This window comes from Pseudofrankia coriaricola, from assembly GCF_001854805.1.
In the GTDB taxonomy this organism is placed as follows: domain Bacteria; phylum Actinomycetota; class Actinomycetes; order Frankiales; family Frankiaceae; genus Pseudofrankia.
This window is the reverse complement of the sequence record NZ_MBLO01000008.1, coordinates 1-45,993: the sequence shown is the minus strand read 5'-3', so window position 1 is coordinate 45,993 and position 45,993 is coordinate 1. Positions and strand designations below refer to the sequence as shown.

Genomic DNA, 45,993 nt, shown 5'->3' with positions numbered 1-45,993 from the left:
CCTCTCCTGGAGTCAACTGCTGCGACGGTATTTCCACGAAAAATGGACAGTCGCAGCGGACGGGGTCACGATGTTCGACTGCGCCACGACACCGATCACGCGGTATCGCTACCGTGGCGCGCGTATCCCGACACCCTGGTCATCTGTCGTTGCTTGACCCGACGGCATGAGCCTGTGGAGAGCCGGATGTCGCGAGAGTGACAAGTCCGGTTCGGAGAGGCGGGCCGGGGAAACGGGCTGGCCGCAAGGCCAGCACCGCGCCCCGGTCCGACCTCTGCTCGCTACGGTCCGGGGAAGCTGACCTTTCCCCGGTAAGCCGACCGCAAGGGGGGCCGAATCCCGTGGCGGGACAGGATGGCTCGAGAAGCGAACGGCGGCACGCCGAAAGGCGACAGGAAAGCGGGCACGCATGGCTGGACCTCCACCCGGCCGTGTCCGTATAACTGGCCGCATACCAGGCCTGGTGCCTGGGTCCGAAAGGAAGCTGACGCGAGCCGGGTAGCCCTTTGAACGAGTCGATGCCCACGAACCGCCCCAATCCGAGGAGCATGTTAGGCGCCATGGAACAGGACATGACCACCACCGCCGTCGACATGGCGGCGGCCGGCGTGTCCCACGCCCTGGTGAACGGATCCGAGGAGCCACTCGACTGGGACGCCATTGACTGGCGGGCCGAGGAGAGCAAGGTACGGCGGCTACGGCAGAGGATCTTCAAGGCGACGCAGGCAGGCGACTGGAAACAGGCTCGCAACCTGCAGAAGCTCACTGCGCCACGAGGCGCTTGGTCGTATGCCCGGCTCAGCCGGGAGGAACTCGAAGGGAGGTTCCTGGGTCCGATGGCTAACCTCGGCCTGAAAGGAGCTGGGGGACAACAGCATGCCAGAAAACCGACGGCCGTGTCCAGGCGTAAGGAGCGGCGCGTCGGGGGACCCGCGCGATATGGCCAAAGCTGGATTGCCTGTACCACAATCTCCAGAAGGTGCAACTGCACGCCCGCCGGAAAGACGCCTGAAACCGGCGCCGGCCCTGCACCGGCATCATTAGCTGGTCGGTGCAACCTTCGGGGCGCGGAGCGATGCCCAGTGAGGGTATTCAAGGAGATGAGTGTGGGGCCTAAGTCGCGCTATCACGTACGACCAGGACGAACGTGGGATCACCTAAGGGGCGCGAGCCCTACGGTGACACAGGCCTCATAGTAGTCGCAGGAGTAACGACCTGCCAAGGAGGACGGGAAGGCCGTCCGCAGGGCCAAGGAGGCCAGGTGACCGGACACTTGACGGCCGGGAGGTATGCGTAATGCAGAGCGCCGAAACGGTACTGGGTGTCCTCCGTGAACGCGGTAGGCGTGGCCTGCCGTGCAATGAGCTATACCGGCAGCTGTTCAACCCGCAGATGTACGAACGGGCCTACGGCCGCATCTACTCCAACAAGGGGGCGATGACGGCAGGGGCCGATGGGGAAACCGCGGACGGCATGTCGCTGGTGAAGATTGGTCGCATCATCGATGCGGTGCGCCACGAGCGCTACCGGTTCAAACCAGCACGGCGGGTCTACATCCCGAAGAAGAACACCGGGGAGAAAAGGCCTCTGGGCCTGCCCTGTCATCGCCGACCGTGCCCAGCAGCAGCGGGTGCGTAACGCGTTGGAACCCGAGTGGGAGGCTCGGCTGGACGCCCGACAGTACGGCTTCCGACCGGGCCGCGGCTGCCACGACGCGATCGAAATGATCTGGAACGTTGCACGCGGGAGAAACACCCGCACCTGGATCCTGGACGCGGACCTGGAAGCCGCATTCGACCGACTCGACCACAACCACCTACTCGAAAGGCTCGCAGGTTTCCCCGCGAGGGAACAGATCCGAGCCTGGTTGAAGGCCGGTGTGGTCGACAAGGGCCGGTACACCCCGACCAGGCAAGGCTCTCCACAAGGCGGGGTCATTTCACCGTTGCTCTTGAACATAGCGCTCCAGGGCATCGAGGAAGCCGCCGGAACCAGGTATAAAAGAAACGGAGTAACGCAACGGGGAACCCCTGCCGTGATCGTCTACGCGGACGATCTGGTGGCCCTGTGCCACAGCCGCGAGCAGGCCGACCTGGTCCGGGCACGACTCACAGCATGGCTGGCGCCGAAAGGTCTCCGCTTCAACCCGGCGAAGACCCGCATCGTCACCATTGAAGACGGGTTCGACTTCCTGTCCTTCAACGTCCGGCGATACCACACCGCCGACGGCCCGAAACTGCTGATCAAACCCAGCAAGGAGTCGCTGGTCACCATCCGGCGGCGGCTGAAGGCAGAGATCCGCGCTCTGCGCGGCCATTCGGCAGCGGACGTGGTCCACCGCCTCAACCCGATCATCCGGGGACAAGCGGCCTACTACCGCAGCGGAGTGTCGAAGGTGGCGTTCGCCGCCCTCGACCACTGGCTCTGGAACCGGCTCCACAGCTGGGCCCGCCGCCAGCACCAGCGGAAAAACCGCAGGTGGGTCGCGCGACGCTACTTCGGCCGCCACCACCCGTCCAGGAACGACAAGTGGATCTTCGGCGACCCGAAAACCGGCGCCTACCTCCACCGATACTCCTGGACCCCGATCGTCCGGCACGTCCCCGTCGCGGGCCGGTCGTCTCCTGATGACCCCGCCCTGACCCGGTACTGGGCCAACCGGCACAGCCGGCACAACCGCCGGCACCCGCCACTGGCCCCGACCACCGGGCGCGCCCTGCGCGCCCAAACAGGGCGATGCGCCCGCTGCGGGGACCATCTGCTCCACCCCGGGGACCCGCCCGACTCCCTCCACCAGTGGGAGACGTGGTTCCGCGCTGCCCGCACCGCGATCACCCAAACGGCGATCCCGGCGCCCGGCGCCCCCGACCAGGCCGGCGATCGACACCGCCTCGTACACGCCAGCTGCCACCGCCGACATCCAGCCGGCCAGACAGCCGACACGGACAGCAATCTGTAGGGCCTGCCCGCCCACGCGGGCCGCCTGAGCCCGGTGCCGCGACGAGTGGCACGCCGGGTTCTGAGGGGGGCCAGGCGCAGCAATGCGCCTGGCCTACCCGACGAGACGGTGGCTTCATACTGCCCGGACGGTAGGGACGTGGAGACCGTGTTCCCGACCGTGGAGGCTAATCTTCCCGTCCCGTACGGGAATGTCGGGGTCGACACGGGGCAAATGAGCGTGTCCGGGTCTAGCCTGTTCGTTGCCGGTCTGTAGCGGGAGGGCGGTCCACGGATGGGGCGCAACATCGTGGTCTGCGCGGACGGGACCGGCAACACGTTCGACAGTCGACCGACGAACGTGACGGCCCTGATCGGGTGCATCGTCCTCGATGTCAGCCGTCAGTTGGTCGTCTATGACCAGGGGATCGGGACGACCACCCGGACGAGCCAGGTCGATCTGCTCAGGCAGTCCACGGCGGAGCGCAAGGCATTCCAGGTGTTGCCTGCTCCAGACGGCGCGGGAGCCTTGGGGTGGGCGAGGAAGGGACGCGGGCTGGTCACCGGGTACGGTTTGAAGGAGAACGTGGGGCAGATGTATCTCGCCCTGGCGGAGTGTTACCAGCCTGGGGATCGTGTCTTCCTTTTCGGTTTCAGCCGTGGCGCTTTCACCGTGCGCGCTCTCGCTGGCCTGCTCTACCGGTGCCACCTGCCACGGTCGAACTCCGGGGATCTCGCTGCTAGCTTCGACCGGGCGTGGAAGGCGTTCCTGCCGGTCGAGGACAAGGACATTCCCGTGGCCGAGGTCCAGGCTCTGCGCCGGGAACACCGCCCGTGTCCGGTGCACTTCCTTGGTCTGTGGGACACGGTCAAGTCTTATGGCGGTCTCAATCCCGTCATCCTTCCGCACCTTCGACACAACCCGATCGTTGCCCACGTGCGGCACGCCCTGGCCCTGGACGAGCGACGTGCCTGGTTCAAACCAACCACCTGGGGACGGCTGGACAGTGACCTCGACGCAGCTATGTCTCGTCTCAAACCCGAGGACGCCGAAGCGATCCGTCAGCAGGATGTCTGCGAGATCTGGTTCACCGGGTGCCACAGCGACGTCGGCGGAGGCGGCCCGAGGGCCGCCCGGACGGCTCGCATCGCGCTGCGCTGGATGCTAGGTGAAGCCGCGAACGTCAATGAGGGCCTGATCCTCAACAAGGCCGGGGTAGCACTCTTGCACGAAGCGGACCCGCCTGGGCCACCGGTGGTGCACAAGTCATGGACCCGGACCTGGCGGGCCGTCGAGCGAATCCCTCGTGGAGAGATCGACAACAGCGGACTATGGCCCGTCAAGGTGCCCCACCGAGGCAGCGACGGAGCACGCGACCCCCACCGTTCCAGGCGCAGTGGTGTCGTGCTCGTCCACACCACCGTCGGCGCCCGGCACTCCATCCCCGGCTCGGTCGAAACCCGCGCGACCCAGGGGCCGCCATGAGACCAATGCCGGCCAGCGACAAGGTGGCGTTGGTGGGTCGACCGCGACCCGGCTGGCCGGAGATCGCGAGCCCTGGAGCCGATGATTCCGAACCGTCTGCGTGGAGGCCCCTCCGGTGACGGCGGGCGCTGAGCAGGCGTCGTCCCCTTCTGCGGTGCGCGATGGGGACGCGGGCAGGGCGGGCTTCGGGGCGCCGGGCATCTCGCTGCCGAAGGGTGGCGGGGCGATCCGCGGGATCGGCGAGAAGTTCGGCGCTAATCCCGCCGCCGGCACAGGGTCGATGACGGTGCCGGTCAGCCCGGGCCGCTCTGGCTTCGGTCCGCAGCTCGCGCTGTCGTATGACTCCGGCGCGGGCCAGGGGCGTGTTGAGGGTGCTCCGGGTACCGGTATCCCACAGCTGGGCCGTGTTGTCGTCGCTGGCGGTGGCCAGCAGCTTCCCGTCAGGACTGAATGCCACGGCGTTGACCTGGTCTGTGTGGCCAGAGAGGGTGGCCAGAGGGGGTGACGGCGACCGACTGATGGATGGTGCCTTCGACGCCTGTGGGTGTCAGAACTCGGCCACCGGCGTTGACCTGTTAGTTCCCGGGCCCAGCCGTGTGGATTCCCTCTGGCGCATTGTCGGCGAAGATGCCGTAGGGCGCGCCGCCGGCGGTGTAGCCGGCGACGAAGTACGGGTGGCCGTCGAGTGTTATCCATGAGTCGTCGTGGGGCCATTCGTCGTCGCGGCGTTCGGCTCGGCGGCGTGGGGTGGCTGCTGGGCGCTGTGCCCATCGGCGGGCGGTGTCCGGGAGTTCGACGCCGAGCGAGGTCAGGTCGTCGTAGGCGGTGTACCGGTCGACCCCGTACCGCCTGGCGTAGCCGCCGCACTCGCTGGCGTGCCGGGCCCGGCCGTGCACAAGGCACTGCGGGCCCTACGTCAGGAGAAGATCATCAAGACAGGCTACCGGCAGGTCACGGTCCTCGACCTGCCCGCGCTAAGGAAGGCAGCAGGCCTCTCCTAGCCAATCAACACCGCCACTTCCCACACATCAACACGGCGCCCGCTGCGTACGAGGCGCTGCTCGCTGATCGGCTGCGGGTGCTCCCTGACCACCCCGAACAACCTGGCCTCCTGGCAGGCGAGAAACTGAGGTGTCCGGTAACGAACGTTCACGAGACGCATAGATCCACAACACGTTTGCGCAGGTCGCCGGTGTAACGCATGCCGTATACGCGCCTATGTCACGTGCACTCCCATTCGCGTTACGCTCCGATCATGCGCGTCAGCTGCGGACCGGTCTCCACCGCGACCAGCACCCCGTCTCCGTCGTACCGCGAGGAGATCTGAATGGGGGCAGGCGACACCGCCCCAACGCTCGCAGACCTGATGACCGCTCGCGCTGGGTCGATCGCGTGACTGAGCAGCCGCTTGGGGCAGCCTTTGCACAGCTGGTCGCGTTCCTACGCGGCGGCCGGCTGACCGGGGTCGTTGCCGAACTGGAGCACGCTCTGGTGGGCACCGACACGGATGCCGCTGCGGCCGCAGCGGCGCACGCAGGACTGCAGCCGGAGCTGCTGGAGGCCGCGCTGCTTGTCCGGCACGGCCTCGGCCGGCTAAACGACCTCATCCATGCCACCGCGATCAGCCTCGCGCTGCCGAAGATCCTTGATCCGGGCGAACAGCTCACGAACAGGCCGTCGCTGCGTGTGGGGTGCAAGTCGACGGTCATGGGCCCTGAGCTGGGCGGACAGCCATCGGAGATCATGGTGAGTCATGGTGTCGACGGTGGTATTCCTGCTGATGCGCAGACTGCTCAGCGCGGCCGGCTTCGGTGGTCGGCCCGAAGAGAAGGACGTCGAGATCGCCGTCCTGCGCCATCAGTTGGCGGTGCTACGCCGTCAGGTCGCCCGGCCGCGATACACCCCAGCCGATCGGATGTTGCTGGCCACCCTTGCCCAGCTTCTCCCCCGGTCGCGCTGGTCGGCGTTCCTCGTCACCCCCGCCACCCTCCTGCGCTGGCACCGAGACCTGGTCCGCCGCCACTGGACCTACCCGCAGCAGCATCGTGGTCGCCGACTTGAGGACACGACCGTACAACTGGTGCTCCGCCTGGCCCGGGAGAATCCCCGCTGGGGCTACCTGCGGATCGTCGGGGAATGCCGCAAGCTGCAGATCCAGATATCGGCCACCTCGGTCCGCAACATCCTGCGCCGCCACGGCCTCGGTCCGGCGCCTCGCCGCGGCGCCGGTCCCAGCTGGTCGCAGTTCCTGCGCAGCCAGGCCCGAGGCGCGTTGGCCTGCGATTTCCTCACCATCGGACACCGTCACGATGGCCAGGCTGTACGTGCTCTTCTTCATCGGACTCGACCGCCGCCACGTCTGGCTCGCCGGCGTCACCGCCCCATCACCAGCATCACCCACCCCAACACCCCCACCCCACCGACCCCCACCCCCAGCAGCCCAGCACCACCCACATCCACCAGCCCAAGCCCGCAGACCGCGGCCTCGACACCAGCAGCATGATCACCACCGCGGTGCGCACAGGACGAACAGGACACCAGGCTCGGACCCTCGGCGAGGAAGACCAGCCAGGACCGGATCAAGGACCGAAGCTCGGAAGGCATGCCTCGGCCCTGCGCCTGGCCGGTGCGGGCGGGGTTGATCGTCGTAGACTGAGGCTCGTCGGTCGACGAAGGGAGGGCGGCACGATGACCCTGGACGAGATCCAGGCCTTCCGTCCGCGGCTTGCCGTCCTGTGTCGCAGATACGGGATCGCCGAGTTGGCGGTCTTCGGATCCGTAGCGCGTGGTTCCGCCGGTCCAACCAGCGACGTCGACATTCTCTACGTCCGAGCTCCGGGCAACGACCTCGGTATGTCCTATTTCGACCTGCAGGACGACCTGGAGAGGCTTTTCGGCAGACCTGTCGACCTGGTCGCGAAGGACGGGCTGCACCGGGTGATCCGGGACGAGGTACTGCACGACGCCCAGGTCCTGTATGCGGCGTGACGAGCTCTACCTCGCCGATCTCGTAGACAACGTGCGCGCTGTCCAGGACTACCTCGTAGACGTGACCCGGGAGCGCTGGGACACCGACCGCGTCCTGCGTGACGCTGTGCTGTATCGGATGCTGCTCCTCGGCGAGATCGCCAGCTCGCTACCGGATGACCTGCGCGACCGGTATCCCGACGTGGCCTGGCGGCAGATCCGTGCGTTCAGGAACCTCGCGATCCATCGATACTTCGGCGTCGACTGGGCCGTGGTCTGGAAAATCGCTCACGAAGAGCCGCCCATCCTTGAAGCGCAGATACTGACGATTATCCGCAACGAGTATCCCGGTCTCGCACAGACTCTCTCGCTGGTCGCGCCCCCGAACGCCGAGCCCGGTCAGGCGCCCGAGCCGCCACCACAGCCGACAGACTGACCCGCGGCCTCCAGCCAGCAGTTCATCGACACGAGAAACGGCCCTTCCACGGCGGCGGCTCGGCGAGACGCGCTCCGTAGAGCCACCCCGCAACGAGCGGGCGACTGCGCCGAGGACCACATCCACCGGAGCTGACCACCGTCAATCCACCGCCCTCACCTAACTTTGCTTTTTCATCTTCACCGAGAACCAATCTTCTCCCGCCTACTCGACGGACATTTTCCGCGATGCTGCCAGTCAGCAACCCAACCCGTGGCAGACGGTGACCTTCGACGATGTAAGCGCGGCAGTCGACCGATGCCAAACCGGTGACGAACCGCGCCCCAGCCAACGGCACGAGCCGTCACCGACCGGCACGAACAACAACGACGCAAGCCGGGCCTCGCTCCCGATTACCAACCACCGCAGCACAAAACGACTGCGAACGGCAGCCGACGGCAGCCGACGGCAGCCGACGAAAATAGCCCAGCCGGCCAGAGAGGAAGACTCATAATCTTCGCCTCGCACTGAGTCAACCCCGGCGTCCCAGGTCGGGCTGCCTACACTCCGCCTCCTGCGGCGGTCCCCGCCAGCACCAACGCGGACGGTCCAGGCTCACCGCCAAGATCGGCCGTCTCTCGCACGACGGCGGCCCACCCGAGCTGCGCCGGACCGAGCCCGCCACCGTGGCCGGCCCCGCTACTCGGACATCACGCCGGCCGTCACGCATGACACCCGGCATGACATCGCGGCCTCTCCCCAGGAATACGCCGCCACGCGGCGGCCACCGCGCGCATCGAGTGCGCGACGCCTACCCGCACGAGGGCTGCGGCGATGTCAAGGAAGATGACCGGCGTACGCAGGTTCCAGCCATGGCATACACCGGTTCGCCGTTCATTATTCGGCCGGGGCTGCATACCGCGGTATGCCGGCCCGACGGCGTACTCGGCGCCTTGTGGCGGGACTCGCCATGAACATGGGGCGCCAACCAGCGGGCGATGCCAGCGAGCCCGACCACCCGGATGACCGCCAACCGAACCCACCACGGCAGACAGGTACCGCGGGCCCGGCGACCCACCGGCACAAGCGACGCACATCGATACTGGTGCACCCGAAAAGCAGCTGGTAGCAGGAGATCCCGCAGCCCACGACGCCGACCAGCCCGCGCCCCGGATCGTCCCTGCCGACGCACGCAGAGGCGACGACCGAGAAGCACCCGCGGCGCCACGGGTCATCGTGCCGCCCGACCCGCCCGCGCTGACGTCCGAGGCGGCGCGTGCGCTGCTACGTCCTCCTTGGCCGATAAGCGCCGGTCGAGGGGCCGCCATGTGGAAGGTCGCGGACAGCAAATCTGTGATCTCATGCCAAGCACTGGCGTGATCGTGCGTCTGTCCGCGCTCGACCCGTACGCGCCGCTCTCCCTCGAGGTGATCAACCGGTTGCGCGCGCCGCCGGCCCTGGATAGCCCGGACCACAGAGCTCCCCGGCCAATGACCCGAAGAACCCGCCCGGACGTGGACCGGGCGCCCACCCGCGCGACGGCGAGGCCGCCGGCCGCGACCCCGAGCAGCCATGCCTCTCGTATCTCAACACGAGCAAGGCTGGGAGGACAGCCCTCGATCACCCACACCACCGGCGCGAAAGATCGAAGTTAGGTCGCGGGCATGACGCGTACCGCGTTGGGAGGAAGCGACCGGGCGCGATGGTCCAGAAAGAACGCGTTCGACATCTGGTCTAGGCCGGGAATCTCGCCGATCCAGGAACACGGAGGGTCGCAGACAACCTGCTGGGTGTACTGCTTCCATTCCTCTTTGGTTGGCTCCGCCCGCGTGTGGTGCTTTCGCTTCCACCAGATCCTTGAGGAGCCGAACTTGCTGGCGTTCCCAATCCCCGGGTTCCCCGCGTAGCCCTTCAGGGCGCGCTCGGCGAGTGCCCGCGAAGCGGCGGGGATCTCGGCCCAAGGGATCTTCTGGAAGTCGCGATGACGCTTCAGCTGGCCCCGTGGGATGGTGGTTCCCTGGTACGTTCCAGCGCCCTCCACCGGCTCGTACTGCGAGCCCGGGTTCCCGTAGTGTGCCTTCGCGGCCGCGACGTTGACCAGAACGGGTTGCAACGTCGTCGAATACGCACGGATGAATTCTGTGAACGTCGAGAATTTCCTGATCTTGTGTGCGAAGAGTGCGTAGTTGTTAACCATCGCCCAGACCACGGCCAGCCGGTTCTGCGGGTCGCTGGTCTCGAGCTCGACCAACTTGGCAGTCCACACGACGTCCTCAGCGGTGAAGCGGTAGGTGAACTCTCGTCCGGGGACGTCGACGACGATGGTTCCGAACGGGCCCGTCGGCAGACCTAGGGCCGGCGGCGGCTCAGCGCCCGCGGATGGGCCGGTCTGCGCCAGGCGGGTGGCGAGCCGCAGCGTTGGGCGGACGATCGCGTCCCGAATCTGGCGCCATTCCTCCGTGAGACCGGGTTCGTCGTTGCCGATTGCCCTTCCGCCGCGCTCCGGATGCCGGAAGGAAAAAACCATGTCCGTGAGCCGGTTCTCGTCCCGGTTGCCACTCTGGGCGGCGAGAGTCACAGCCAACGACCAAAGCCTGCCGTTCAGCGCGTCCACAATGCCGCCCGGCGGGGCGTTGCTGGGCGCGGACTCGGCTTCCTCCAACCTTGGCTGGATGACGGGGCCGTACGACGCGAAGGTCTCATGAGGCTCAGTCACATGCTCGGTGGCAACGTCGAGGTCTTCGTCTATGCCTTCGCGGTAGTCCTCGGCGGCAGCGAAGTCGTAGTCACCGGCCCTTTGGCTCACGAGTTCCCGAGCGATGCCGTCCCATTCCTCGGAGGTCGCATCGGAGCCCAGCCAGTCCGGCGCCAGCAGGGCCGCGCTCGCCTCCTGCCCGCCACTTTCCGGGGTACCCGTCCGGAATCGCCACACCCCGGTCCACCTTTCGGGGTTGTACTCGGCGCTGCGGACCACGGTGCCCGCGTACGAGGCGTCTATGACGCGGCTCGAACCGACGTAGATGCCGATGTGATGCGAGCCGATAACGAGAATATCACCGGCGAGCAGGGACGCGTTTGCTGGGATACCCACGTATTCGAGCTCCCCGCCTTCGATGATCTGTTTAACTCCATTTCCCTTTCCACCCAGCCTCAGTCGCCGCCCGAGGACATCGCGGTAGACGTGGTAAACCAGGCCCGAGCAGTCGAGCGTGCCGCTGCCCTGGCGAAGGAGCTCAGTGCAGTCCAAGGTGCGCTCGTTCTTTCCTCGGAACATCGACGGTGTGTAGGAACACGGCGTCTTGTAGCGTACGCCCAGGTAGCAGTGGGCGCGCGCGGTGACCCGGGCGGCGATGCCGTCGCCCTGGGACTCGACGGGACGCGGTGTGATCTTCGGCAGGACAAACCGCACCACCCGGGAAACGACATCATCGAGGGCGCGGAGTTCCTGCGCATCCGTATCACTGACAGCGTTCCGAGCCTCCTCGCCCCGCCAGAACGGAAGGCTCCTGTCGGGGTGCCGGTACATGAAGACCATCAGTGACAACGGCAGCCCGGCAGTCGGCGTCACCGGCGGCCTGAAGTTCGTCATGACTTTCTTCGGAGTGTGGCGCAGGTAGATCTCGAAAGGGCCGTGCTGAAAGCTATTGAACATGGCGCCGAGTAGAAGAAGCATCTCGCCCTCGTTAGTGGGAAAGATAGCCGCGAGGTCATCCCGATGCTGGGCAAGGAACTGGTCCGGGCTGCCCGCAGAGACCGGAGCGTCCACGCGGACGGCGGGCGGCGGACCTGAGACCACGTCCCGGCCGCTTCGCAATGACGCGAGCAAAGGCCGGACGATGGTGTCCCGCAGCCGTAGCCATTCGGCGGCCAGCCCCTGCTCGTCTTTTCTGATCGAGCGACCACCCAACTCCGGGTGACGGGAGTGGAGTACCAGGTCGGTCAGCTTGTTCTCGTCGTCGACGCCTGCCCTGAGCAGAAGTTTCGCATAGGTCACGGCCTGCGTGACCATGCCCCCGGGGTCCGGTATCCAGCCTTCGCTCAGACCAGCCAGTCCCGTCGAACCGGCCGGAGCCGGTGGCGCGGCGGAGGGATCGGAGATCCGCGCCCCGCCGTCGTACGGCGAGGCGAGGTCTTCTCCGATCCGCGCCCCGCCGTCGAACTCGAGTCCGTTGTCCTCCCCGGCCGAGAGCTGCGCCACCCACTCGGTCGCGTCCCATTCATCCTCGGCGTAGAAACTGCCCTCGCCCGCATCCGTGAATCCAGACGGCCCAGGCGTTCTCGACGGCGCAAGCCGTGGCGTCGGTACAGGTGACAGATTTCCCGACTCGTTGTGGAACGGCCTGTCCTCGGGTGGGGGCGGCGTCGCGTGTCGGTCCAGTTCTCCGACGGCAGCCTCGACTCCCGCCGGCGGCGAGGCGAACGGGGATTCGAGCTGTTCGTCGAGCTGCGCGCGGTAGGGGGAGATCGTCATCGCCATTCGGAGCTTCCGGACAGGTGGCCGTTGCTGGCCGCGGGTCCGGCGGACACTGCTGGCAGTGCCCTGGCCGGGCCCGGTGTGGGTATCCGCACGGGCTGTGCGGCAGGACCCGGCAGGACGTTCGTGGACGGGCGGTCCTTCACTCGCTCGCCCGTCGCGGACTGCCAGAGGTCGATGATCAGATTCATGTCCCGTCGCAGAGGTGTGTCGCCATCGAAGAGAGTTCGCGCTCGCCCAGCGGTGTCGAACAGCCCGAGTTCGATGCCTCGCAGCAGCGTCGACATGGGTTCGGCGAGCTCGAACAGCTCACGGGAGGTAGGTGCGGCGGACATGCCGACCCGTGCGGCGAGCTTCTCCAGCCGGTCCGCCGGGCTGGTCGCGTCGCACTTCAGCTCCATGACGATCTCAGAATTGCCCCGGACGGTGAGATGGAACCAGCTCATCGCGGTGACATAGACGAACTCGTCCCGCGCCAGCAACCCACGACGCCGACGCCCGTTCAACATGTCCTTGATCGCCCGGCAGAGCAGAGCGATGTATTCGGCGTCCGTGGCGTTGCTGCCGATCAGGTTCCGGCTGTTCTCGATCCCGAGCCAGACCTGGCGAAGCAGCTCGGACCACTTCTCCCTGAATCCGGTGTTGACGCTACCGGTGTCCAGCTTCCACGGTTGGCCGCCCGCGCCGGTCGCTGGCGACGGGCGCGCTGGCACGGGGTGGGGGAGATCGAGGTTGAACATTCGCCAGTAGGCATTGCGACGGTTCACCCGCGACGAAGGGCGCAGCTCGCTCACCACTCCGGTGATGGCGTACAGCGGCGGGTCCCGGAAAAACAGCTCCTCAGTGGTGCGAGCCCATTCGGCTGCGGGCAGGCTGACCGACTCCAGCGTCTCGCCGACAACAAGCCGGCGCAGCACCTCGCCGCACACCTCGAGGATTCCGGTCGCCTCGATGAGATATGCGTAGATCAGATGGTGCCAGAGAAGGCCGACGTGGGTTCCTTTGTGAATGCTGCCCGGTCCGATGTCGTCGGTGTAGGTCTCGGTGTCGTCGATGTCTATTCCGGACGGCGCGATCGGGAGGCTGGCGGGCGGCATGGGCATGCCGAGCCGGTCGACGATCCCGTCGTCGCCGAGGAAGGTCGAGCGGTCGCCGGGCGACGAGACCAGCGCCGCGATCGGTGCCTGCCGGGCGCCTTGCCACGCCTCCTCCAGCCAGCGGCTGAGCTGGAGTGGATGGACTTCGAAGACCTTGTCGTCGGATCCGAAGAGATGCGCGAGCGATAGAAACATTGTTATTCCACCTTCACCGTGACGGTGGTCACCGGAAGCTCCTGTCGCGGTCCGGCTCCTGACGTGCCTCCGTCGGTTTTCAAAACTTCGGGCCCAGCTTGATCAGATGATCCTGTGAGTCATAGATCTCTACCGTTTCGAGTGACTTCCGCACGAGGTGGGGAGGCACGCGCACCGTCTTTCCGTCGGATTCGAGATCGGCCCTCACCGGCCGGGATTTTGGATTCTCCTGAAGCTTGACGTAGTCACCCTGGCCGAGTTCCTCGGAGAAGTCGATCGTCTCGACGCCGCCGCGATGGAGCCTCCTGTCCGCGGGAGCGAAAGGCAGTGCGAAGCGTTCACGGCCGAGCAGACTAGCGATGACCTCGTAACGCAGCCGGGTCAGCTCCTGCTGGCGGAACGCCTCAGGGTCGACCACCGGGAACGGAAAGGTCGGCGACCTGGGGGCGTTCCTGGCTCCGGGCTCGGCGCCGCTTCGCGTTCCTGCCCCGACTCCGGAGCCTGTCGGCAACTCCGTATCCATCCTCTGGCGCAGGTCCGCGAGGTCCTGCGCCAGAGATTTGATTCTATCTTCGGCCGATTCGGCTCCGGTGGCCGCCGCCGGGGATAGCGGGGGAGAATCGCCGGGGGATGGCGAGGAGGCGGCGCCGGCCGGCGGTTGTGGGTGTACCACAGTGCGATCTCCTGATCTCCTTGGTCGGGGTGGGCCGGGTTGGTCGTGAACCGCGCGCGTCGTGCTGGCGGTTCTGTCGGTCTTGGGCGTTCGGCGGTTCTAACCAGCCCCGGCGAGGCCCGATCCGTCGGCGCCGAGATCGGAAAGCCAGCGGGTCAGGCGTGCGCTATGAGCCCCGGGTGCCTCGTCGCGGGCGTCGTCGACGCCCGCGCGACCAGTGCCTGACGCGCCACCGCCCCCCAGGCTGGTCGGCCCGACGCTGAACGGCGGGGAGCAGGCGGACGCGGTGCTGGCAGTCAGCCACGCAAGGATGCGCAGCGAGGCGATCCGGCGCAGGTATGTCGAGGTGAGCAGCGACGGTCCGGCCTGCCGCGCGAACACTGCCAGAGCCGCGGGCGACACAATCCGAGGGTCGGCCACGGCCGCCAGTGGCCGGCCACCGAATGCCGCCATCGGCTGGCGGGTACAGACGTCCACGATCAGGCCGAGCGCGTCGATACTGGCCCGGGCCAGCCGGGCAGCCTCGGGTGGCGCGCGATGCGGGGGGTGGCGACTCCACCAGATGCGGGCCAGGCCGTCCCACGGTCCGGCGCCGAACCAGCTCCGGCACAGCGCGGCGTTGAACATCACCCGAATCCACGCGAACGGGTGTGGGTCACCTGGCAGAAGCCGGTACACCGCGGCGGAGGTCCCGTCCACCACGTTTGCCAGCGCCGGCAGGGGTGCCCAGCCGGCCTGAGCGAAGGCGTGCACATCGGCGGCGACCTCGCTGGCCCAGCCCTGCCACGTCGCGGCGAGCTCACGCGAGACGCCGACGAGGGCCGTTCCCAGCGCGTCCGCAAGCTCCCCGGTCCAGCCGGTCAGGTGTGCGACCTGGTGACCGGTCTCGTGTAACAGTGCGGTCGGGTGGACGAGGTTGTGTCGAGTGATCTTGATCGCCGCTGCCGGGGACGGATGGGCCTGGTCCCAGAGCCGAACGCCGGCGCGCAGAATCGAGGCGCCGAGCCCCTTGTCCACGTACACCAGCACCGGTGGAGGCTCGATGCCGAGCGGACGCAGGATCACGGCGAGACTGTCGCCCGCGATCGTGTCCAGGCCGCGCAGGACGGCGGCCGTGCGCGGATTCGCCCTCGTGCTCACGGCGTCCCCGTAGAAGTCAAGCACCGTCTCGGCCTGCAGGTAACGACGGCGCAGGCGCAGCACCTGTGGACGCAGGGCCGCCGGGTCGCCGCCCGCGTCGATCTGGCGCCGCAGTTGGGTCGCCTCCAGACCGATCGCCGCCGCTACCGCCCCGAGCTGGTCACGGACCTTCGCGCGCAGGTAGCGCTCTAGGCCCGCCCATGCCTCGGGAGCGGCTACGGAGTCGAGGTCGGCGAGCGTGTGGGCCGCCTGCTGCCAGTGCGCCACCTCGGCCGCCAGCTGCCGGCGGGCCGCCAGGTCTGCCGGGTCGGTGACCGATGGGGCGCCGACGGGCGGGTCGGTGGCGAACGCGGCAGTGGCGAACGCGGTGGTGCCGGCCGGAGCGGGCCCCGCGCTGGTGACCATCGTCGGAGTCAGCCGGACACGGGTGATCGCGTCAGTCACGGTAGCGCCCCGGCCGGATCGTGAGGGCCGGGGCACCGGGGGTGCCGTTCGCCAGCGCACCCGCGTCGGCGAACGGGAACGCGAAGGTCAGTGTCACCCCGCGAGCCGGGTCTCGTGTGGCCTGAGCGAGCTGGGCCGCGGCGGCCGGCAGCTGACCGGCAACCCCGGTGACGACAGCCTCCGCGAGATGGGTGGCCAGGGCGTGGGCGCGCTGCGCCGGCAGCGGCAGCCCAGCGGGTCGACGGCTGCCCGGTCGACCCAGCCAGGCCGCAACGTAGGATCGCGCCGGCGGGCCGAGCAGCTCCCGGAACAGGGATACGACCCGCACATGCGACTTCTGGGCCAGCATTCCGGCGACCGCTCCCGACTCCCGCTCGCTGAGCCGGACGTGGACGCGCAGGACTCGGTTCCCATCGAGGCGCAGCGCGATGCGCTTGCGCCGGCGCCGCTGCCTCGCCAGCCGCTGCCCACCTGGGCTGGTGATCCGGTAGTAACGGCGCCCTGGATAGGCCGCGGCGGGGCCGGCATGCTCGGACGACGGGCGGCCGAGGCCAGGCTCGGCGGTGAGCAGCGCGGCCACCGCGGGGGTGAGTTCCTCGAACTCCTCGGCAAGCTCGGCGGCCGCGGCCGGAATGTCGCCACCGAGCGCCTCAAAGGCCGCGAGATGGCCGAGCCTCGTGCCCGGCAGCGCCTCGTAGAGGTGCGCCTCCGCCGCGACCGGCCACTGCCGAACGCCGCAGTCGAGCAGTTGGCGCTCCAGCGTCGCGCCGTCCGCGAGCAGGATCGCACGGGCCAGCGGTCGAGTGATCAGGACCGGGTAGACCCGGCTGTACTTCTTGTAGCGGAACACGGGGCGGCTCGCGCGCGGCATCACGATCCACACTCCGCCCTCACCGGCGGTCTCGAACCCCTCCAGGTCGTTGCGCAGCGCCTGGCGCGGCAGGTGGCGGGCGACTGACTCGCCGAAAACCCGCTGGACCTCCGCGTCGAGGCGCAGCTGGTTCGCCAGCGACGCCGGCGGCAGCGCCGCGACCTCGCGGATGGTGTCCTCGAGGGCAGCGACCAGTGCCTCCATGCCTGTCGCCGGGTCTGCCGCCAGGCCGACGCCTCCCGGAGTGAACGCTCCGAACTGGCCGGACTCGGCTTCCAGGCCCAACATCCCGAGCCCGGCACTGGCGATGTGTCGCGCCAGGCTCCGCGCCGCGTCGACACCGACGTGGTTCTGGATCAGAGTTCCCAGTCGCGCGGCGAGGAAGTTCACCACCCTGTCCCTGCCCGCCAGCCGCAGACCGATCCGCAGCACCGGCAGGGCCGCGGGGATGAACTGCTGCAGCTGCGTGAAGGGTGCCTCGCCCGGAGCGACTTCGGTGAGCTCGCGGGTCAGCCGGGCGCGGGCCGCGTCCAGCGCCGCGATTGTCCCGCTCTCCGACCCCGCCCCCACCCATGCCCGGGCCGCGTCGGCCCGGGCGTCCGCGTCCTCGGCCTCTCCGAGCAGGCGATCGACCGCGGCCTCGCCTGGCGCCAGCACCGCCTCGGCGAGGAGCAGATCAAACTGTTCGCTCAACACCTCCGTCTCGGAGGCACCGGTGGCCGCCGCCGTTCCCGCGGCGCTCGCAGGTGCCGCCCCGGCCCTTGCCAAGACGGCCGGGTCGCCCTCGGCGGTGTTGGCCGCGGCGCGACCTGTGAAGGCGGCGTCCGAGGCCGCCGCCCCGCTGCCCATGTCACCGGCGGCGCTGGCGGCTCCGCTCCCAGCGCCCGCGCCGGTGAGTCGAGCGGCCAGCCGCTGGGCGATGGGGCGCACCGATGGCGGCAGCTTGCCGATAGCCGACTTCAATACCCGGCTGAGCAGCGGACGCACGAGCCGACGCAGCATGCGGAACAGCGCCGCGACCGGATGGAGTGTGCCGACGACCTTCGCGGCGGAACTCACCAGCCTGCCGGCCTTTCTGACCAGCTTTCCCAGGAACTCCTCGGTCGCGTCGGCCAGAGTGTCCTCGTCCTCGTCACCGTGTTCGCCGGCGGCGGGGACGGTCCGGCCAGCGGCGATCTCGATCTCGCCTTCGGCGATCGAACCGGGCGTCCGGTCGCCGAAATGCTCCTCGAGGTGCGCCAGCATCTGGTCCGCCTTGGCCGCGACCGCAGACATCCACGCCTCGACCTCGATCTCCGCGAGCGACGGAGCCTCGGACTGCCCGGTCCAGCTCGCCGCCCCACCGACGTGGCGGGCCGCGGCCTCCTCGGCGAGGGCCTCCAGCGCGCTGTCGAACTCCTCGTCCGCCAGCTCGGCTACCAGCCCTCGGAATGCCTCGACCGCCAGCTCGGCCTCGTCGTAGGTCGCCAGCCCGGCGTCGAACGGGCTCGCCAGCCACAACTGGTTATCGGTGGTGGCGGTGTGTCCGAGGGACTCCTGCCCAGCCTCGGTGACTCCGCCGAAGGGGGCGGCAGCGACACGGGCGGCGGCGAACGGGGACGACAGCAAGGCCTGCGCACCCTGATCGTCGTGCCCGCCAGACCGCCAGGTCTCGCCTGGCGCCACCACCGGCTGGTACGGGGTCACTGCGGCCTCCCGGATGCATCGTCATCGGTCCACGTCGAGTTCCGGTCGGCCCGCGATGGCCCGCCCGGTGGGATTGCCGAGCCCTCGGTCCGGCCTTGTCCCTGGGCTTGGTCCTGTCGCTGGCTCTCCGCCAGCGCACCCGCCATCTCGAGGACACGCAGGAGACTGAGCCAGCTGTAGAAAGCGAGTGGCTCTCCGCATCCCTCGTAGGTGACGGTTCCCTCGACGTCGCTGCCGGTCTGGTGCAGCTCGACCGTGAATCGCATGTCGCCCCCGCCCAGGCAGAGGGTGTTGGAGGACGACGCTAGGCCGCGCCCGCCCAGGTTCGCCCCAGGGCGGGCACTGGGGCCTGCCCTGGTTTTCGCGCCACCCGCCAGAGTCCTGGCACCCTAGGGCCGCTCGCCGAGCCTCTCCCGTAGCTGCATCCGGCTGGTCACGCCGAGCTTCATGTAGATGTTGCGGAGGTGAAACTCGACGGTCTTGACGCTGATGAACAGCTCCCTGGCGACTTCACGGTTGGTCAGGTCGACGGCCCGCCGGGCGACCGTCGACTCCTGCGGGGTGAGGATCGAAGTGTCGTGGTCGCGGCGATCGCGAGGGGTCAGCCCGCAGGCCCTCAGCTCGCGCTGGCATTGCTCCAGGTAGGGACGTGCGCCGAGGCCGGCCAGGACGTCGTGGGCCGCGTCGAGCTGTTTCGAGGCCGCTCGCCGCTGTCCGCCGCGGCGTAGGAACGCGCCGTAGCTGAGGTGGAGCAGCGCCCGGTCGAACGGAAGGGCAAGGTTGGCGACATAGCCGAGCCCGGCCTGGTAGCTCGTGTCTGCCGCGGCGGTGTTCCCGCGAGAGGCTTCCAGGGCGGCGCGGGCGCGGGCGGCTCCCGCCATCGCGGAACGCCGGGCGCGACCGCGCGCGAGCTCCTCGAAAGGGCGAAGGATCGCATCCGCTTGGGCGTAGTCGCCGAGCGCCGGCAGCACGTCAAGGACCTGGTAGACCCAGAACAGGACGGCGGGTTCGCCGACGCTGGGCGGATCCGGCTGGATCAGGGGTACGAGCGCATCGACGACTGCCGCGGTGTCCCCACGGGCGTGGGCAAGGCAGGCTCGCCCCAGCGAGACGGCCAGATCCGGGCCAGCGTACCCGCTCTCGGTCAACATCCGGGTGTGCTCCTCGGCGGTGGCCCAGTCGCCACGGGCAGCTGGCACCAAGGCGGCTATCGCCTGGCAGTAGAGCGCCAGATGGTGTTCGGTGTCGATGGCGAGAGACAACGCGAGGGCGCCGTGCGCCGCCCCGTCGTCCCAGTGGCCGGATCTGTACTCGCTGAGAGCCAGTGTTCCCGTCGCGAAGATCTGGAACGCCGCCGACCGTTCGTGACCGGCGGCGACGACGCCGGCCAGGTCTCGGCAGGCTCCGAGCGGGTCGTCGGTGTACAGGCGCAGCTCGGCCCGGCCAAGCAGCCTGTCGAGGTCCGCGACGGATGCCAGCGCGGGGCTCGGTAAGTCGGCGACGGACGCGATGGCCTCCTCCCCGAGGCCGCTGCGACAGCGGCTGGAGAGCGGACGGCAGTGGATCATGTCGGTCGTGGTCTGTTCCGGCGCCAGCCGCAGGGCCTCCATCGCCCAGGCATACTCCTTGTCCAGTCTCAGTAACCCGCTGTGGATCAAGGCCAGCTGGCCAGCGATGCGGGCGCCCAGTGCCGGGTCGGCATCGACGTCGCATCGCGCCCAAGCGTCGGTGAGCCATTCCTCGGCGTCCCGCAGTCGGCCCGCGGACATGGACAGCCGAGCCAGCAGGTAACTACGCCATCCACTTTCGCGGAAGCTCCGCACGCGGGCCGTCTCCCGGTCCAGATCGACGACCTCACCGGCGAGGCTTAGACACTCGATGGCCTCGAGGCTCAGCTGCTCGTGGTCGGCACGGCTGGAGACGAGACCCGCGGCGGCCACGAGATGGTTGGCGGCCGCGGCCCAGGCTCCGGCGTGGACCTTCTGGCGGCCCAGCGATGCCAGCTCGGCGGCGAGCTGCGCGTCCGGCCCACTCGCCGCCGCGGCACGATGACGCAGGCGGGTCGCCTGGTCGTCGGTCAGGCTGGCGGCCCGGGCGTGCAGCTCGGCCCGTCGGACCGGCCCGAGCTGCTGGTAGACAGCGGCATGGGTGAGCGGGTGCGGGAATCCGACTGTCCTGTCGCCAGCGTGCTCGACCAGCAGCCCGGCCTGAACCGCACCCTCCAACGACGGCAGCGGGTCGCTGAGCCCGGCGACCGCCCCCGCCAACTGGAGTGGACCGCGAACACCCAGCACCGCGGCGGCACCGACGAGTGCCTCGGTGTCGGGATCGCACGAAGCCATCCGGGCCACCGTCAGCATCGTGTAGGAACGCGGCGCGGGCAACGGGGTGTCGACGTCCGCGATCGCGTCGGCAGGCACCTGGTCGAGCAGCGCCCGGACGTACAGCGGATTGCCCTCGGTGTGCGCACGCAGGCGCTCGGCCGCTCGCCGGGACATCGGGCGGCAGCCGAGCCGTGCGCCAAGCACGCGCAGTTCGCCGGTGTCCAGACCGGCGAGGCGCACTCTCACCGCGTCGTCCCCGGTCAGCAGACGCCGCACCCCGTCGGGAAGCTGAGGGGCTGTCACGTCGCGGACGGTCACCAGGGTCAGGACCCGGTCGAACCGGAGCCGCCGCAGGGTAAATGCGAGCGCGTGTAGCGAGAGCCGGTCAGCCCAGTGCGCGTCCTCGACGACAAGAACCATGGGACCCGCGCTTTGCGCCTCGCCCAGCAGCTCGACCAGGTCGGCGCCGGCCACCAGCGGGTCGACCTCAGGCCCGCCGGCACGCGAAGGACTGCCGGCGATCGACGCCGCCGCCGCCCAGATCTGGTCGAGAACGCCGAACGGCAGACCCATCTCGGCTTCTTCGCCGCTGGCTCGCAGCACACACCGGGCATCCGTCCTGGCCAGGAACCTAGCAACCAGCGCGGTCTTGCCAATGCCTGCCGGACCCTCGACCAGCGCCATCGCCGGCGAACCCGCGCGGACCCGAGCGAAGGCACAGCCCAGCCGGTCGAACGACGTCTGGCGCCCTACGAACGGGCCTTCAGTTCCATCGACGATGGCCGGTGGGAGGCCAGCATCGTCCACAGGCATGGCAGCTCCCCGAGACGCCAGTGACGGGCGACTGTCAAAACATCGCGGTCGAGCGACAGCTTCGACACATTGCAGAAGTGGTGGCGGCGAACAAGCTGCTACGAACATTCCCAACGAAAAAAGCAACTATCGGCGGCCGGATGAACTCGGACGGAGACGGTGTTGATCGCTGTACGGGAATATATGATTGGCCGCCGCCCCCGGGGAGGAATCGGGGAACACCCTCGATACGTCGGCCTGTCACGCGTGGACCGTCACTTTCGCCCGCCCGGTGGACCGTCTGAGGACTGCGTCCGCGCGCCGCGGCGGCCCGGAATCGGCAGTCGGGTCCCGGCGGCGCCGGCCCGGGACCGAGCGGGACGCGGCCGCGCCGGCCGGCGGAAGAACGAACCGCGATACAGGGGCCCAGCCGGCCCGCGGCGCGAGATACTTGGCGGGGGTGGCGGGGTGGACGTCAAGCAAACGGACCTCGTCGGGCGCTTGGACGAGGTCGAGCGGCTGCGGTCGGTGTTGGGAGAAACCGACGGCGCGGCGTCGGTGCTGGTTTCCGGCCCGCCGGGTATCGGCAAGTCCGCGCTGCTCTCGCGGGCCCGCGAGCTTGCGGCGGCGGCGGGCCGGCGGCTGCTGTACGCGTCGCCGGCGGCCGCCGAGCAGGCGCTTCCGTTCGCCGCGCTACACGACCTCCTGCGGCCTGTGCTGGCCGAGATCCGGCCCCTGCTGCCGGCGCCGCGGGCGCGGGCGCTTGACGTGGCTCTGCTGCGCGACGACCCGCCCGAGGACGGCCAGGAGCAGCTCGGGGTCTATCTGGCCGCGCTGACCGCGCTGGAGCTGCTGGCGGCCGACGGCCCGTTGGCGCTCGTCGTGGACGACGCGCAGTGGCTGGACGCGCCGACCGCGCAGGCGCTGGTGTTCGCGCTGCGCCGGTTCGAGGCCGGGCTGCCGCTGGTCACCCTGCTCGGTGTCCGCGCGACGCCGCCCGGCTCTCCTGTCTCGGTGGACGGGCTGATCCCGGTTGACCGGCGTCTGCCAATCGGGGGCGCGCGTCCCGCCACGCTCCCGCCGGTCGTCGGGCCGCCCGCCTCGAGCGCCGCCAGTCTCCTCGCCGACGACGCCCTCACCGACGCCACCATGGCCGATGACCCGTGGTCGCTGAGCGCGGGCCGCTTCATGGCGCCCGCCACCCAACCGTCCCTGGCCGCGGACCTCGTTCGAGCGCTGCCCGGGTCGGTGACCGAGATCGTGGTCGGCCCGCTCGACCGGCTCGCGCTGGCGGACCTGGTCAGGGCCCGGCTCGGGGTGGCCACGCCCGCTCACGTGATCACGCTGGTCCACGAGGCGTCGGGCGGCAACCCGATGTTCGCGCTGGAGTTCCTGCGGGCGATGGCGGGCTCGGGCGCGGCGGCCACCACCGGTCTGGCGCTGCCCGTGCCGGAGTCCCTGCGGGCGCTCGTCGGGCAGCGGCTGGCGGGGCTGCCCCCTGGCGTGCGCGACGTGCTGCTGTACGCCGCCGCCGGCGGCCGGCTGACGACCGCGACGCTCGCCCAGCTCACGGCCGTCGAGGGCATCGGAGCCGCCGTCGCCACGGCCCGCGACCACGAGATCGTCGAGGTCGGCGACGACGGGTCGCTGACGTTTCGCCATCCGCTGTACGCGACGGTGCTCTACGGCTCGGCCACCGGCGGCGAGCGCCGCCGCGTCCACGGCCGGCTGGCATCCCTGGGCACCCAGGGCGACGACTACCGCGCCCGCCACCTCGCGCTCGCCGCCGACGAGCCGGATGACCTGCTGGCCGCCGAGCTTGAGGCGGCGGCAGCCGGGGCGGCCGCCCGCGGCGCGACCTGGACGGCGGGCGAACTCGCCCAGCTCGCGCTCGGCCTCACTCCCGAACCCGACCCGGCGGCCAGCCGGCGCCGGGCCCTGCTCGCCGCCGACCAGTTCCTGGCAGCCGGGGACTACCCACGAGCCCAGACGCTGCTGGAACGGCTGGAACGGACGGCACCGACCGCCGCCGAGGAGGCCGAGGCCTTCGTCCGGCTCGCGGAGATGACCGGTCACCACGACCCCGCCCGGTGGGTGCGCCGCCACAAGGACCTGTTGGCGCGGCTGTCCGACGACGTGCCGGTCAGCGCGGACCTGCGGGCGGGACTCGCGCGGACCCTGTTCCTCGCGGGCGAGCCCGAGGCCAGCGTGCTGGAGTGCGCGCGGGCGGCGGCGGTCGCGAGCCGGCACGGCCTGGGCGCCGTCCACGTCGCCATGCTGACATGGCAGAGCATGGTCGAGGGATTCCTCGGCAAGCCGAGCGCCGACGAGACGTTGGCGCGGGCGCAGGCAGCCGCCGCGGCCGGGCCACGGATGATGGTGCACATCTACCGGCCCGATGTCATCGCTGCCTGGCGGCAGCTCTTCCGGGGGGACGCCGACGACGCCTGCCGACGGATCAGGGTGCTGCTCGTGGAGGCGGAGGCGGACGGCGACTACGACTCACTGCCGCTGCTGAACCATTTCCTGATCGAGGCCGCGGTCCGGGCCGGGCGCCTCGACGAGGCCGACCGGGCGGTTCGAGCGGCCGAACGGTGGTGGCCGGGCCCAGAGCCAGGACACTGGTGGTGGTGGGTCGCGGCGCTGGCCGCCGCCGCGCGCGGCGACCTGCGCTGGGCGCGGAGCGCGGCCGCGCGCGGCGTCGAGGGCGCCCGTTCGAACGGTGACCAGTTCCTGCTCATTCCGGCCCTGGCGGTCAGCGGCCTGGTCGAGCTGCTGGATGCCGACCCTGCGGCGGCGCTGCTGTCGTTGCGGCAGGCGCGTGACCTCGGCGCGTCGATGGGGCTGCACGAGCCGGGGATGTGGCCCTGGTACGGCGACTTCGTCGAGGCGGCGCTGGCGTGCGGTCAGACCGACGAGGCCGCGGCGGTCGCGGCGCTGCTGCGCGAGCAGGCCACCGCGCTGGAGCGCCCGGCATCGAGGGCCCTCGCGGACCGGTGCGACGCCATGATCCTGGCCGCCCGCGGCCAGCTCGGCGAGGCGGGCGCGCTGCTCGACGCCGTCGTCGCCCAGGCGGCGGAACCCAGGCTGGAGCGGGCGCGGTCGTCGCTGGTCGCCGGCGCGGTCGCCCGCCGGGCGAGACGCAAGGCCGCGGCCCGCGGCCATCTGGAACATGCCGCCGCCGAGTTCGCCGCCATGGGCGCGCGCGGCTGGCATGACCGCACCGTCGCGGAGCTTGGCCGGGTCGGGCTACGCACCGCGCCGACGCACCTGACCGTCACGGAGCAGCGCGTCGCCGAGCTGGCCGCCGCCGGCCGCACCAACCGGGAGACCGCCGACACGCTGTTCATGTCCGTCAAGACGGTCGAGGCCAACCTGTCCCGCGTCTACCGCAAGCTCCAGGTCCGCGGCCGCACCGAACTGGCCCGGCGCCTCACCGACCAACCAGGCCCCGACCTGTGAACACGCCAACCGCGCCCCCTGGAGGCAGACACTCCGCCACAGCGCCGACACAGCGCCGGTCTCATGCTCTACCGGACCGCCGACCTCGGGCCGGAGGTGCTTCTCGGTCACATAGGTGGGCCGTTCTGGGCGCGTAAGGACGACGTCACCTGGTCGTTCCGAAGGGCGACTTCGAGCCGCGCGAGGAGGCGCTGGCGCCCCACAGCAGACGACCCGGCCAGCGCCGACCTGTTCTGGCCACCCTCGACACTCGGCGGCACCCAGGCACAGCTAGCAATCGCCCACGGCGACTACGACAACGCCATCAACGCAGTCGACCAAGCCGTGCCCCGCGCCGCCGGCCACGCCCGCCGCGGTCCAGGCCTCACAATGGCGTTCAAGGTCGAAGCCCTGGCCCTACGCGGCGACGCCGCCGCAGCGGCGGCCGAGTTCGCCGACGTCGTCGAGCTGATCGCAACCAACCCGGCACCCCGCGCCATCGCACGGCTACGCGACCTGCGGTCACAGTCGCCGCCTCCGGGCGTAGCGCACTGCTCCGCGAAACCGACCAACGAGCCGCCGACCACGGGATCACCCTGGCCGTCTGAACCCCGCCCCTCCCCTCCCAGCAGACCCGGCACACGGCACCTGGGAATTACCTGCTCGCAGCTCTTGGGGAATAGCAAGATCGCCCACACTCCGATGCCTCACGATGCGTAGTCAGCTACGTCGGCAGGCCGGTGGCCGAAGAGGCCAAATCCTCGACTCCAACCGGAGCAAGAGCAAGATCATTGTGGTCGGTATGTGGTCGCGGAAGCCCCACCACAGGTTGACACGGGCCTGCACCCAACGACCCGCCGCGGCGCGGAAACCCCTGAAATCATTGAACTTCGCGGCCTCACGCAGATCTCCAGGACACGGCACGACATCCGGGTTGGGTGGCTTTTAACCGGCGAGTTCAGGGTTCGAGTCCAGACGACGCCGTCGGCGACCAGCGCCACCAGTCCCGTCGCGGCGGCGACTGCGGCGCGATCGGCCAGTGCCCAGCGTCCCGTCCCTGACTGGGTCAATTGCTGACCCGCCACCGGATCGGCGCCGCCTGGCGCGCCAAGGGGCTCCTGCGCGACCGGCTCGCGCTGCCCCCGGCTCGCACCCCGGCAGGACCTGGCGACTGCCGATATAGCGCCTCCTGCCTGACTCCCGAGTGGCGTCCACGGGACACGGGGCGACCGGGCAAACTGATCAACGCTGGTTGCATCGATATTGACGGCGGCCCGGGTGGCTCCGAGCTTTTCTGAACCGGCGCCACGAGCGTCAGCGGCGGACCGGACCCGCGTTACGCTGACCTACCAGTGGGCGCGGGAACTGCGGCGGTGGCACGCCGGACCGTTCGTCGGCGTGCACGCGCGGATCCCCGACGACGAGCCGGTGGCGGTCGGCCGGTACAACGCCGAGCCGGAGATGCTGCCCGCGAGCCAGGCGGCGGCGGTCGTTCGCGCTCTGACCGATCCGCGCGGCTGGGAGATCTTCGTCCCCCGGGGGATTCTCGCCGGCGAAGTGCGGCACATCCGGAGCGCGCCGTGGGGAGTCGGCTGACGCTATCAGCCGGACGCGCATGGCCAGCGGCCCTGCTCCTGCCCGGTGTGCCTGCCGCGCGGCGTCTTCGGCGCGGCGCGGATCCGCCGGCGCGACCCGGACCTCGCGTCGCCGGGCAAACCCGAGTTGATGGCGGCCCTGCGCGCGGCCGTCACGCCCGAGGAGATCATCGACGCGCTGTACGCGCTCGGTAGCCGCCGCCGCGGCGGCGCCGAGGACCTCGCCTACCTCGCCGACCATCCCGACCCGGAGGTCCGCGCGGCCCTCGTCGACGTCCTCGACTCTTACCGCGGCCGCGCAGCCCGCCTCCTACGCGAACGGCTGGGTGCAGACGAGGGCGTCAACGCCGGCAACGAGTAGACCGCGGTCACGCTCACACCCAGATCAGCCGCGGCGAAGCGGCCAACCTGGGCGCTCTGTCCCCCGACCAGACGTCACGACTGCGGCGCCGACCTCGAACGGTGCGCAACCAACGGCATCGCGTCCGACCTCCGTGACGCGGCGTGGCATCGGGGCGGACGCTCAAGGTACCAACGGCCGCGCCGGCGTCCGTGTTCACGTGAAGGCAAGCTGGGCGACGAGAGTGTAGGGGCCGGGCGGCCCTGGACGGGCCGATCGAACTCCTGCCCTGACGCCGACCTGATCGGCTGCGTGGCTGCGTGGCTGCGCCCCATGTCCTCGCCTGGCGCTGCTCACGGAGCGTTGCCCATGCGGATCATGCGCGATCGAGGCGGGCGTCCAACAGCGCGTATCTTTCGACCCGCGTATCACGTATTGTGACCGACGGGCTGACGCCGTTCTGATGCCGAAAAGCGCGGCACCGGCCGGCACGGGCAGGCCGCCCGCGGCACGGGCAGCGGACTCCCGGCTAGCCCCGAGGCCCAGAAGTCTCGACAGCACAGCACAATCCGGCCGCAGCCGATACGCGGCGACAGCCACGGAGAATGCCTCAACCCGCCAGAAACCTCGACTCATAATCCTCCGGTCGCGGATTCGAGCCCAACCCTCCCCACGCTCACACTGAGTAGTTCTTGCAGGCCAACAGAACCGTTTTGATCAGCCCCGCTGGCCTTTAATTATTTCCGGAAGCACGTGTGTGGCTGGCCGTTGAGAGCGCCTATTGGGTCGACCTGTGCTGATCGCCGGTGCCAGAATGCGCCTATCCCGACAACAGGCTTCCAGGGGAGCCCGAGGCGACAGCCGAAGCGGCAGGTGCAAAGGGCGGCAGGCGGGAGGACCGCTCGCGAGTTCAACGATCGTGAACCCACGTAGTGCTGCCGCACCCTGGCGACTCCGTTCTGACGTAAGCCGCAGATCAAGGCAGGTCGGCCGCGCCTCGCGACGGCTGTGCGCGGTGCTGGCACGCCGTGCTCGCCGGACAGGCGTCGACGGAGACCGGAGCGCGGCGGCCGAGTCTGTTCAGATGCGCCGGCACACCGCCCGCTGGCGGGCGGGCGGGGCATCAGAAGGAGTCCCACGTGTGCCACTCTGACTCGGGGACGCAATCGTCGGGGCTCATCCTCCACTCGTGACTGAGGATGAGCAGCCGGGTGAGGAGCACGTCGCCCGCCCGCTGCACGCGCATCACGAGACCAAGATCGGGCAATGCCGGATCGCCGTTGGCGGTAAACCTCAGCTCAATCTTCCGGGCGTCGCTCTGGTCGACGAACCACTGCTCGAGCTCGGACGGCACGCGCCCGACCAGCGGGGTGCCGTCAACGTCACCTGCGGGCCGACCCGGGCGTCGACAGCGACACCGGCCAGACCGGCGGAGCCGCTGTAGTACGTCGTCACTCCCACGTCGCGAAACACCTTCCCGGCGTCCGTCTTGAAGGAAGAAACGACACCCAACGACACCTCATCGGAACTCATCCCGAAACGCAGCGGCCCGACGCCCACAAGCGGAGCCAGAGCCCACCCAGCGCGCTCCTCATCCGACTTGACGCACCAGCGACCCATGAACGCCACCCCCGGACTGTCGGCCGCCCGGCGCGACCAGCGCGATCATGGCATGCCGGAACGGCAAGCGATGTGCGGGCCGTGCGCGCCTCTCCGGCATGCGGGGCAGCCAGTCCGCGTGCGCCGGCTTCGGGGGCGGCGCCGACATGCCATACTCGACAGCCAAGGCTGATGAGCGTCCGGCCCGCCCCGCTCCTCAGGGATGACCTGGGAGAACGAGCTCACCGGTGAGAGTGACCGGCGGTGGGGTAATGGTTCGAATCCCCCCTCGGACACGATCCATTACCCCACGGTAGGTTTCGTCGATCTTCAGGTCGGCCTTCACCGTGTTGGTTCGTACCTGGTAGGTCAGCCGCAGGCCCAGATGGCGGTACAGATCTGTCTTCTCTACCGGCTCGACCTCGGCAAGTGCCGCGGCTACGTCGCCGAGGGTCTCGACCAGGCCGCTGATCTCCTCGCGCGTAAGCTGTCGCTCCTGTCCTTGTCGTGCCTGGCGGAGGTCGCGTTCGGCGACGGTCTTGTCTGCCTGGGCCTGCGCGATCCAGCCGGTCACGACCGTGGGGTCGGCTCCCGCGTCCAGCGCGGCTCGGTAGCGGGCCAGCTTGGCGTTGCTGTCCTCGATCGCCCGTCGGGCCTGTTCGAGGGCGAGGTCGGATGTCGTGCGGGTCTGGGCCGCGAGCATCGTGTCCAGAGTCCTGGACAGTCGTGGGGGCGCCAGGGCGCGGGCGAGCCAGCTGTCGAGGGTGGGCAGGATGGCGTCCTCGCGGATGTAGACAGTGGTGGGGTGGCTGACCGTGTTGGCGAGGGCGTATTCCTGTGGGTAGCGGCAGCGGTAGTACGCGACGCCTCGGGCGGTGTGGCCTTGCATCTTGCGGTCGCAGACGCCGCAGTAGAGCGAGCCTCTGAGGGCGTAGGGCTGGCGGGTGCGCGGTCGTTTCTCGTCGCCGGGGCCTCGTCCTCGGGCGGCGAGGAGCTGTTGTGTCTGGGTGAACGTCTCGATGTCGATGATCTCCACGGGCTGTGGACAACCCTGGTCATCCACGACACCCCGCCAGACACCGCGAACGACATCCGCCGCGACACGCACGAGTCACCGCTGCGATAACCCCATTGGCGGCACCACCCCAAGAGCCACCGCAGACCGTGTCCGGAGGTCCAGCCATGCACACCTGCCTTTCCCGTCGCCTTTCGGCTGCCGCCKTTCGCTTCTTGAGCCGTCCTGTTCCCGCCACGGAGTTCCGCACTGCGGCCTACCGGCAGGCGGTCGTTCCTGCCGGACCGTGACACGTTTTCCACGTTCCGCACCTACGAGATGCGTCCGGCGTCGGGTGCCCCCTGTACCCCGGGGTCGTGGTGCCCTCCCGGCTCCCAGACGACAGAAGCCGGCACTGCCGCATCTCAGCGGCCAACCCATCTACCCCAGAAAGACTTCCCACCACCGGGGCGTGCAATGACGAGGCTTACTCGGGGGTTCACCTTATTCACCCTTCCGGACTTCCCCTCTCCTGTCGCCAACGGATGGATCGCCGGCTCTTGGGATTCCTCTCGGGCTTCACACCCCACAGCGCAGTCGTCCGTGGCGCATGCCGAGAGCGGGGACAGGTGTTGAGTACGTACCCGAACCTACCCGTCGATCATCGACCCTCCGCTTCGAGTAGATTACTCATAGTGTGCGACCTCGTGTCGCACCGTCCAATTGCACCCCACCCCCCGCGCGAGCGCCTACGCCGAACGCTGGGTCCGCACCGTACGCGCCGAATGCCTCGACTGGATCTTGATCTGGAACCGGCGCCACGCGGAACAGGTCCTGTCGATCTACGTCGAGCACTACAACACGGCTCGGACGCCACCGCGGCCTCGACCTCGACATCCCCGACCCGACGACCTCGTCCGGCGATCCGAGTGGCCCGATCAGACGCATCGACTCAGACGCATCGACCGCCTCGGCGGCCTCCTCCACGAATGTCAACACGCCGCCTGACCAGCGAAACCGCATACTTACACCCTTCACGCGGATACGCGGTACGGCGCCGCGCCGAACCTTATTCCTCGCCTGTCCGACTTGTCAGCATATTGACGATCCGCTAACTACAGGCAGAGAATTTTCCTCGGCGGGGTTGACGGCGCGGGCGCTCGAAGATGTAGGTTTCGTCCAAGGAAGTTCGATCCGGGAGAGAGGTGACGAGATGGAACAGCAGCAGGCACAGCAGGTCGAACAGGAATTGCGCGAGAATTGGCGCCAGACCCGGTACGACATTCTCGACCAGTTCGCGCACGTGAGCACGGCGGATCTCGACTCCGCCCGTGATGTGAATGACCTGGTGCAGCGGATCGCGGACAAGTCGCACCACAGCGAGCGGTACGTGGAGACCCGTCTACAGGAGCTGGTCGGCGTCGGCGGGCAGCAGGGCGGACAGCGTAGGCGGGGCGAGCGATTCTCGTCTCAGCAGGCCGGCCAGCAGGCGCCGGGACAGCCCTTCGGGTCGTCTCAGCAGCAGTAGCTGGAAAACCGTGCGGGTGGCTTCGCGGTCAGCGCCGACATGCGGAGCCACCCGCTTTTCACGTGGTCGCGCTGCTGAGGAGCGTTCGGTAGTCGAGCAGAGCGTCCATCAATCTCTGGGTCGCGTCGTCGCGTCGCATCCGGCACAATTCCTCCAGGATCGCGTCGGTCTCTTCGAGACTGGGTCGTTCGTCAACGGCCGCGACCAGGGCCAGCAGTCTGTTCATCGAGCGCCCACGAGCGGGCCCACGGTCGGCTTCGCTGTCACTCGTATAGCTCCTTGTCTCGAACACACCGAACTTCGACGGATGTCGGCCCACCACTCACATGGATTGGCTAATCCCAACCTGAACACCTCAGATTATGTTACCGTTGCACCACCGTTACTATACGGTAACTACCAGGCTCCCGCCGTCGATCCGTGACATCAGGCGGGTGAAAGGATGCGCGGCTGGTGCTGGGACCTGTGGCGCGCCAAAAGTCGGCCCGTGCCTGTGACCAGGGGCGTTGCTGAGCGAGTAGAGGATGTCTGAGAAGGTGGCGTGCCGGTGAGGTGGTGGAGCAGGATCATGCTCATCGCCAGGTAGATGGCGTTCTCGGCGGTGGCGGTCAGGTATTCGTAGTCCTTGGACAGGCGGCGGTATTTCCCCAGCCAGGCGAACGTCCGCTCAACCACCCACCGGCGCGGCACCACCGCGAACACCGGCACCTCTCGCGGCGGCGCCCCGGCCTGGGCCCAGTAAGGATGCTCGCCGGTGGCTGACTCCAAGCTCCTGACGTCCCGCAGCGACTCCGTCCAGGTCGACTACAGCATCTTCTACATCGAAGATGAGGGCGAGGCATGGTTCGACTCCGCCCTACCACAGGGCGCAGTCCCACCCGAGGCTCCGGCCGATGACGAACTCGTGCGGACAGGACTGGACTGGATCAGCATCGCCAGCAACGTCAACTACCATGTCGCGGGCGTCCGGCTGGAGCTCTGGCGCGGGGAGCCGCCCCAGCAAGACGACTGGGAAGCCCACGCGGACGTCGCGTTCTCCTGCACGACAGGAAACGTCTACCTGAGTGGTACCGGTGGAACACAGTCCGAAGAGGCGTTCGAGCTGGGCGGCCCCGGCACCTACCACGGCCGTGTCCACTCCCGTGGACGGGAAGAAGCGCGAGAGGCCCTTGGCACCTCCGGGGAGGTACCGGAGCGGATGGAGCAATACCTGTGCCAGTTCTGGGCGGAGTAGCGAACGTTTATCTCCGGTCGAGGCGGCCCCTGCCCTGCTCGGCCTGATGGTGCCCGTTGAGGCTGGGAGCGTTCGGCTCGGCGTGGTCCCGACCAGCACTGCCTTGCAGACTGCGTCCGACGCCGCACCAGTCAGCAAACCGATACGGAGTGCGTAGCCATGGCCAATCCAGCGCCACAGGCCGTCCTGGACGAGAAGGTCGACATCGAGTACCGGCAGTTTTTCGTCAAGGACGAGGGCTTCTACGAAGCGGAGGAGACGCCGGACCTCGAAGGCCCTGCGGACGGCGAGTTCCTCAGCACCGGCGCTGACTGGATCGTCATCGTGAGCGGCGCTGCGTACCACGTTGCCACCGCGCGGATCGAGGCTTGGGAAACGGCGCCGAGCCGGCAAGATGACGCCTGGGAGATCAGTAGCGACTTCCAGTTCACGTGCACCACAGGGCGACTGGCTGTGGTCACGGTCACCATGGGTCCGGCGTCGGAGGACGGGATCACCATCGGGCCGCTCGGCAAGTACCACGGCCGCGCCTACTCCAAGGGCCGCGACGAAGCCCAGGGCCAGTTCATGGACAAGTACGAGATCGACGATGGCACAGAGCAGTACCTGATCCAGTTCTGGCCTGCGTAGATCGACGGTTCGGAACCCGTGTAGCGTGCCAGAACTCGATCCGGGGCCGTGACCAGCGGTTTCGCTGCTCGGTCAGGCGACCCGATCACGAGTTTCCTCCATGACTTCGTGGCTCGGGGCGATACGGCGGGCAGTGTGCGCAGCTACTGCTTCGCGCTGCTGCGCTGGTGGCGGTTTCTTCTCTGCACTTTCTCCTCTAGCGATCACGGTTCAGGGCTCTGCTCGGGCCGGCGCGTGGCGGATGTCCTCCAGAGCGTGACGCAACTCGTGCGGGGTGCCGCCGAGCTGGCCGAAGCGTGGGATGAGTTCCGTCAGCCCGGCCCGCTCGACGATGCGTTTCTCGTTGAGGGCCCAGCAGCGGCCAGGCGGCCGTGGGCGGCCTCGATGACGGCGCGAGCGAACGCGCCCGCGCAGCTGAGGGCGTCCCCGCGGGGAACGTAGTTGGTTTCCGCGTAGTCGAGGATGAGCCGCGCCGATTCGTTCCAGAACCGGGCGGCTTGGCTGCGCAGCGCGGGTGGGAACGCCGGTCGGGGCAGATCGCCGATCAGGACGCGGGAGATGGCGGGTTCTCCGGAGACAACGTAGGTCGGGATGCCGGCCAGGTAGAACGGCAGCCGCTCGACCACGAACCGACCCTGCTCGGTCTCGACGAGCCGATGCTCAACTTCGTCGAGATCGCGGTAGATCAGGTCGACACGGCGTCCGTCAACGGTCAGCCAGGCTCCGCCGTTCATTACCCCGCCGCCCCACTCGCCGGGTGCGAACACCGTCCCCTGCCAGCCCAGCGCCCGCACGTCGTCCGGATTCAGCCGGCCCCGGTAGTACAAGGCCGAAGTCCCAATCGCTGTTTGGCCCGTGATCTCCCTGCGCGCGGGATCCCCCGAGGGCCACGGCGACGACTCCTGGGATCGCGGCCACGTGTCGTGCCACCAGGTCAGCGAAGTGCTCGTCGTCGACCACGACACCGCCTCCAGGGGTCGGTCCAGCCGTCAGGGCAGATCTTTCGGTGAAGATCAGCGCTTTCTGTCGAACCCAACCCAAACACGCCGGTTGATCGTTCGGGGTGCCTCGTGAGCGCAAACAGCAAGATCGAGTGGACGGATCTTCTCTGCACCTCCGGGGGCGCGTGATGGGCGTCCTCGTGGAGAACTACCGGGGCCGCCGGATCTCGGTGCGTTCACGGAAGGACCGAGTCGAAGGGCGACTGGTCCGACGCGGCGAGGATCCCGACGGAATGGAAACTTAGCCGTTGCACTAAGTGTCGCGGCGCGCGATACTTAGCCACGTGGAACAGTATTCGGTGCGGCTCGATGGACTGCTCGGCGCCCTCGCGGATCCGACCCGGCGCGCCGTGCTCAGCCGCCTCGGCCACGGGCCGGCGACCGTCAGCGACCTCGCCGACGCCTTCCCCATGGCCCTCCCCTCGTTCATGAAGCACGTCCACACGCTCGAGAAGAACGGCCTCATCCGCACCGTGAAGTCCGGCCGGGTCCGCACCTGCGAACTCAACCACGGCAGCCTCGCGCCGCTTGAGGACTGGCTGGCCGAGCAGCGGCACATCTGGGAGGACCGCGCCGACCGTCTCACCCAGTTCGTCACCTCCCCGAAGGAACAGGCATGAACCTCGAACTCGACCTCTCGATCGAACGCGTCATCCGCGCGCCGCGCGCCGCCGTCTGGAAGGCCTGGACCGACCCCGCCAGCCTCGAACGCTGGTGGCTTCCAGCCCCGACGCTGTGCCGCGTCGACCGCCTCGAGGTCCGTCCCGGCGGCGCGTTCGTGACGCGGCTCAGTGACGACAGCACCGAGTTCACACCACACCTCGACGCCTGTTTCCTGGTCGTCGACGAACTCGAACGCATCGTGTTCACGAACGCGATCGACAGCGCCTGGCGCCCCGCCACACCCGCGCCGGTACCCATGACCGCCGAGATCACCTTCCGAGATCATCCCAGCGGAACCGACTACCGAATCCTCGTCCGCCACGGCGACCCGGCCGCCCGTGCCCGACACCAGGAGCTCGGCTTCCTGGAAGGCTGGGGCACGGTCACCGAACAGCTAGCCCAGCTCGCCGAGAGCGGCACCACACAGGAAGGCTAGCCTCGAGCCTCCAGGCCGATGATCGGGATCCAGGGAGACCAGGATCAGCCGGGGAGTCTGCCCGTGGTCCGGCGTGCCCTCGATGCGCTGTACCTAGCAATTGCCAGGGAAGTGCTAAAGATCGCCGGGAATTGCTAGATCATCGGGGAACCTGCACGCCTGCAGGTTCCCTTGTTGATCTTCCAATCGGAGGCGTGCTGCCGGGGGTTTCCCAGGCTGGGTGTCATTAGGCGCAGTGCTGACTTACCAGGTTCCGATGGCAGTTCTGTGCGCTGTCGCACCTCGCGGTCTCGGCGACGACCGGCGGCTCGGCTACGTTCAACCGCGACCTGGACGCCTCAGGGGGCCGCAGGGGTCTCCCAGATCGTGCGCAGGGTGCGGTCGAGAGTGGCGTGCGTTTCCCAGTCCGCGCGGACGGCACGGGTGAGCAGCTTTCGGGAGCTGACGAAGGGCAACTGGGCGAACACGAGGCCCCAGATCCGTTCGCCTACCTGGCGGAGGATCTCCTCGGCTCCGAAGCCCGCCAGCGTGCCCAGGGCGGCGCCGAGCGGTCCGGACAGTCCGCCGGCCACGGCGCCGAACGCGCGCGGCCCCACCTCGATAAGCATGGCCTTGGTGCCGGCCGGAACCATCCTGTTCCACCCGCAACTCCTGGGCCATCGCCGCCGCGAGTTTCCTGAGGTCGGCGAGCGCGTCGTCGCCGCCGGACAGCGCAGCGGCGCCGCGCCCGGGACGGTCATCGCCCGCTGGTACGGCGCGAGCCCGCTGCACCACCTGCACAGGTGGGATCTCGAACTCCGACTCGTCACCATCAGCAATGAGCACAGGCCGACCGCCCCGATCAGGGCCGACCTGAAAAGGCTCGTGCGGTCCGGCGTGCTGGCGCACGTCGACGTCCACGGCGGTACGACGTACCCGGATGGGCGGGACGAAACCCGCCTGCACGTCGTCGTGCGCGACGACCTCCCCGCCGCACTGGCCGCCGTCCGTGGAGTCCTCGCACAGGCGCCCCCAGGCGTGACCGCATCCCTGTGGAATGGCACAGAAGAGATCAGCCTTTCCAGCGAGCGGTGAGCGCCGGCGGCGTGGTCCGGCGGGCTGCGGAGTCAGCCAGGCGTGGATCTCCGCCGTCGCCGGCGCCCCACTCGGCGCCGCACTCCGCCACAGCCACGATCGTCGTCGACGTTCTCCGCGGTGAACGCTCAATGGCCGGGGACCACGAACTGAACGTGATCGATAAGTGATCTGCGGCCCGGCCGGGTGGGGCCAGGTATGGCTGTCCTGGTGCAGTTGACTGCGACCGTCACCCGACGCCCGGGCAGAACCGACGACAGACGTATAACGCCGACGGAAACCACGAAACTGGCGCGGACCCGAGGATCCTCGACGAGCTGCTACCCGAGGCCTGCCACATCGACGCCGCCCGGGAGAACAACCGCATCGAATCAGACCACAGCCGAACCAAAGTCAGGCTCCGGCCGATGCGCGGCCTGAAACGCCTACGCTCCGCACGGACGATCAGCACCGGACAAGCACTCGTCCAGAACATCCGCCGCGGCCACTACGAACTCGCCGTCGACGCCGACCCACGGCTTCCCGTGGCGACCGCGTTACCGAACTCGCTCGCGCTGTTCGACGACACCGCCGCGGGAGTCCGGCACGCGCGCCTCCCCACAACGCAGCACTCCCCCTGCGTGATGTCTGGCTGCTCGCCAGCACCACCCATCCTCCGGCGGGCTCGGTGCGAACTCGCCGAGCCGCCGGCGGCGGGCGGCTCGTCCGCGCGTGATCACCCCGAGTGGGAGGTGGAACCCGGTGAGCCCCGAGGCTGGAACCGGTTGACAGAGGTACAGAGGCACTACCCGTCAAAGGGTCGACATCGCCGTATCCACGCGGGCCGCGTGGCACGAATGGGCGCTCGAGCTACAAACCGTTCACCGTTACTGTCGGCACTAGATTCTCGACACTTGGTAGCGATGCTTACCCGTGAGTGATCGTTTGATCACGGCGTCGATATGCACTGGCACGGATTCGGGCTTAGCGATGCCGCCTTCAACAGGGCGTGCCCTGTTGACGCTGGTAACTGGGGGTTACCTGCGTCGGGCGAGACCGGTCACATTTGTCCGGTAGCGGGTGTACGTCTACCCTGACCTGAGGGGGGATAATCCGCGTGCTGGCAACCGGAATGACGCGATGGTCGGTGGACTGTCGTGGCGGCGAGCAGTCGATGTTTTTGCGCAACAAGACATCTACCTTCTCGCAACGTTCGAACGCATGCCGTGGCCGCATGTTCATCTTCTTCCTTGGGGTTTTGCTCTCTCCCGGTGCCGTGTCCGAACGAGAGCTGACTGGCGAACGAGAACGGGGGGGTCGTGACGCGCGTCGCGATAACTGGTGGTGCTGGCTTTCTGGGCAGCCATCTGTGTGAACGGCTGTTGTCCGACGGCGCGGAGGTGATCTGCGTCGACAACTTCGTCACCGGCCGGCCGGAGAACGTCGAGCACCTGCTCACCAACCGCCGCTTCCGGCTCGTCGACCGGGACGTCACCGAGTACCTGCACCTGCCGGGACCGCTCGACGCGGTGCTGCATTTCGCCTCGCCCGCGTCCCCGGTGGACTACTACCGCCTGCCGATCGAGACGCTGATGGTCGGCTCGACCGGCACCCGCAACGCGCTGGGGCTCGCGAAGGCGAAGGGTGCGCGGTTCCTGCTCGCCTCCACCTCGGAGACCTACGGCGACCCGAAGGTGCACCCGCAGCCGGAGACCTACTGGGGCAACGTCAACCCCGTCGGCCCACGCAGCATGTACGACGAGGCCAAGCGGTTCGCCGAGGCGCTAACCATGGCCTACCGCAACGCGCGCGGCGTGAACACCGGGATCGTGCGCATCTTCAACACCTACGGCCCGCGCATGCGCGCCGACGACGGCCGGGCGATCCCGACGTTCATTTCCCAGGCGCTGCGCGGCGAGCCGATCACCGTCGCCGGCGACGGCTCGCAGACCCGTTCCGTCTGCTACGTCGACGACCTGATCGAGGGCATTCTTCGACTGCTCTGGTCGGACCTCCCCGGCCCGGTCAACATCGGCAACCCGTACGAGCTGTCGATTCTCGACACGGCGCGGCTGGTACGCGAGCTGTGCGGCTCGGACGCCCCGATCACGTTCATCCCGCGCCCGGTCGACGACCCGACGGTGCGCCAGCCGGACATCACGCTCGCCCGCCAGCGGCTCGGCTGGGAGCCGCGGGTATCCGTGGGCGACGGGCTGGCCAGGACCATCACGTGGTTCGAGCGCGAGCTCGCCGGCGCCGGCCAACCGCAGGCCGCGTGATGCGCCACCGGCGTCCCGCTGCCCGATCAGAGACGACGGCGACGCTGGCTGACAGCACGAGGTGATTCATGGACGGGTGGATGGGCACCCGGCCGGGCCCGCCATCGAGGCTCTCATTCATCCGACCCCAGCGACGGGACGAAGCGCGCGGCATGGCTGACACTGGCATTCGGACCGAGGAGAAACCGATGAAGCACCGAGCCGGTGCCCACCGGCGCGGACACCCCGGGTCGCCCACGGTCGACGGTCGCGCCGCGGTTGAGCTGCGCAAGGTGATGACCCGACCGCAGCAGTGCCAGTACTGGCTGATCGTCGCCCTGTGGCTGGCCGCGAACGGGTACTTCTGGGAATGGTGGCTGACTCGACAGCACATCGGAAACACTCTGCTGTTCGTCCTCATGACGGCCGCGCTCTTCTATTCGGCGACGGTACTATCGTCGATGTACGCGCTCTTCCTCGGATACATGCGCCGTCCCGTGCCCATCCCGGTCAGCCGGGCGGAGGATTCCGGTGTCATCGGGCGGGTGGCGGTGATCAGCCTTACCGTCCCTGGTTCGGAGTCACTCGACATCGTCCGCGCCCAGCTCGTGGCCATGACTCGCATCCGGTATCCGCACGACAGTTGGATCCTGGTCGACAAGGAGCATTCGCCCGAGATCGCGGCCATGGCGCAAAGCCTCGGGGTACGTTATTTCTGCCGGCACGACGAAGAGACCTGGGGCAAGGACAGGGTCTCGGCCTGGAATCAGGCAAATCCGCCGTTCAAGGCGAAAACGAAAGCCGGGAACGTCAACAGCTGGCTCGACGCGTACGGCGACCTCTACTCACATTTCACGCAGTTTGACATTGATCACCTGGCCGATCCCTCCTACCTCGACCGGGTGCTCGGCTACTTCGTCGACCGGCAGGTGAAGTGGGTCCAGGCGCCCAGCGTCTACGGCAACCATCTGACCTGGACAGCGCGTGGCTCCTCGGAACAGGAGTTCGGCCTTCAGGGCCCGCTGCAGATGGGCTTCTTCGGGTTCTCCCGCACGCCGTTCATCATCGGCAGCCACTGCACCTACGATATGGCGGCTATCCGCGGCATCGGCGGCTTCCAGCCAACGCGAGCGGAGGACCATCTCGATACGGTGTGCCTGGCCGCGAAGGGCTACCAGGGGGTGTTCGTCCCGGACGTTCTCGCGGTGGGTGGTGGGCCCGAGACCTTCGAGACCTACCTGTCCCAGCAGTTCGCGTGGGCATACTCGATGATCGAGGTCCTGCTGTTCCACACCCCGCGGCTGATCTGGCGCTATCGGCCTCGCCAGGCCGTGCAGTTCCTCTTTGTCCAGACCTGGTACACGTTCTGGTCCCTGTCGATGGTGGTGCTGTTCTGCATACCGCTGCTATCCCTGCTGCTGAACACCCCGGTCGCCCATGTGGGATACCTGGAGTTCCTGTCTCGCAGCATCTGGATGGCCATCATGGCCACGGTGATCTGGTACTGGAGCCGTCCATGGCACGTGCCCGCCGGACTGCGCCTGAGCTGGCGAGGCGTCGTCCTGCACGTCGCGCGCTGGGTCGTCGTCTTCAGCGCCTTCATCCAGGTACTGCTGCGCGTCAAGAAGCCTTACATGATCACCAGAAAGGGGGTCGACGGCGCGGGCCGCCCATTCCCAATGCAGGTGCTCACCCCATACATAGCCATGGTCCTGATCGCCTTGGCGAGCTGCTGGTTCTACCTCGGTCTGCACCACCGGGGCCCGTCCCAAGGCTACCTGTTCTTTGGGCTTCAGGACGCCGCCCTGTTCTGGCTGCTACTGGTGATCACAGTTGTCCAGGAGGTCCGGTCCGCGCACCGCACCGGTACCGCGCTGCCAAACGTCGTGGCGCTGCAGGCTCGTCCGCTCCTAGTGTCCGGCCTTCTCGGCGTGCTGTTCCTCGGTACCGCCGTCGCGTCGTCGGGACCCATCATCCAGGCGCTCGCAATCTGGTAACTGCGATACATGCCATATTGAGTCGATATCGGCGACGGCTAGACCTGGATGGCCACCGACGCCGCCAGGTCAACCCACTCGCCTGCCGAGAAGGAGTCTTCCGCTGAGCGCGCCGGAACGTTCCACAAACGCGGCACAGACGGTCCTGGTGACCGGCGCGGCCGGTTTCATCGGTTCGCACACGGCCGTCGAGTTGATGGCCACGGGTCACGATGTCGTCGGTGTCGACAACTTCGCGAACAGCTCGCCGGGCGCCGTCGAGCGGGTTCACCGGCTCGCGGACGGGCGTTTCACGTTCGTCGAGCTGGACCTGCGCGACCGCACGAGCCTGAACGAGCTGCTGCGTCGCCGGCCGGTGGACGCGGTCGTCCACTTCGCGGCGAGGAAGGCCGTGGGCGAGTCGGTCGACATCCCGCTCGACTACTACGACACCAACGTGAACGCGACGCTTGGTCTCGTCTCCGTGATGCTCGAGCGCGGGGTGAACCGGCTTGTGTTCTCCTCGTCCTGTTCGATCTACGGCGAGGCGGAGTCGATGCCGATCCGGGAGGACGCCCCGGCGCGGCCGACGAACCCGTACGCCCGGACGAAGTGGATGTGCGAACAGATCCTCGCCGACGTCTGCCAGCGCCACCCGGACTGGCAAGTCACGTCGCTGCGGTACTTCAACCCGGCCGGCGCGCACCCATCGGGCCTGCTGGGCGAGGACCCGCGGGGCGTCCCGAACAACGTGCTGCCCTACATCGCCCAGGTGGCGGTGGGCCGGCGGGCCGAGCTGTCGATCTTCGGCGACGACTACCCGACGCCGGACGGCACGGGCATCCGCGACTACATCCACGTCGTGGACATCGCGGAGGGCCACCGGCTCGCGCTGGAGGCGCTCGGCGAGGCCACGGGCCATCGAGTGATCAACCTCGGTACCGGCCACGGAACCTCCGTCCGCGAGCTCCTCACCGCCTTCTCGGCGGCGTGCGGGCGGGAGCTGCCGAGCCGGGTGGTCGCGCGCCGTCCCGGCGACGTCGCCGAGCTCGTCGCGGACCCGTCGCTCGCACGCGAGCTGCTCGGCTGGAAGGCGACCCGGGACGTGGCCGACATGTGCCGCGACGCCTGGAACTTCCAGCGCCACAACCCAAACGGCTACGCCGAAACGGACCGCGGGGGGGACAGAGCAGTGACGACGGGGGATGGCGATGGCGAGTGGCGGTTCGGGGCTGGCGGCGGCCAACCGCGGCTGACCGTGATCGGCACCGGCTACCTGGGTGCCACGCACGCGGTCTGCATGGCGGAGCTGGGCTTCGAGGTGCTGGCGGTCGACGTCGACACCGCGAAGATCGACCGGCTGGCCCGGGGCGAGGTCCCGTTCTTCGAGCCGGGGCTCGACGAGCTGCTGCGGTCGAACCTGGACTCCGGCCGGCTGCGGTTCACCACCTCGTTCGAAGAGGTCGCGGCCTTCGGTGACGTGCACTTCCTGTGCGTCGGCACGCCGCAGCAGCCCGGCGGGCAGGGCGCGGACCTCTCCTACCTGCACGGCGCGGTGAGCGCACTCGCGCCGCACCTGCGGCGCCGCTGCCTGGTGGTCGGCAAGTCCACCGTGCCTGTGGGCACCGCCGCGGACCTCGCCGCGCGGCTGGCCGCCGAGGCGCCGGGCCTGGGCGTCGAGCTCGCCTGGAACCCCGAGTTCCTGCGCGAGGGCTTCGCCGTCGACGACACGCTGCGCCCGGACCGGCTCGTCTTCGGCGTCGCGTCCCCCGGCGCCGAGGCGACGCTGCGCGCGGTCTACGCGCCGATCACCGACCGCCACGACACCCCGGTGATCGTCGCCGACTTCGCCACCGCCGAGCTGGTCAAGGTGGCCGCGAACTCGTTCCTGGCCACCAAGATCTCCTACATCAACGCGATGGCCGAGGTCTGCGAGGCGGTCGACGCGGACGTGACGACGCTCGCGCGCGCCCTGTCACTCGACGACCGGATCGGCGGGAAGTTCCTGCGCCCCGGCGTCGGCTTCGGCGGCGGCTGCCTGCCCAAGGACATCCGCGCGTTCCGCGCCCGGGCCGAGGAGCTCGGCGTCGGTGCAAGCCTCGCTTTCCTGCGCGAGGTCGACGAGATCAACATCCGTCGCCGCCACCGAATCGTCGAGCTTGCGCGTCAGGCGGCCGGCGGGGCGCTGACCGGCCGCGTGGTCAGCGTCCTCGGTGCCGCGTTCAAGCCCAACTCCGACGACGTACGGGACTCGCCGGCGCTCGCGGTCGCCGCCCTACTCGCCGACGAGGGGGCCGCCGTCACCGTCTACGACCCGATGGCGGTCGAGAACGCGCGCCGGGCGAACCCGCGGCTTGGGTACGCGACATCGGTCGCCAATGCCGTGAAGGGCGCGGACGTCACGGTCCTGCTCACCGAGTGGGCCGAGTTCGCCGACCTCGATCCGGCGGCGCTCGCCGAGGTGGTCGCCCGTCGAACCGTGATCGACGGGCGACACGCCCTCGACCCGGCCAGGTGGCGAGGCGCCGGGTGGACCTACCTGGCCCCGGGCCGGCCAGCGGGTGGGCCAACGAAACCGGAAGCCGCCGACGCCACCGTCGCCGTTCCGGCTCCCCGTCAGCTCACGGAGGATGTCACCTTCCGGGCGTGACGGCGGCCGAGGGCGTCCCCGGTGTGCCGCGGCCTGGCGGCGCGAACGCTGTGGCGACCACCGGAAGCATGCGGCCCTCGTAGTCGAACATGGTGACGTTTGCCAGGATGGAGTCCTCCCCCGGATGTGCGCCGACGCCGGGCAGCCAGCCGGGCTCCCAATCGATGAACCCAAGTCCGTGGCCGTCCGGAACCTGACTGATAAGGGTACGTAGCGCCTCAAAGTAGGCTATCTGCCCGGCGGGTGTCGGGGGGAAGTGATCCGCCTCCGGCAGCTTGGCCACCTCCGCGATCCCAAGGAGCGGGTTGCCGCCCTCCAGAGTCCACGGATAGGCGGTCTCCGTGACGAGGACATCGATGCCAAGGCCGCGCGCGAGCTCGTCCATTGCGGCGCCGAGTTTGCTCATCGGCCCTTGCCAGAACGCGTAGTACGACAACGAGACCAGGTCGAACGGGACCTTCCCCGTCCGCAGATGCTCGACCCAGCCGCGCAGGCCGTCGGGGTCGTCGATGCGGTCCGTGTGGATCGCGATGCGCACCGGATGGCCGGCGGCGGGGCCGGAGAGCTCGGCGTCGTGCACGCCGGCCGCGCCCGCCCGCAACAGGGCGAGGAAGCCCGGCCAGCCGCCGCCTGGCAGGCTGTCGTCGAGCTTGCCGAGCGGCCACAGGATGCCGGCCGACACCTCGTTGCCAAGCTGGACCATGTCGACGGGCGTGCCTTGGCTCGCAAACTCCTCGAGCACGTCGCGGGTGTAGTCGCGCACCTGGCCGGAAAGCACCGTGAGGCGCGTGTGGTCCCACGACTCCGGTATCGCCTGGTAGGTCGGGTCTGCCCAGATGTCCGAATAGTGGAGATCCAGGTAGATCTTCATCCCGGCGTCGGCCGCCCGGCGGGCGAGCTTGAGCGTGTCCGCCTTGCTGCCGCTGTACCCCTTGGCTGGGTCCACCCAGAGCCGAAGACGCACGTAGTTGGCGCCGTGGTCCGCGAGGATCCGTTCGATCGGCGCCTTCTTTCCGTTCTCCGAAACCTTGTTGCCGGCCTTCTCCTCCAGCAGGGTGAAGGAGAGGTCGGCGCCGCGGATCTGCGGCGAGGGGGAGCCCAGCGCGGTGGACGGCGGTGGTGGCGGTGGCGGCGACTCAGACGAGCCGCACGCCGTCAGCGACAGGGCCGCCATCGTGACGATCAGCGCCCCGACGGCCGTACTCCCGCGCCGCCGCGAGAACAGGGACGGACTCACGCTCCCCCGAGGACCCACTTGCCCGCTCCGGTACAAGCAGTTCCCCCCTTGTCGATCTGGACGCCCGGCTCGGTTACGAACGCAAGGCCCGCGCGCATCCTCAGATCACGCTTGCGGCATAGTAGCGAGCTATCGCGCCCTGGCCAGTCAGCGGCCGGTCTGCATGTGCGGGCCAGGTCGAGGCCTCGCCGAAGGATCCAATGGATCTGGGGACGCCCGGCACCACCCACCCGAATACCTGTGCTCGATCTCTGAGGAATGCCGCACTAGACGGCGACGGCTGTTGGGCGTTTCACAACCGGGTAGCCGGTATAGTCCTGCCGAGAAGATCCTCCCTTGCCCTGGGCAGGACCAGGCGGGTGTGGTTTTGTCTGACCGGGGGTGGCGTGGCTGAGGTGCCGCCGGGCGTGGAACCGCTCGACGAGTCCGACCCGCGTACGTTCGGCCCATACCAGGTGCTCGGCCGGCTCGGCGACGGCGGCATGGGCACCGTGTACCTCGCCCAGCGCGACGGTACCGGGCCGCTCGTCGCGGTCAAGGCGATCCGCGCCGACCTCGCCCGCGTACCCGAGTTCCGCGGCCGCTTCCAGCGCGAGGCCGAGGCCGCGAAGCGCGTCGCCCGGTCCTTTACGGCCCCGGTCCTCGACGTCGCCACCACGGGCACCCGGCCTTACCTCGTCACCGAGTACATCGAAGGGCCGACGCTTACCGCCGCCGTCCGCGACCGCGGCCCCTTGCCCCCCGCCGACCTCGAATGGCTCGCCACCGCGGTCGCTTCCGCCCTGCGCGCCATCCACGCCGCTGGCGTGATCCACCGCGACCTCAAGCCCAGCAACATCCTGCTGTCCCGGTTCGGCGCCCGCGTCATCGACTTCGGCATCGCCCGGGCACCAGACGCGACGACCATGATGACCCAGGGCGCAATCGGCACCCCTGCCTTCATGGCCCCCGAGCAGGCCCTCGACCAGCCGGTCACCACGGCCGCCGACATCCATGCCTGGGGCGCGGTCCTGGCGTACGCCGCCGCCGGCCACGCGCCGTTCGACGGCGCCTCGCTGCCGCGCATCCTGCTCCGCGTCGTCCACGACCAGCCCGACCTCACCGGCGTCCCTGCCAACCTGCGCCCCCTCGTCGCCCGCGCGATGGCCAAGAACCCCGCCGACCGCCCCACCGCCGACGACCTGCTCGACGTCCTCCAGCACCTCCACACCCCAGCCAACGACACCCCGACGATCACAGGCCCACGGGTCACACCCCCACGGTTCGTGGTCCCGCAGATCACACCGCCACCGGTCGCACCCCCATGGGTCACCGCCCCTCCGACCACTGGCCACACGCCCCCTGGCCCGACGACCCCACCCAGCCCAGTCGCCGCGACGGCGGGCAGCAACATCGCCCCGCCACCGCGCGGGCCGGTCCCGCTCCTACCTCAAGCCGCCGCGCCCACGCCTGGCAGCGTCGAGGACGAGGCTCCCGCCCGGGTCGGCCCGCTGGCGCCCCCCTATGCGACCGCCCAACCTCTGCAGCCCCCAGCACCACCCCACCCGCGACGGCGGCCTCTCCGCCGCGGGCCGGCCATCGCTATCGCCACCACCGCCGCGCTCGGTGTCGCCGCCGCGGTCACCGCGGCCGTCCTCACCACCCGCCACCCCGCCCCCGCCGCGCAACCCCTCGCCAGCTCGACCACCCATGCTCCTACCACCATGCCTAGCCGGCCCACGCCCCTTGGAAAGCCCCTCACCGGCCCCACCGACAAGGTGACCTCCGTGGCGTTCTCCCCGGACGGCCACACCCTCGCCGCCGGCAGCAACGACACCACCGTCCGGCTCTGGAACGTCACCAACCCCGCCAGCCCCA

Annotated in this window: 37 protein-coding genes and 3 pseudogenes; 23 read left to right on the top strand and 17 right to left on the bottom strand. The window is 69.0% G+C overall.

The window, feature by feature from the left end; all coding sequences use genetic code 11:
- Positions 1-518 precede the first annotated feature (518 nt).
- The 4 genes from BCD48_RS53085 (at position 519) to BCD48_RS02130 (ending at position 4,423) form a co-directional block, all read left to right on the top strand.
- The gene (locus tag BCD48_RS53085; RefSeq protein WP_349307989.1) at positions 519-1,196 is read left to right on the top strand and encodes a reverse transcriptase N-terminal domain-containing protein; all 678 of its coding nucleotides are present in this window, start codon (positions 519-521) and stop codon (positions 1,194-1,196) included.
- Positions 1,197-1,296: 100 nt separating this feature from the next.
- Positions 1,297-1,638, top strand: coding sequence for a reverse transcriptase family protein (locus BCD48_RS53080; protein WP_071046542.1), 342 nt, complete (start codon positions 1,297-1,299; stop codon positions 1,636-1,638).
- A complete protein-coding gene (locus BCD48_RS45290; RefSeq protein ID WP_241841454.1) occupies positions 1,631-2,959 on the top strand; it encodes a reverse transcriptase domain-containing protein in 1,329 nt (442 codons plus the stop codon). The genes BCD48_RS53080 and BCD48_RS45290 overlap by 8 nt, the downstream gene beginning before the upstream one ends.
- A 273-nt stretch (positions 2,960-3,232) precedes the next feature.
- On the top strand, positions 3,233-4,423 hold the full coding sequence (locus BCD48_RS02130) for a phospholipase effector Tle1 domain-containing protein (protein ID WP_071046540.1): 1,191 nt from the start codon (positions 3,233-3,235) through the stop codon (positions 4,421-4,423).
- A 400-nt stretch (positions 4,424-4,823) separates the two neighbouring features.
- On the opposite strand, the pseudogene BCD48_RS56335 reads toward BCD48_RS02130, so the two are convergent.
- A pseudogene (locus BCD48_RS56335) lies at positions 4,824-4,919 on the bottom strand (WD40 repeat domain-containing protein); the annotation flags it as partial.
- Positions 4,920-4,998: 79 nt separating this feature from the next.
- A complete protein-coding gene (locus tag BCD48_RS50995; RefSeq protein WP_071046538.1) occupies positions 4,999-5,319 on the bottom strand; it encodes a hypothetical protein in 321 nt (106 codons plus the stop codon).
- Here BCD48_RS50995 and BCD48_RS55365 point away from each other — a divergent pair.
- Entirely contained in the window at positions 5,299-5,424 is a 126-nt protein-coding gene (locus tag BCD48_RS55365; protein WP_349307990.1) for a hypothetical protein, read from the top strand. The two genes, BCD48_RS50995 and BCD48_RS55365, sit on opposite strands and share 21 nt — an antisense overlap.
- Before the next feature lie 439 nt (positions 5,425-5,863).
- Here the strand turns inward: BCD48_RS55365 and BCD48_RS50990 are convergent, their stop codons facing one another.
- Entirely contained in the window at positions 5,864-6,004 is a 141-nt protein-coding gene (locus BCD48_RS50990; protein WP_157910415.1) for a hypothetical protein, read from the bottom strand.
- Between the two features lie 172 nt (positions 6,005-6,176).
- On the opposite strand from BCD48_RS50990, the gene BCD48_RS53075 reads away from it, so the two are divergent.
- The 3 genes from BCD48_RS53075 (at position 6,177) to BCD48_RS02100 (ending at position 7,826) form a co-directional block, all read left to right on the top strand.
- Positions 6,177-6,926 (top strand): helix-turn-helix domain-containing protein, encoded by a 750-nt coding sequence (locus BCD48_RS53075; RefSeq protein WP_241841453.1) that lies wholly within the window; start codon positions 6,177-6,179, stop codon positions 6,924-6,926.
- A gap of 185 nt (positions 6,927-7,111) precedes the next feature.
- Positions 7,112-7,411 carry a nucleotidyltransferase family protein gene (locus BCD48_RS02105; RefSeq protein WP_071046535.1) on the top strand — a complete coding sequence of 100 codons (300 nt, stop codon included), beginning with the start codon at positions 7,112-7,114 and terminating at the stop codon, positions 7,409-7,411.
- Positions 7,401-7,826 (top strand): HepT-like ribonuclease domain-containing protein, encoded by a 426-nt coding sequence (locus BCD48_RS02100; RefSeq protein WP_071046534.1) that lies wholly within the window; start codon positions 7,401-7,403, stop codon positions 7,824-7,826. Before BCD48_RS02105 ends, BCD48_RS02100 begins: the two co-directional genes overlap by 11 nt.
- A 1,630-nt stretch (positions 7,827-9,456) precedes the next feature.
- Here the strand turns inward: BCD48_RS02100 and BCD48_RS02095 are convergent.
- The 7 genes from BCD48_RS02095 to BCD48_RS02065 all read right to left on the bottom strand — a co-directional run bounded on the left by BCD48_RS02095 (position 9,457) and on the right by BCD48_RS02065 (position 21,522).
- Complete coding sequence (locus BCD48_RS02095; protein WP_071046533.1) at positions 9,457-12,282, bottom strand: NlpC/P60 family protein; 2,826 nt, start codon at positions 12,280-12,282, stop codon at positions 9,457-9,459.
- The gene (locus BCD48_RS02090; RefSeq protein ID WP_071046532.1) at positions 12,273-13,571 is read right to left on the bottom strand and encodes a hypothetical protein; all 1,299 of its coding nucleotides are present in this window, start codon (positions 13,569-13,571) and stop codon (positions 12,273-12,275) included. Before BCD48_RS02090 ends, BCD48_RS02095 begins: the two co-directional genes overlap by 10 nt.
- 79 nt (positions 13,572-13,650) lie before the next feature.
- The gene (locus BCD48_RS02085; protein WP_071046531.1) at positions 13,651-13,989 is read right to left on the bottom strand and encodes a hypothetical protein; all 339 of its coding nucleotides are present in this window, start codon (positions 13,987-13,989) and stop codon (positions 13,651-13,653) included.
- Between the two features lie 354 nt (positions 13,990-14,343).
- A complete protein-coding gene (locus tag BCD48_RS02080; RefSeq protein WP_071046530.1) occupies positions 14,344-15,828 on the bottom strand; it encodes a hypothetical protein in 1,485 nt (494 codons plus the stop codon).
- Positions 15,821-18,385 (bottom strand): hypothetical protein, encoded by a 2,565-nt coding sequence (locus BCD48_RS02075; protein WP_071046529.1) that lies wholly within the window; start codon positions 18,383-18,385, stop codon positions 15,821-15,823. Before BCD48_RS02075 ends, BCD48_RS02080 begins: the two co-directional genes overlap by 8 nt.
- Positions 18,382-18,651, bottom strand: a complete 270-nt coding sequence (locus BCD48_RS02070) for a hypothetical protein (RefSeq protein WP_071046528.1) — start codon at positions 18,649-18,651, stop codon at positions 18,382-18,384. The genes BCD48_RS02075 and BCD48_RS02070 overlap by 4 nt, the downstream gene beginning before the upstream one ends.
- 123 nt (positions 18,652-18,774) lie before the next feature.
- Positions 18,775-21,522 (bottom strand): helix-turn-helix transcriptional regulator, encoded by a 2,748-nt coding sequence (locus BCD48_RS02065; protein WP_071046527.1) that lies wholly within the window; start codon positions 21,520-21,522, stop codon positions 18,775-18,777.
- Between the two features lie 447 nt (positions 21,523-21,969).
- On the opposite strand from BCD48_RS02065, the gene BCD48_RS02060 reads away from it, so the two are divergent.
- The 3 genes from BCD48_RS02060 to BCD48_RS02045 all read left to right on the top strand — a co-directional run bounded on the left by BCD48_RS02060 (position 21,970) and on the right by BCD48_RS02045 (position 26,898).
- Positions 21,970-24,963, top strand: a complete 2,994-nt coding sequence (locus BCD48_RS02060) for an AAA family ATPase (protein WP_071046526.1) — start codon at positions 21,970-21,972, stop codon at positions 24,961-24,963.
- 1,257 nt (positions 24,964-26,220) lie between these two features.
- Positions 26,221-26,538 carry a hypothetical protein gene (locus tag BCD48_RS02050; RefSeq protein WP_071046524.1) on the top strand — a complete coding sequence of 106 codons (318 nt, stop codon included), beginning with the start codon at positions 26,221-26,223 and terminating at the stop codon, positions 26,536-26,538.
- 45 nt (positions 26,539-26,583) lie between these two features.
- Complete coding sequence (locus BCD48_RS02045; protein WP_071046523.1) at positions 26,584-26,898, top strand: hypothetical protein; 315 nt, start codon at positions 26,584-26,586, stop codon at positions 26,896-26,898.
- A gap of 1,102 nt (positions 26,899-28,000) precedes the next feature.
- On the opposite strand, the gene BCD48_RS02040 is transcribed toward BCD48_RS02045, so the two are convergent.
- Together BCD48_RS02040 and BCD48_RS02035 are read right to left on the bottom strand one after the other, a co-directional pair.
- A complete protein-coding gene (locus BCD48_RS02040) occupies positions 28,001-28,231 on the bottom strand; it encodes a hypothetical protein (protein WP_083418053.1) in 231 nt (76 codons plus the stop codon).
- Between the two features lie 462 nt (positions 28,232-28,693).
- Entirely contained in the window at positions 28,694-29,512 is an 819-nt protein-coding gene (locus BCD48_RS02035; protein ID WP_241841452.1) for a recombinase zinc ribbon domain-containing protein, read from the bottom strand.
- Positions 29,513-30,193: 681 nt separating this feature from the next.
- Between BCD48_RS02035 and BCD48_RS45270 the strand changes: the two genes are divergently transcribed.
- Together BCD48_RS45270 and BCD48_RS02030 are read left to right on the top strand one after the other, a co-directional pair.
- On the top strand, positions 30,194-30,478 hold the full coding sequence (locus tag BCD48_RS45270; protein WP_241841451.1) for an integrase core domain-containing protein: 285 nt from the start codon (positions 30,194-30,196) through the stop codon (positions 30,476-30,478).
- Between the two features lie 205 nt (positions 30,479-30,683).
- Complete coding sequence (locus BCD48_RS02030) at positions 30,684-30,998, top strand: hypothetical protein (protein WP_071046521.1); 315 nt, start codon at positions 30,684-30,686, stop codon at positions 30,996-30,998.
- A gap of 58 nt (positions 30,999-31,056) precedes the next feature.
- On the opposite strand, the gene BCD48_RS51905 is transcribed toward BCD48_RS02030, so the two are convergent.
- Positions 31,057-31,224, bottom strand: a complete 168-nt coding sequence (locus BCD48_RS51905; protein ID WP_198543039.1) for a hypothetical protein — start codon at positions 31,222-31,224, stop codon at positions 31,057-31,059.
- Between the two features lie 323 nt (positions 31,225-31,547).
- Positions 31,548-31,715 (bottom strand): annotated as a pseudogene (locus BCD48_RS45265) (transposase); the annotation flags it as partial.
- Positions 31,716-31,752: 37 nt separating this feature from the next.
- Here BCD48_RS45265 and BCD48_RS02015 point away from each other — a divergent pair.
- Both BCD48_RS02015 and BCD48_RS02010 read left to right on the top strand, forming a co-directional pair.
- The gene (locus tag BCD48_RS02015; protein ID WP_071046518.1) at positions 31,753-32,232 is read left to right on the top strand and encodes a hypothetical protein; all 480 of its coding nucleotides are present in this window, start codon (positions 31,753-31,755) and stop codon (positions 32,230-32,232) included.
- Positions 32,233-32,391: 159 nt separating this feature from the next.
- A complete protein-coding gene (locus tag BCD48_RS02010; RefSeq protein ID WP_071046517.1) occupies positions 32,392-32,862 on the top strand; it encodes a hypothetical protein in 471 nt (156 codons plus the stop codon).
- Positions 32,863-33,173: 311 nt separating this feature from the next.
- Here BCD48_RS02010 and BCD48_RS51900 read toward each other — a convergent pair whose 3' ends face one another.
- Positions 33,174-33,689 carry a hypothetical protein gene (locus BCD48_RS51900; protein ID WP_241841450.1) on the bottom strand — a complete coding sequence of 172 codons (516 nt, stop codon included), beginning with the start codon at positions 33,687-33,689 and terminating at the stop codon, positions 33,174-33,176.
- Positions 33,690-34,162: 473 nt separating this feature from the next.
- Here BCD48_RS51900 and BCD48_RS02000 point away from each other — a divergent pair, with 473 nt between their 5' ends.
- Together BCD48_RS02000 and BCD48_RS01995 are read left to right on the top strand one after the other, a co-directional pair.
- Complete coding sequence (locus BCD48_RS02000; RefSeq protein ID WP_198543036.1) at positions 34,163-34,483, top strand: ArsR/SmtB family transcription factor; 321 nt, start codon at positions 34,163-34,165, stop codon at positions 34,481-34,483.
- Positions 34,480-34,962 carry an SRPBCC domain-containing protein gene (locus BCD48_RS01995; protein WP_071046516.1) on the top strand — a complete coding sequence of 161 codons (483 nt, stop codon included), beginning with the start codon at positions 34,480-34,482 and terminating at the stop codon, positions 34,960-34,962. Before BCD48_RS02000 ends, BCD48_RS01995 begins: the two co-directional genes overlap by 4 nt.
- Positions 34,963-35,300: 338 nt before the next feature.
- Here the strand turns inward: BCD48_RS01995 and BCD48_RS01990 are convergent, their stop codons facing one another.
- Positions 35,301-35,570: a hypothetical protein gene (locus tag BCD48_RS01990; RefSeq protein WP_131803710.1), complete on the bottom strand. Its 270-nt coding sequence runs from the start codon at positions 35,568-35,570 to the stop codon at positions 35,301-35,303.
- Positions 35,571-35,577: 7 nt separating this feature from the next.
- On the opposite strand from BCD48_RS01990, the gene BCD48_RS01985 reads away from it, so the two are divergent.
- From BCD48_RS01985 to galE, 5 genes and pseudogenes are all read left to right on the top strand, one after another.
- Positions 35,578-36,036, top strand: coding sequence for a hypothetical protein (locus tag BCD48_RS01985; protein WP_071046512.1), 459 nt, complete (start codon positions 35,578-35,580; stop codon positions 36,034-36,036).
- Positions 36,037-36,335: 299 nt separating this feature from the next.
- Positions 36,336-36,595 (top strand): annotated as a pseudogene (locus tag BCD48_RS45260) (DDE-type integrase/transposase/recombinase); the annotation flags it as partial.
- 739 nt (positions 36,596-37,334) lie between these two features.
- Positions 37,335-38,294: a UDP-glucuronic acid decarboxylase family protein gene (locus BCD48_RS01980; RefSeq protein ID WP_071046511.1), complete on the top strand. Its 960-nt coding sequence runs from the start codon at positions 37,335-37,337 to the stop codon at positions 38,292-38,294.
- 188 nt (positions 38,295-38,482) lie between these two features.
- Positions 38,483-40,270, top strand: coding sequence for a glycosyltransferase family 2 protein (locus tag BCD48_RS01975; protein WP_241841449.1), 1,788 nt, complete (start codon positions 38,483-38,485; stop codon positions 40,268-40,270).
- Between the two features lie 148 nt (positions 40,271-40,418).
- Positions 40,419-42,899, top strand: a complete 2,481-nt coding sequence (galE, locus tag BCD48_RS55360; RefSeq protein WP_349307988.1) for a UDP-glucose 4-epimerase GalE — start codon at positions 40,419-40,421, stop codon at positions 42,897-42,899.
- Here galE and BCD48_RS01965 read toward each other — a convergent pair.
- Positions 42,883-44,136, bottom strand: coding sequence for a glycoside hydrolase family 53 protein (locus BCD48_RS01965; RefSeq protein WP_071046509.1), 1,254 nt, complete (start codon positions 44,134-44,136; stop codon positions 42,883-42,885). The two genes, galE and BCD48_RS01965, sit on opposite strands and share 17 nt — an antisense overlap.
- A 407-nt stretch (positions 44,137-44,543) precedes the next feature.
- Between BCD48_RS01965 and BCD48_RS01960 the strand changes: the two genes are divergently transcribed.
- Positions 44,544-45,993 (top strand): WD40 repeat domain-containing serine/threonine protein kinase (locus tag BCD48_RS01960; protein ID WP_241841448.1); only part of this gene is annotated, 1,450 nt, incomplete at its 3' end.

Bases quoted from the DNA above. Each gene is read 5' to 3' on its own strand.
- BCD48_RS02070 (WP_071046528.1), bottom strand. From the start codon at position 18,651: ATGCGATTCACGGTCGAGCTGCACCAGACCGGCAGCGACGTCGAGGGA.
- BCD48_RS02100 (WP_071046534.1), top strand. From the start codon at position 7,401: ATGCGGCGTGACGAGCTCTACCTCGCCGATCTCGTAGACAACGTGCGC.
- BCD48_RS01990 (WP_131803710.1), bottom strand. From the start codon at position 35,570: ATGCTTATCGAGGTGGGGCCGCGCGCGTTCGGCGCCGTGGCCGGCGGA.
- BCD48_RS02010 (WP_071046517.1), top strand. From the start codon at position 32,392: ATGGCCAATCCAGCGCCACAGGCCGTCCTGGACGAGAAGGTCGACATC.
- BCD48_RS02130 (WP_071046540.1), top strand. From the start codon at position 3,233: ATGGGGCGCAACATCGTGGTCTGCGCGGACGGGACCGGCAACACGTTC.
- BCD48_RS01975 (WP_241841449.1), top strand. From the start codon at position 38,483: ATGAAGCACCGAGCCGGTGCCCACCGGCGCGGACACCCCGGGTCGCCC.
- BCD48_RS01995 (WP_071046516.1), top strand. From the start codon at position 34,480: ATGAACCTCGAACTCGACCTCTCGATCGAACGCGTCATCCGCGCGCCG.
- BCD48_RS51905 (WP_198543039.1), bottom strand. From the start codon at position 31,224: ATGAACAGACTGCTGGCCCTGGTCGCGGCCGTTGACGAACGACCCAGT.
- BCD48_RS53085 (WP_349307989.1), top strand. From the start codon at position 519: ATGCCCACGAACCGCCCCAATCCGAGGAGCATGTTAGGCGCCATGGAA.
- BCD48_RS02105 (WP_071046535.1), top strand. From the start codon at position 7,112: ATGACCCTGGACGAGATCCAGGCCTTCCGTCCGCGGCTTGCCGTCCTG.
- BCD48_RS02065 (WP_071046527.1), bottom strand. From the start codon at position 21,522: ATGCCTGTGGACGATGCTGGCCTCCCACCGGCCATCGTCGATGGAACT.
- BCD48_RS53080 (WP_071046542.1), top strand. From the start codon at position 1,297: ATGCAGAGCGCCGAAACGGTACTGGGTGTCCTCCGTGAACGCGGTAGG.
- BCD48_RS02090 (WP_071046532.1), bottom strand. From the start codon at position 13,571: ATGTTTCTATCGCTCGCGCATCTCTTCGGATCCGACGACAAGGTCTTC.
- BCD48_RS02095 (WP_071046533.1), bottom strand. From the start codon at position 12,282: ATGGCGATGACGATCTCCCCCTACCGCGCGCAGCTCGACGAACAGCTC.
- BCD48_RS53075 (WP_241841453.1), top strand. From the start codon at position 6,177: ATGGTGTCGACGGTGGTATTCCTGCTGATGCGCAGACTGCTCAGCGCG.
- BCD48_RS02030 (WP_071046521.1), top strand. From the start codon at position 30,684: ATGGAACAGCAGCAGGCACAGCAGGTCGAACAGGAATTGCGCGAGAAT.